The 57,671-nt window shown below is 60.8% G+C and carries 47 protein-coding genes and 3 pseudogenes (2 of these 50 only partly in view); 26 read left to right on the top strand and 24 right to left on the bottom strand.

All coding sequences use genetic code 11. The features are described from left to right. Together AC2T3R_RS04380 and AC2T3R_RS04385 are read left to right on the top strand one after the other, a co-directional pair. Positions 1-719, top strand: partial view of a pyridoxal phosphate-dependent aminotransferase gene (locus tag AC2T3R_RS04380; protein WP_025337781.1) — the 3' portion only. Its footprint begins 430 nt before the window's first position; 719 of the gene's 1,149 nt are visible here — the last part of the coding sequence; its start codon lies beyond the left edge, outside the window; the stop codon is at positions 717-719. Further along, a complete protein-coding gene (locus tag AC2T3R_RS04385) occupies positions 707-1,498 on the top strand; it encodes an amidohydrolase (protein ID WP_015269022.1) in 792 nt (263 codons plus the stop codon). The genes AC2T3R_RS04380 and AC2T3R_RS04385 overlap by 13 nt, the downstream gene beginning before the upstream one ends. Positions 1,499-1,673: 175 nt before the next feature. On the opposite strand, the gene AC2T3R_RS04390 is transcribed toward AC2T3R_RS04385, so the two are convergent. Together AC2T3R_RS04390 and AC2T3R_RS04395 are read right to left on the bottom strand one after the other, a co-directional pair. Further along, a complete protein-coding gene (locus tag AC2T3R_RS04390) occupies positions 1,674-4,229 on the bottom strand; it encodes a PepSY domain-containing protein (RefSeq protein ID WP_486744689.1) in 2,556 nt (851 codons plus the stop codon). 254 nt (positions 4,230-4,483) lie between these two features. Further along, complete coding sequence (locus tag AC2T3R_RS04395) at positions 4,484-6,796, bottom strand: TonB-dependent receptor (protein ID WP_486744690.1); 2,313 nt, start codon at positions 6,794-6,796, stop codon at positions 4,484-4,486. Positions 6,797-7,018: 222 nt separating this feature from the next. On the opposite strand from AC2T3R_RS04395, the gene AC2T3R_RS04400 reads away from it, so the two are divergent. Continuing rightward, positions 7,019-7,699 carry a Fe2+-dependent dioxygenase gene (locus AC2T3R_RS04400; RefSeq protein ID WP_410952910.1) on the top strand — a complete coding sequence of 227 codons (681 nt, stop codon included), beginning with the start codon at positions 7,019-7,021 and terminating at the stop codon, positions 7,697-7,699. 3 nt (positions 7,700-7,702) lie between these two features. Beyond that, positions 7,703-8,452 carry a tetratricopeptide repeat protein gene (locus AC2T3R_RS04405; RefSeq protein WP_486744691.1) on the top strand — a complete coding sequence of 250 codons (750 nt, stop codon included), beginning with the start codon at positions 7,703-7,705 and terminating at the stop codon, positions 8,450-8,452. Positions 8,453-8,625: 173 nt separating this feature from the next. Here the strand turns inward: AC2T3R_RS04405 and AC2T3R_RS04410 are convergent, their stop codons facing one another. Beyond that, entirely contained in the window at positions 8,626-9,789 is a 1,164-nt protein-coding gene (locus tag AC2T3R_RS04410; RefSeq protein WP_015269027.1) for a type III PLP-dependent enzyme, read from the bottom strand. 494 nt (positions 9,790-10,283) lie between these two features. Between AC2T3R_RS04410 and AC2T3R_RS04415 the strand changes: the two genes are divergently transcribed. From AC2T3R_RS04415 to AC2T3R_RS04425, 3 genes are all read left to right on the top strand, one after another. After that, the gene (locus tag AC2T3R_RS04415; protein WP_013971037.1) at positions 10,284-10,781 is read left to right on the top strand and encodes a sigma-70 family RNA polymerase sigma factor; all 498 of its coding nucleotides are present in this window, start codon (positions 10,284-10,286) and stop codon (positions 10,779-10,781) included. A gap of 20 nt (positions 10,782-10,801) precedes the next feature. Beyond that, positions 10,802-11,764, top strand: a complete 963-nt coding sequence (locus tag AC2T3R_RS04420; RefSeq protein WP_486744692.1) for a FecR family protein — start codon at positions 10,802-10,804, stop codon at positions 11,762-11,764. Positions 11,765-11,872: 108 nt separating this feature from the next. Beyond that, positions 11,873-14,296, top strand: a complete 2,424-nt coding sequence (locus tag AC2T3R_RS04425) for a TonB-dependent siderophore receptor (protein WP_486744693.1) — start codon at positions 11,873-11,875, stop codon at positions 14,294-14,296. A 137-nt stretch (positions 14,297-14,433) separates the two neighbouring features. Here the strand turns inward: AC2T3R_RS04425 and AC2T3R_RS04430 are convergent, their stop codons facing one another. From AC2T3R_RS04430 to AC2T3R_RS04445, 4 genes are read right to left on the bottom strand one after another with little or no spacing between them, the layout of a single operon-like run. Continuing rightward, positions 14,434-15,591: an osmoprotectant ABC transporter ATP-binding protein OsmV gene (locus AC2T3R_RS04430; protein WP_486744694.1), complete on the bottom strand. Its 1,158-nt coding sequence runs from the start codon at positions 15,589-15,591 to the stop codon at positions 14,434-14,436. Then, positions 15,588-16,241 carry an ABC transporter permease gene (locus tag AC2T3R_RS04435; RefSeq protein ID WP_013971042.1) on the bottom strand — a complete coding sequence of 218 codons (654 nt, stop codon included), beginning with the start codon at positions 16,239-16,241 and terminating at the stop codon, positions 15,588-15,590. The genes AC2T3R_RS04430 and AC2T3R_RS04435 overlap by 4 nt, the downstream gene beginning before the upstream one ends. Beyond that, positions 16,238-17,152, bottom strand: a complete 915-nt coding sequence (locus tag AC2T3R_RS04440) for a glycine betaine ABC transporter substrate-binding protein (protein ID WP_486744695.1) — start codon at positions 17,150-17,152, stop codon at positions 16,238-16,240. Before AC2T3R_RS04440 ends, AC2T3R_RS04435 begins: the two co-directional genes overlap by 4 nt. Positions 17,153-17,165: 13 nt before the next feature. Then, a complete protein-coding gene (locus AC2T3R_RS04445; protein WP_054573157.1) occupies positions 17,166-17,879 on the bottom strand; it encodes an ABC transporter permease in 714 nt (237 codons plus the stop codon). Positions 17,880-18,438: 559 nt separating this feature from the next. Between AC2T3R_RS04445 and AC2T3R_RS04450 the strand changes: the two genes are divergently transcribed. Continuing rightward, entirely contained in the window at positions 18,439-20,022 is a 1,584-nt protein-coding gene (locus AC2T3R_RS04450; RefSeq protein WP_003257876.1) for a peptide chain release factor 3, read from the top strand. 129 nt (positions 20,023-20,151) lie between these two features. Here AC2T3R_RS04450 and AC2T3R_RS04455 read toward each other — a convergent pair whose 3' ends face one another. The 6 genes and pseudogenes from AC2T3R_RS04455 to metG all read right to left on the bottom strand — a co-directional run bounded on the left by AC2T3R_RS04455 (position 20,152) and on the right by metG (position 26,129). Then, entirely contained in the window at positions 20,152-21,231 is a 1,080-nt protein-coding gene (locus AC2T3R_RS04455) for a polyamine ABC transporter substrate-binding protein (RefSeq protein WP_486744696.1), read from the bottom strand. A gap of 52 nt (positions 21,232-21,283) precedes the next feature. Next, positions 21,284-21,625 carry a cupin domain-containing protein gene (locus tag AC2T3R_RS04460; protein ID WP_486744697.1) on the bottom strand — a complete coding sequence of 114 codons (342 nt, stop codon included), beginning with the start codon at positions 21,623-21,625 and terminating at the stop codon, positions 21,284-21,286. 34 nt (positions 21,626-21,659) lie between these two features. Continuing rightward, a complete protein-coding gene (locus AC2T3R_RS04465; RefSeq protein WP_486744698.1) occupies positions 21,660-23,066 on the bottom strand; it encodes an NAD(P)/FAD-dependent oxidoreductase in 1,407 nt (468 codons plus the stop codon). A gap of 64 nt (positions 23,067-23,130) precedes the next feature. Then, positions 23,131-23,940 carry an AraC family transcriptional regulator gene (locus AC2T3R_RS04470; protein ID WP_486744699.1) on the bottom strand — a complete coding sequence of 270 codons (810 nt, stop codon included), beginning with the start codon at positions 23,938-23,940 and terminating at the stop codon, positions 23,131-23,133. A 371-nt stretch (positions 23,941-24,311) separates the two neighbouring features. After that, positions 24,312-24,437: pseudogene (locus AC2T3R_RS04475) on the bottom strand (dipeptide ABC transporter ATP-binding protein); the annotation flags it as partial. Positions 24,438-24,578: 141 nt separating this feature from the next. Further along, on the bottom strand, positions 24,579-26,129 hold the full coding sequence (metG, locus tag AC2T3R_RS04480; RefSeq protein WP_486744700.1) for a methionine--tRNA ligase: 1,551 nt from the start codon (positions 26,127-26,129) through the stop codon (positions 24,579-24,581). A gap of 317 nt (positions 26,130-26,446) precedes the next feature. Between metG and AC2T3R_RS04485 the strand changes: the two genes are divergently transcribed. The 14 genes from AC2T3R_RS04485 (at position 26,447) to AC2T3R_RS04550 (ending at position 40,632) form a co-directional block, all read left to right on the top strand. Next, positions 26,447-27,208, top strand: a complete 762-nt coding sequence (locus tag AC2T3R_RS04485; protein WP_253138875.1) for an SDR family NAD(P)-dependent oxidoreductase — start codon at positions 26,447-26,449, stop codon at positions 27,206-27,208. Between the two features lie 45 nt (positions 27,209-27,253). Further along, positions 27,254-28,243 (top strand): NAD(P)H-quinone oxidoreductase, encoded by a 990-nt coding sequence (locus tag AC2T3R_RS04490; protein WP_253138878.1) that lies wholly within the window; start codon positions 27,254-27,256, stop codon positions 28,241-28,243. An 86-nt stretch (positions 28,244-28,329) separates the two neighbouring features. Further along, complete coding sequence (locus AC2T3R_RS04495) at positions 28,330-29,574, top strand: phenylacetate--CoA ligase family protein (RefSeq protein ID WP_486744701.1); 1,245 nt, start codon at positions 28,330-28,332, stop codon at positions 29,572-29,574. 101 nt (positions 29,575-29,675) lie between these two features. Further along, positions 29,676-30,701 (top strand): HpcH/HpaI aldolase/citrate lyase family protein, encoded by a 1,026-nt coding sequence (locus AC2T3R_RS04500; protein ID WP_486744702.1) that lies wholly within the window; start codon positions 29,676-29,678, stop codon positions 30,699-30,701. Beyond that, positions 30,685-31,500, top strand: a complete 816-nt coding sequence (locus tag AC2T3R_RS04505; RefSeq protein ID WP_253138886.1) for an HTD2 family dehydratase — start codon at positions 30,685-30,687, stop codon at positions 31,498-31,500. Before AC2T3R_RS04500 ends, AC2T3R_RS04505 begins: the two co-directional genes overlap by 17 nt. Before the next feature lie 33 nt (positions 31,501-31,533). Continuing rightward, on the top strand, positions 31,534-32,367 hold the full coding sequence (locus AC2T3R_RS04510; protein WP_253138890.1) for an HpcH/HpaI aldolase/citrate lyase family protein: 834 nt from the start codon (positions 31,534-31,536) through the stop codon (positions 32,365-32,367). A gap of 31 nt (positions 32,368-32,398) precedes the next feature. Further along, positions 32,399-33,610: an aminotransferase class I/II-fold pyridoxal phosphate-dependent enzyme gene (locus AC2T3R_RS04515; RefSeq protein ID WP_253138893.1), complete on the top strand. Its 1,212-nt coding sequence runs from the start codon at positions 32,399-32,401 to the stop codon at positions 33,608-33,610. Next, positions 33,607-34,395, top strand: a complete 789-nt coding sequence (locus tag AC2T3R_RS04520; RefSeq protein ID WP_253138896.1) for a class I SAM-dependent methyltransferase — start codon at positions 33,607-33,609, stop codon at positions 34,393-34,395. Before AC2T3R_RS04515 ends, AC2T3R_RS04520 begins: the two co-directional genes overlap by 4 nt. Before the next feature lie 25 nt (positions 34,396-34,420). Beyond that, complete coding sequence (locus AC2T3R_RS04525) at positions 34,421-35,875, top strand: GMC oxidoreductase (protein ID WP_486744703.1); 1,455 nt, start codon at positions 34,421-34,423, stop codon at positions 35,873-35,875. Positions 35,876-35,921: 46 nt separating this feature from the next. Further along, positions 35,922-36,359, top strand: coding sequence for a 2'-5' RNA ligase family protein (locus tag AC2T3R_RS04530; RefSeq protein WP_253138902.1), 438 nt, complete (start codon positions 35,922-35,924; stop codon positions 36,357-36,359). Further along, a complete protein-coding gene (locus AC2T3R_RS04535) occupies positions 36,356-37,933 on the top strand; it encodes a CocE/NonD family hydrolase (RefSeq protein WP_253138905.1) in 1,578 nt (525 codons plus the stop codon). Before AC2T3R_RS04530 ends, AC2T3R_RS04535 begins: the two co-directional genes overlap by 4 nt. Positions 37,934-37,935: 2 nt before the next feature. Continuing rightward, positions 37,936-39,168, top strand: coding sequence for a hypothetical protein (locus AC2T3R_RS04540; protein WP_253138908.1), 1,233 nt, complete (start codon positions 37,936-37,938; stop codon positions 39,166-39,168). A 49-nt stretch (positions 39,169-39,217) separates the two neighbouring features. Further along, positions 39,218-40,111: a carbon starvation induced protein CsiD gene (locus AC2T3R_RS04545; protein WP_486744704.1), complete on the top strand. Its 894-nt coding sequence runs from the start codon at positions 39,218-39,220 to the stop codon at positions 40,109-40,111. 101 nt (positions 40,112-40,212) lie between these two features. Further along, a complete protein-coding gene (locus AC2T3R_RS04550; RefSeq protein ID WP_054573155.1) occupies positions 40,213-40,632 on the top strand; it encodes a hypothetical protein in 420 nt (139 codons plus the stop codon). Here AC2T3R_RS04550 and AC2T3R_RS04555 read toward each other — a convergent pair. The 10 genes and pseudogenes from AC2T3R_RS04555 to AC2T3R_RS04600 all read right to left on the bottom strand — a co-directional run. Further along, a pseudogene (locus AC2T3R_RS04555) lies at positions 40,629-40,844 on the bottom strand (oligopeptide/dipeptide ABC transporter ATP-binding protein); the annotation flags it as partial. The gene AC2T3R_RS04550 and the pseudogene AC2T3R_RS04555 sit on opposite strands and share 4 nt — an antisense overlap. A 123-nt stretch (positions 40,845-40,967) precedes the next feature. Next, on the bottom strand, positions 40,968-41,936 hold the full coding sequence (locus tag AC2T3R_RS04560) for a peptide ABC transporter ATP-binding protein (protein WP_024086321.1): 969 nt from the start codon (positions 41,934-41,936) through the stop codon (positions 40,968-40,970). Then, on the bottom strand, positions 41,936-42,904 hold the full coding sequence (locus AC2T3R_RS04565) for an ABC transporter ATP-binding protein (RefSeq protein ID WP_054573153.1): 969 nt from the start codon (positions 42,902-42,904) through the stop codon (positions 41,936-41,938). Before AC2T3R_RS04565 ends, AC2T3R_RS04560 begins: the two co-directional genes overlap by 1 nt. A gap of 10 nt (positions 42,905-42,914) precedes the next feature. Next, a complete protein-coding gene (locus AC2T3R_RS04570) occupies positions 42,915-43,841 on the bottom strand; it encodes an ABC transporter permease subunit (protein ID WP_015269040.1) in 927 nt (308 codons plus the stop codon). A 10-nt stretch (positions 43,842-43,851) separates the two neighbouring features. Further along, the gene (locus AC2T3R_RS04575; RefSeq protein WP_012316108.1) at positions 43,852-44,862 is read right to left on the bottom strand and encodes an ABC transporter permease subunit; all 1,011 of its coding nucleotides are present in this window, start codon (positions 44,860-44,862) and stop codon (positions 43,852-43,854) included. 91 nt (positions 44,863-44,953) lie between these two features. After that, positions 44,954-46,564 (bottom strand): ABC transporter substrate-binding protein, encoded by a 1,611-nt coding sequence (locus AC2T3R_RS04580; RefSeq protein WP_486744705.1) that lies wholly within the window; start codon positions 46,562-46,564, stop codon positions 44,954-44,956. A gap of 77 nt (positions 46,565-46,641) precedes the next feature. Beyond that, on the bottom strand, positions 46,642-48,021 hold the full coding sequence (locus AC2T3R_RS04585) for an OprD family porin (RefSeq protein WP_061551942.1): 1,380 nt from the start codon (positions 48,019-48,021) through the stop codon (positions 46,642-46,644). A 224-nt stretch (positions 48,022-48,245) separates the two neighbouring features. After that, positions 48,246-49,839 (bottom strand): annotated as a pseudogene (locus AC2T3R_RS04590) (ABC transporter substrate-binding protein). Positions 49,840-49,985: 146 nt separating this feature from the next. Beyond that, positions 49,986-51,611 carry an ABC transporter substrate-binding protein gene (locus tag AC2T3R_RS04595; RefSeq protein WP_013971054.1) on the bottom strand — a complete coding sequence of 542 codons (1,626 nt, stop codon included), beginning with the start codon at positions 51,609-51,611 and terminating at the stop codon, positions 49,986-49,988. A 392-nt stretch (positions 51,612-52,003) separates the two neighbouring features. Then, complete coding sequence (locus AC2T3R_RS04600; protein WP_015269044.1) at positions 52,004-52,720, bottom strand: SIMPL domain-containing protein; 717 nt, start codon at positions 52,718-52,720, stop codon at positions 52,004-52,006. 202 nt (positions 52,721-52,922) lie between these two features. On the opposite strand from AC2T3R_RS04600, the gene AC2T3R_RS04605 reads away from it, so the two are divergent. From AC2T3R_RS04605 to AC2T3R_RS04620, 4 genes are all read left to right on the top strand, one after another. Further along, positions 52,923-54,179, top strand: coding sequence for an ATP-binding protein (locus AC2T3R_RS04605; protein WP_003257889.1), 1,257 nt, complete (start codon positions 52,923-52,925; stop codon positions 54,177-54,179). Next, complete coding sequence (locus AC2T3R_RS04610) at positions 54,179-54,739, top strand: response regulator transcription factor (protein ID WP_015269045.1); 561 nt, start codon at positions 54,179-54,181, stop codon at positions 54,737-54,739. Before AC2T3R_RS04605 ends, AC2T3R_RS04610 begins: the two co-directional genes overlap by 1 nt. 217 nt (positions 54,740-54,956) lie before the next feature. After that, positions 54,957-55,898 carry an AEC family transporter gene (locus AC2T3R_RS04615; RefSeq protein ID WP_015269046.1) on the top strand — a complete coding sequence of 314 codons (942 nt, stop codon included), beginning with the start codon at positions 54,957-54,959 and terminating at the stop codon, positions 55,896-55,898. A gap of 55 nt (positions 55,899-55,953) precedes the next feature. Continuing rightward, entirely contained in the window at positions 55,954-57,312 is a 1,359-nt protein-coding gene (locus AC2T3R_RS04620) for an amino acid permease (protein WP_013971058.1), read from the top strand. Between the two features lie 119 nt (positions 57,313-57,431). On the opposite strand, the gene AC2T3R_RS04625 is transcribed toward AC2T3R_RS04620, so the two are convergent. Further along, positions 57,432-57,671: the 3' portion of a carboxymuconolactone decarboxylase family protein gene (locus AC2T3R_RS04625; RefSeq protein WP_046615782.1), read on the bottom strand. Its footprint extends 132 nt past the window's final position; the window shows 240 of its 372 coding nt (coding positions 133-372); the start codon falls outside the window, past its right edge; the stop codon is at positions 57,432-57,434.

Raw genomic sequence — 57,671 nt, forward strand, 5'->3', positions numbered from 1 at the left:
GCATCGACTGGCAGAAGTTCAGCGATGCCCTCAGCCCGCGCACGCGCATGGTCATTCTCAATTCGCCGCACAACCCCAGCGGTGCGCTGATTACCCAAGAAGACCTGGACCAACTGGCCCGGCTTATCGCTGACCGCGATATCTATCTGGTCAGCGACGAGGTCTACGAGCACCTGGTCTATGACGGTGTACGCCATGCCAGCGTGTTGGCCCACGAGCAACTGTACCAGCGCGCCTTCGTGGTCAGCTCGTTCGGCAAGACTTATCACGTCACCGGCTGGAAGACCGGCTACGTGGTCGCCCCGCCGGCGCTGAGTGCCGAGCTGCGCAAGGTGCACCAGTACGTCAACTTCTGCGGTGTGACCCCGCTGCAGTGCGCCTTGGCCGATTTCATGGCCGAGCACCCCGAGCATATCGATGAACTGCCGGCCTTCTACCAGGCCAAGCGAGACCTGTTCTGCGGCTTGCTGGAGGGCTCGCGGTTCCGCTTCACCCGCACGGCGGGTACCTATTTCCAGCTGGTGGACTATTCGCAGATCCGCCCGGACCTGAACGATGTCGACATGTCGCTGTGGCTGACCCGTGAGCACGGCGTGGCGACCATCCCGGTGTCGGTGTTCTACCAGCAACCCATCCCCGAGCAACGCCTGGTCCGCCTGTGCTTTGCCAAACGAGAGGAGACGCTGCGTCAGGCAGCGGAAAAACTATGCGCGATCTGAGTACACTGCCGAATCTGAAAGTCGCCCTGGTGCAGACCACTCTGGCCTGGCACGACCGCGAGGCCAACTATGCGCACTTCGAAGTGCTGCTGGAGCAGGTAGGCGAAGTGGACCTGGTGATCCTGCCGGAAATGTTCACTACCGGTTTTTCCATGCAATCGGAAAGCCTGTGCGAGCCGGAAAACGGCCCGACCTACAAATGGCTGAAGGCCCAGGCGAAGAAGTACAACACGGTGATTACCGGCAGCGTGATCATCCAGGCCGCCGATGGCAGCCACCGCAACCGCCTGCTGTGGGCTCGGCCTGATGGCGAGATCCTGCATTACGACAAGCGCCACCTGTTCCGCATGGCCGGTGAGCACAAGCACTACACCCCGGGCGAGCGCCAGGTGCAGTTCGAGCTCAAGGGCTGGCGTATTCGCCCGCTGATCTGCTACGACCTGCGCTTCCCGGTGTGGAGCCGCGATGCCCAGGACACCGACCTGTTGCTGTACACCGCCAACTGGCCGGCTGCGCGCCGCCAGCACTGGAACCGCCTGTTGCCGGCGCGGGGTATCGAGAACCTGTGCTATGTGGCGGCGGTGAACCGGGTGGGCACCGACGGCAAGGGCTTTGCCTACTCCGGCGACAGCCAGGTGCTGGACTTCCAGGGCGAGAGCCTGCTCAGTGCCGGGGAGGCCGACGGGGTGTTCACCGCGGTGTTGAGTGCGGCGGAACTGGCGGCCTACCGGGCCAAGTTCCCGGCCAATCTGGATGCTGACACCTTCGAGCTGCACTAGGCCGGAACTGTATGGCTTGAATTGGCCCGCTGTAGGAGCGGCCTTGTGTCGCGAAAGGGCCGCAGAGCGGCCCCAGGATCCTGGCAGCGATGCATGAATTGCCGGGGCTGCTACGCAGCCCTTTCGCGACACAAGGCCGCTCCTACAGGTACTGCGTTGCTAGCTCAGGCCAGTATCAGTAAACATCCCGCCGATACCGCCCATCCTCGATCAGCTGTTGCACAACCGCTTCCCCGAGGATGCCGTTGAGCGCCGCATCCACCCCGGCAGCCATGCCTTGCAGGCTGCCGCAGACATACACACAGGCACCATCCGCGACCCAGCGCTTGAACTCTTCAGCCTGCTGCAGCAACACATCCTGCACATACACCTTGTCGGCCTGATCCCGCGAAAAAGCGAGGTCCAGGCGTGCCAGGTCGCCGTTGTCCAGCCAGCCTTGCAGCTCGTTGCCGCACAGCAGGTCATGCGCCCGGTTACGCTCGCCGAACAGCAGCCAGTTGCGCTGCTCGCCAGCATTCACCCGCGCGCGGAGCAGGCTGCGCAGGCCGGCCAGGCCGGTGCCGTTGCCAATCAACACCAGCGGTGCCGCCGTTTCCGGCAGGTGGAAGCTGCTATTGCGCCGCAAACGCAGGCTCAGCGTACCGTCAAGCGGCAGGTACTCTGTCAGCCAGCCGGAACCCAGGCCCAGGTTGCCATCGGCATGGCGTTCCTGGCGCACGATCAGCTCCAGCACGCCATCGCTGGCGATCGAGGCAATCGAGTATTCGCGGCTGCCGATCGGCACCAGTGCGTCGACCAGCGCCTGCGGCTGCAAACCGACCAGGTGATCGCGACGGGTCGGCAACTGCCGACCGGACAGGGCCTGGGCGAGGGTTTCGGCCAAGCCATTCACTTGCACCTTGGCGCCGCCGTCCAGCGCCATTCCATCGAGGAAGGCGTCGATCCTCGGCTGGCCGTTGAGCGGCAGGATCTCCACCAGGTCGCCGGCTTCCCAGCTGGCGGGCTGCTCCGGTCGCAGGCCCAGCAGGTACACCGGCTGGCCCTGGCTGCCCGGGTTGAGCAGTTCGCGGCGCACCAGCGACCAGTTGCCGAAACTCGGCGGTTGCCAGGCGGCCACTGGCTGGGCGCCGGTCAGTTGCGCCAGTTCCTGCTGCCACTGCTGCAGCGCGGCTTGGTCGGCGTTGTCCACTTCCACCGGGCTGAATGCGCTGCTGGCCCCGCGTTCGCCCAGCCATGCCTGCAGGCGGCGGGCGAAGCCGCAAAAGTGCGGATACTGGCGGTCACCGAGGGCGAGCAGGGCATAGCTGAGGTGGTCCAGCGCCCAAGGCTGGCCTAGCACCTTGCGCTCGAAGGCGCGGGCGCTGTCGGGGGCTTCGCCGTCGCCGAAGGTGCTGACCACGAACAGCGCACGGCGGGCCTGGCGCAGGTCGCTTTCACCCAGTTCTGCCAGGGCGCGTACCTGCACTGGCAGGCCGGCGGCCTGAAGCTGCCCGGCGCTCTGCCAGGCCAGTTGTTCGGCAAGCCCGCTCTGGCTGGCAAAGCCGATCAGCCAGCTGTCGCCGCTGGCAGTGTTGCTGGTGACGTTGCCACGGGCGGCACGTACCTGGCGCTTCTTGCGACGGCGGTCGAGGTACAGCAGCCAGCCGGTGACGAAGAACAGCGGCATGGTCAGGCTGGCGATGGTGACGATGATGCGCCCCGGCAGGCCGAAGTATTCGCCCACGTGCAGGGCGTAGACGCTCTGGAGCAGCTGGGCCTTGAAGGACTTGTCGGTGTAGCGGTCATGTCTTTTCACCTGGCCGCTGGCCGGGTCCAGTACCAGGGTGTTGAAGGCACGTGGGTGGTCGGCGTTGTCCAGCAGGTAGAACAGGTTGGCCGGCTGGCCGCCTACCGGTGGCAGGCGCAGGTTGTACATGGCCAGGCCCGGGCCGGCAGCGTCCTTGAGGTTGGCCCAGATTGCGTCGTAGTCGACCACCAGCGGCGGGGCGTTCTTGTCGATCTTCTGCGGCCCGTGGCGGCCACGACCTTCGCCGCGCTTTTGCTGCTGGCCGGCGGCCGGCGCGTCGGCCAGCAGCTTGTTCAGGCCCTCGCGGTACCACTCGTAGGACCAGAACAGCCCGGTCAGGGCGAACAGCAGGTAGAACAGCAGGCACCAGGTGCCGGCCACCGCATGCAGGTCCCAGTTGAAGGCGCGGCCTTTCTTGGCCCAGTCGAAGGTCAGCCAGGTGCGCCAGTCCAGCGCCTTGCGCGGCCAGCGCAGGTACAGGCCGGAGAGGCAGAAGAACACCAGCATCAGGGTGCAGGCACCGGTGATCTGCCGGCCGCTGTCTCCCATGGCCAGGAAGCGGTGCAGGTTGAGCATGAGGTTGAAGAAGCCTTGCCCGGCCACTTCTCCCTTGAGTTCGCCGGTATACGGGTCGGCATAGCGCAGCTGGCCACGGCGCTCGCCTGGCGGTGGGGTAAAGAAGACGCGTGCGGCGTTGCCTTCGCGTACATCGACCCACAGCATCGCCACCTTGTCGTGCTGCTGGGCCTCGACCCGCTGGACCAGTTCGGCCGGGGGCAGCACGCCCTCCGGGCGCACCTGGACCTTCAGGACATCGGCATTCAGCGCGCGCAGCAGTTCGTCCTGAAACGAGTACAAAGCCCCGGTGATACCCATCAAGGCCAGCACCAGGCCAGCGGTGATGCCAAAGAACCAGTGCAATTGGAACAGCGTCTTCTTCACCACATGATCACCTTGTGTTTCTGCCGCACACTACGCGGCGTGCATTATGCCTTGATACGCAAAAGCCCCGCTCACGGGAATGAACGGGGCGGGGGCTTCTTTTGGTGGTCTCCTGTACTGGCCTCTTCGCGGGCTTGCCCGCTCCCACAGGAACTGCACAGCACTTGAACCCTGTGGAGTACCTGTGGGAGCGGGCAAGCCCGCGAAGAGGCCGTTACAGGAGCAGCCTATCTGAGCAGATCAACCCCATCCCGGCATCAGAAGTGGACGCTGGTGGTCAACAGAGCCGTCCGCCCCGCCGCCTGGTTGGCGAAGTGGGTAGAGAAGGCCTTGTCGTAGTACACCTCGTTGGTCAGGTTCTGCACGTTCAGCTGCAGGTCGATGTTCTTGGTCAGCTTGTAGGCGGCCATGGCGTCGTAGCGTACATAGCTGTCGACCATGGTGGTGTTGGCCACGCTGCCATACACGTCATCCACGTAGAAGGCACCGCCACCCACGGTCAGCTTCGGTGTAATGGAGTAGGTGGTCCACAAGCTGGCGCTGTTGTTCGGCGTGTTCGGCAACTGGTTGCCGTCGTTGGCCTTGTTCACCGCGCCGCCATCGATCTGGCGAGCTTCCATGTAGGTGTAGCCGGCAAATACCTGCCATTTGTCGGTGATCTTGCCGCTGGCAGACAGTTCGATGCCCTGTACGCGGGTTTCGCCGACGTTCTCGTAGGTAGTGGTGTCAACCTGGACGCGGGCGTTTTCCTTCTCGGTGCGGAACAGCGCAGCGGCCAGGGACAGGCGCTGGTCGAGCAGGTCCCACTTGGTGCCGATTTCGTAGTTGGTGGTTTCCTCCGGCTCCAGATCGCTGCTCAGCAAGTTGCCGGCGCGGTCGGTGGTGTTGCCCAACGGGTTGCCTTCAGTACCTTCGCCCAGCATTGCTCCGGGTGGCGTTGCGGAGGTGGCGTAGGAAACGTAGATACTGCCATTCTCGGCCGGCTTCCATACAAGGCCCAGCTGGCCGGTAACGAACTCGCTTGTATCCTTGCCTTTGGAGACAACGCCCTTGCTGTTCACCACGGTGGCGCCTGTGGCGTCGTAGGTGCGGTACTGGGTGTCGAAGTGGTCGTAGCGCAGGCCCATGTTCAACAGCCACTCGGGCGTCAGTTCGAGTGTGTCAAAAACATAAATTGCGCGGGTGTTGCTCTTGGTATCGGTGCCCGCGTAGTTGCGTGCGATGCTGCCGTTCCACGGATCGTCCGGGTTCGGGTTGCTCAGTGAGGTGCAGTTGTAACCGCTGGTGGCGCCGATCATGCCTGGGGTGCAGTTGGTGTTGGCGGTGCCGCCTGGGACGGTGTCGGTATCGACGGTGTAGCTCGAGCGCTTGCTCTCTTCTCGGCTCAGCTCGATACCGGTCGAGAAACTGTTCTTCATGCCACCCAGGTAGAACTCACCGAACAGGTCGGTCTGGTTGGTGGTGGTGGCAGTGTTGCCCACACGGGTGTTGGCGCGGCGCCAGACGCTGCCGTTGTTGACGTTACCCTTGCTGTCGTCAGGCTGGGTCAGGATGTAGTCCTGCATGCTGTTGCCATGGCGCAAGGTGTTCTTGATGGTCAGCGAGTCGGTCAAGTCGTGCTCGATGGCAAAGGTGGCAATATCCACGCGGCTTTTGCGGAAGTCACGACCGGTCAGGCCATAGAAGTTGTCGCTGTCACCGCCGTCGTACGGCTTGCTCGGGTGCGCCGAGGTGCGTGCAGTGTTGCCACCGGTCGGGATGGTGTACGGGATGCCCGAATCCGGCAGGTCGTCGCTTTCCAGATGGTAGTAGTCGAGGTTCACGCGGGTCGGAGTACCCAGGCCGAAGGCCAGCGATGGGGCGATACCCCAACGGTCGTAGTTGACCTTGTCGCGGCCGGCGACGTTGCTTTCGTGGGTCATCAGGTTCAGGCGCCCGGCAACGGAGTCGCTGAACTGGTAGTTGCCATCAAAGGTATAGCGCTGGGTCTGGTCGCTGCCCCAGGTCCAGGCGCCGTCAAGCGAGTTGCCCAGGTGGGCGCGCTTGCTCACCAGGTTGATGGTGCCGCCGGCGGCACCACGGCCGCCGATGGCCGAGTTCGGGCCCTTGGCCACTTCCACCGATTCGATGGCGAAGATTTCACGGGTTTGCGCGCCAGTGTCACGCACGCCGTCCAGGTAGGTGTCGCCTTGGGCGTCGAAGCCGCGGATGAACGGGCGGTCGCCTTGTGGGTTGCCGCCTTCGCCGGCACCAAAGGTGATGCCCGGCACAGTGCGCAGTGCATCCTGCAGGGTCAGGGCGTTGGTGTCCTTGATCACTTGCTGCGGGATCACGGTTACCGAGCGGGGGGTATCCACCAGCGGCGCGGTGTACTTCTGCGAGGATGCCTGGTCGACCTTGTAATCGGTGCTGGCCTGTTCAGCCTTGCCGTTGACGCTGGTGGCGTCGAGGGTGATAGCACTGCTGGCGACCGGGTCGGCGGCGTAGGCCGACGAAGCGCTGAGGGCTACGCCGATGGCAGACACGATCAGGCGTGGTGAACTCACTGCAGATGGTACGTACTGGCGCATTGCGAAGGACCTTCCCCAAGGTGGTAAGGCCGCGGATCTTAATGTAAGCAATTGTTAGTCACAATTGAGAGTAGTTACCATTCGTGAAGAATTTACAATCTTTACAATTTGCCTTTACGGTTTCATCAAGCTGAAACGTCTTAAGCGGCCATTGGGGCTTGTGAAGCGCAAAAGGGAATCAATATCATTGGCGCCTTACATTTTCCAAACGGTGCTGTCGCCATGCTGCTTCATATCCCCGGCCTGTTCGACGCCGATGAACTGGCCCGTATCCGCGAGGCGCTGGAGCAGGCCGATTGGGCCGACGGCAAGATCACGGCCGGCTACCAGTCGGCCAAGGCCAAGCACAACCTGCAACTGCCGGAAGGCCACCCGCTGGCCAAGGAAATCGGCAGCGCGCTGATCGACCGCCTGTGGCAGGACCCGCGCTTCATGTCTGCAGCCTTGCCGCACAAGGTGTTCCCGCCGCTGATCAACTGCTACCGCGAAGGCGGCAGTTTCGGCTTTCACATCGACAACGCCCTGCGCCAGCCCAAGGGCAGCCCGGAGCGGGTGCGTACCGACCTGTCTTCCACGCTGTTCCTCAGCGATCCGGACAGCTACGACGGCGGCGAGCTGGTGATCCAGGACACCTACGGCGAGCAGCAGGTCAAGCTGGCTGCCGGTGACCTGGTGCTGTACCCCGGCACCAGCCTGCACAAGGTCAACCCGGTGACCCGTGGCCAGCGTTACGCCGCGTTCTTCTGGACCCAGAGCCTGGTGCGCGAGGACAGCCAGCGGGCGTTGCTCTTCGAAATGGACAATGCCATCCAGCAACTGACTGCCGATGTGCCGGACCATCCGTCACTGCTGCAGTTGACCGGCACCTACCACAATCTGCTGCGCCGCTGGGCCGAGGTCTGAGCCGTGTCCTATCAGTTGCGACGTGAGGAAGTGGTGGATGTGGCCGGTTTGCAGGCCATGCTGGAAGAAAGCCCTGGCAAGGCCGCCCAGGCGATCCTGGCGGCGGCAGGGCAGGGCGCGGTCGAGGCACAGTTGTTGCTGGGGCAGATCCTGCTCGACGGGCGCGGCATTCAGGCGGATGCCGCCGTCGCCAGGCGCTGGTTCGGCATCGCCGCGCAGGGTGGCAGTGCCATGGCGCACAACATGCTGGGCCGTTGCCTGGAGCATGGCTGGGGCGGTGAGCCAAGCCAGGCGCAGGCGGCCATTCACTATGCGCGTGCGGCCGATGCTGGGCTGGACTGGGGGCTGTACAACCTGGGCAACTTGCTGGCCACCGGGCGCGGCATACCGGCCAACCAGGCACAGGCGCTGATGTGCTACGAGAAGGCCGCGCACATGGGGCATGCCAAGTCGATGAACCTGTACGGGCGTTACCTGGAACAAGGCATCGCCACGGCGCCCAATCCGACACGGGCGGTGCGCTGGTATAGGCGCTCAGCCGAGGCGGGGGATTTCCGTGGCATGTTCAGCCTGGCGCTGGTGCTTGTCGAGCGGGGGCAGGTGGCGGAAGCCGGGCCTTGGCTGGAACGGGCGCGGGTCGAGGGAAACATGAATTTCCTGCGCAGTGCGCTGGTGACCTTGCAGGGGGCCGGGCCGGTGTTGATGGCCTTTGCGGCGCGGTATGCCGAGGAGATCGAACGGCGCGAAGCTTGAGGTTCCCTCAAGGCCTGTAGGAGCAGCCTTGTGCTGCGAAGTTGCCGGCAAGCAAAAGATGGCCTTTGGCAGTTATGGTCTCTTCGCAGCACAAGGCTGCTCCTACAGGGAGTTGCACAGGCCTGAGGGCGGAAAGCACAAATGAAAACGGGGCCTTTCGGCCCCGTTTCGCATTACAGGTAGTAAGCCTTCAGCGGCGGGAAGCCGTTGAATTCCACTGCGCTGTAGCTGGTGGTGTAGGCGCCGGTCGACAGCCAGTACAGGCGGTCACCGATGGCCAGGTTCAGCGGCAGGCCGTACTTGTAGTGCTCGTACATGATGTCGGCGCTGTCGCAGGTCGGGCCGGCGATGACCACTTCTTCGGTCTCGCCTTTCTTCTCGGTCCAGATCGGGAACTTGATGGACTCGTCCATGGTTTCGATCAGGCCGGAGAACTTGCCCACGTCGGTGTAGATCCAGCGCTCGACGGCGGTACGCGACTTGCGTGCAACCAGTACCACTTCGCTGACCAGGATACCGGCGTTGGCAATCAGCGAACGGCCCGGCTCGAGGATGATTTCCGGCAGGTCGTCACCGAAGTCTTCCTTCAGGAAGCGGATGATCTCTTCGGCGTAGGTTTCCAGGCTGTTGGTCCGGGTGATGTAGTTGGCCGGGAAGCCGCCACCCATGTTGATCAGCTTCAGCTCGATGCCGTCTTCTTCCTTCAGGCGCTCGAAGATCACCTTGACCTTGGCGATGGCGGCGTCCCACACGCTGATGTCGCGCTGTTGCGAGCCGACATGGAAGGAAATGCCGTAAGGCACCAGGCCCAGGTCGCGGGCGAGAATCAGCAGGTCCATGGCCATGTCGGTCTGGCAGCCGAATTTACGCGACAGCGGCCAGTCGGCGGTGGTCGAGCCTTCGGTGAGAATACGCACGTACACCTTCGAACCCGGTGCGGCCTTGGCGATGTTGCGCAGGTCGGCTTCCGAGTCGGTGGCATACAGGCGCACACCCTTCTCGTAGAAGTAGCGGATGTCCTTGGACTTCTTGATGGTGTTGCCGTAGCTGATACGGTCGGCGCTGACGCCGCGGCCCAGCACCTTGTCCAGCTCGTAGATCGAGGCGATGTCGAAGCTCGAACCTTTCTCTTTGAGCAGGTCGATGATTTCCACGGCCGGGTTGGCCTTGACCGCGTAGTACACCTTGGCGAATTCGAAACCAGCGCGCAGGTCGTCGTAGGCCTGGCTGATCATCTGGGTATCGATGAGTACGAACGGGGTTTCCTGCTTGTCGGCAAACGCCTTCATTTTCTGGAAGGTGTCACGCGCGAAATAGTCTTCGACCTGGATCGACATGCTCAGGGACTCCATGGGCAAACTGAAAATTTAAGTGGCTGCAAACTGAACGTCCTCCGTATCCCCACTTTGGTTCGCCTACTCAGTACTTGAGCCGGATGGATCGTTTCCAGCATGGACGTTCGGCGCGCACTTTAGGGCGTGAAGAATGCAGAATCAACAGGCAATCCGGGCGTGATCGGCGCGGATCGACGACCTGCCATTTGAATAACCGACCCATGTGACCGGCTGATGTTCCCCGGAGTGTTTCAAGCGTAAAAAATAGTGGAATGGAACGCGCTGGCTCCTTCGCGGGCACGCCCGCTCCCACAGGCATCTCGCGGTTCCTGTGGGAGCGGGCGTGCCCGCGAAGGGGCCTCAGGTGTTCATATTTATGGCCACATTTCCCTGGCACTGCCGTGCATGAAAAAGACGATAAATTTTTTGTTACCGACTGGCGGAATTGCCGCCATTGATGAGAAACATTACTATTCGCACCCTTGTCTGCCTCCCTGATGACCCCGACCGTGTCCGGACCCAAAGGCTTCCTCGACCACTACCATGAGCTGATCGGCACCTGGACGCGCAAGTTGCGCAGTCGACAGCAGGCCGAGGACCTCACCCACGATGCCTTTGTCCGGGTACTGGAAAACCCGCGCGAGCAGGTCGAGCAGCCACGCGCCTACCTGCACCAGACCGCACGCAATATTGCCGTGGATGGTTTCCGGCGCGAGGACCGCCGCCAGGCCCTGGAGCTGGAAGCCTTCGACGAAGGCGTGGCCGGCAGTGGCGACCCCGAGGCCTACGTGCATGCGCTGGAGCTGGCCGACAGTGTCGAGCGGGCGCTGGCCGAACTGCCGCTCAATTGCCGACAGGTGTTCATCTGGCAGAAGCTCGAAGGGCTGACCCAGGCCGAGATCGCCGAGCGCATGGGGTTGAGCAAGAACATGGTCGAAAAGTATATGATCCGCACGCTCCGGCATCTGCGCGAGCACCTGGATGTGTCGGCATGATGAGTCAGGAGACCTTTTCGATGAAACAGCACGGTACCGATACCGTCCGCGAGCAGGCGGCCGCGTGGTTCGCCCGGGTGCAAGATGCGCCTCGCGATGCCGGGCTGCAGGCGCAGCTGCACGCCTGGCTGGAAGGCGATGCACGGCACCTTGAGGAGTACCAGCAGCTCGCCCGCCTGTGGCAGGCCGCCGACTTCATCCCGCGCCAGCGCCTGGAAGCGCTGTGCCAGCCGGCACCGGTACGCCAGTTGCCACGTCGGCGCTTCGTGCGCCAGGCCTTGGCCGCCAGCGTGGCCGCACTGGCGTTGGGCCTGGGCTGGGGCGGCTGGCACTACCAGCAACTGAATCACCAGGGCAGCTTGCAGACCGCCTTCAACGAACGCCGCCAGGTCGAACTGCCGGATGGTTCGCACCTTGAGCTCAACGGCAGCACGCAAGTGCAGGTCGCTTTCAGCGCCGGCCAGCGGCATGTCCGGCTGATGGCGGGTGAGGTGATGTTCACTGTCGCCCACGACAGTGACAGGCCGTTCGTGGTCGACACCGCCCAGGGCAGCGTGACTGTCACCGGTACTCGTTTCGACGTCCGCATGGACCCGGCCAGCACCCGCGTGGCTGTGGAGCAGGGCTCGGTGCGTGTGCAGGGCAAGGACGCCTCGCTGGCGCAGCTCACGGCGGGCCAGGGCTCGCATATAGATGCACAAGGCCAGGTGGCGGCGCCCTATGCGGTGAATACCGGCGCCCTGACTGCCTGGCGCCAAGGCAGGCTGGTGTTCGACAACGCCACCCTGGCCGAGGTGGTGGCCGAAGCCTCGCGCTACCGTAGCCAGCCGCTGTGGGTCGCCCCCGGCAAAGTCGCCCAGCTGCGGCTGTCCAGCACCTTCAGCACCGACGACACCGATGCGCTGCTGCGTGCCTTGCCGAGCATCCTGCCAGTGGCCATCAAGGCCCATGAAGATGGCTCGCGCGAAATAATCGCGAAATAGATTCAGGTTTTTTTCCGCTCGTTCGTCTTCCCCGCCAGCTGCAACTGCCAAGCATTTCCATTTGCATGCGGTTGGCGTTTATTCCGTATTCCAGGAAGTTTCGACGACGTGAACAACAACAATCCCTTCCCACGCTTCCGCGCCCTGGCACTGGCCCTGGCGGTCAGCGCCGTGGCCGTCAACAGCCAGGCCGCAGACGCCACTATTCAGATTCAGGCCCAATCCTTGGCATCGGCGCTGAACCAACTGGGCCAGCAGACCAACCTGCAGCTGTTCTTCAGCCCCGAACTGGTGGCCGGCAAGCAGGCCCCGGCGGTGTCCGGCCAGCTGGCGCCCGAGCAGGCGCTGCAGCAGTTGTTGCAAGGCAGCGGCCTGACCTACGAGATGTCCCAGGGCACCGTGGTGGTCAAGCCCGCCCAGGCCGATGGCACCCTCACCACCGGCAGCCTGGAGCTGGCGCCCACCGACGTCAAGGTGGTGGGTGACTGGCTGGGCGATGCCCAGCAGAGCGTGGTGCAGAACCACCCCGGCGCGCGCACCGTGGTGCGCCGCGAAGCGATGGTGGAAAAGGGCGCAATGAACGTGCGTGACGTGCTGCGCGGCATCCCCGGCGTTCAGGTGCAGGACTCCAACGGTACCGGCGGCAGCGACCTGTCGCTGAACGTGGGCGTTCGCGGCCTGACTTCGCGCCTATCGCCACGCTCCACGGTGCTGATCGACGGCATTCCGGCGGCCTTCGCTCCCTATGGCCAGCCGCAACTGTCGATGGCGCCGATTTCCTCGGGCAACCTCGACAGCATCGACGTGGTGCGTGGCGCCGGTTCCGTGCGTTATGGCCCGCAGAACGTCGGTGGGGTGATCAACTTCGTTACCCGGGCAATCCCCGAGAAGCCCTCGGCCGAGCTGTCCACCACCCTGGAAACCTCCCAGCATGGCGGCTGGAAGCACACCGAGTCCGCCTTCGTCGGCGGCACCGCGGACAACGGCATGGGCGTGGCGCTGCTGTACACCGGGGTGAATGGCAACGGCTACCGTGAAAGCAACAATGGCAACGACATCGACGACGTCATCCTCAAGACCCACTGGGCACCGACCGACGTTGACGAGTTCTGGCTCAACTTCCACTACTACGACGGCCGTGCCGACATGCCTGGCGGCCTGACCCAGGCGCAGTACGACAGCAACCCGTACCAGTCGCTGCGCGACTACGACTACTTCGCCGGCCGGCGCAAGGACGTGTCGTTCAAGTGGCAGCGCCAGCTCGACGACGCCACCCAGTTCGAAGTGCTGACCTACTACACCGACAGCTTCCGCGGCAGTTCCATTGCCTCGCGCGACATGAAGACCCTGTCGTCGTACCCGCGCAACTACCACACCTTTGCCATCGAACCACGGCTGTCGCGGATCTTCTTCGCCGGCCCGACCACCCAGGAAGTCAGCGTGGGCTACCGCTACCTGAAGGAAGCGATGCGTGAGCAGTCGACCCGCCTGGCGCTGATCGACAACGTGCCGACGCCCGCCCCGGGCTCCGATGGCCATGTGTTCCAGGACCGCAGCGGTGGTACCGAGGCCAGTGCCTACTACATCGACGACAAGATCGACGTGGGTAACTGGACCATCACCCCAGGTATCCGCTTCGAGCATATCAACACCGACTGGCGCGACCGCCCGGTGCTCGGTGCCAACGGCCAGCCGGTGCCAGAGAAGAAACGCAGCATCACCAGCAACGAGCCACTGCCGGCGCTGAGCGTGATGTACCACATCTCCGATGCGTGGAAGTTGTTCGCCAACTACGAGACCTCGTTCGGCAGCCTGCAGTACTTCCAGCTGGGCCAGGGTGGTACTGGCAACAGCACGGCCAATGGCCTGGAGCCGGAAAAGGCCAAGACCTACGAAATCGGTACCCGCTATGACAATGGCGGCTTTGCCGGTGAGCTGACGGCGTTCTACATCGACTTCGATGACGAACTGCAGTACATCAGCAACGATGTGGGCTGGACCAACCTCGGCGCCACCAAGCACCAGGGGATCGAGGCCTCGGTGCGCTATGACCTGGACGGGCTGGACCCGCGCCTGGAAGGGCTGTCGGTGAGCGGCGGCTACACCTATACCCGCGCTACTTATGAAGGGGACATCCCTGGCTTCGAGGGCCGTGACCTGCCGTTCTATTCACGCCAGGTGGCCACTGCCGGCGTGCGTTACGCGGTCAATCACTGGACCTGGAACCTGGATGCCTACGCCCAATCCAAGCAGCGCGCGCCGGGTACCGGGATCAATGCCGATGGCAGCTTCAACGGCGACTACATCACCGAGCCGAGTGCGGACGGGCAGTTTGGCGATATCCCGGGTTATGTGACCTGGCATGCCCGTGGCGGGTATGAGTTCGGGCCCCAGATGTCCAACCTGAAGCTGGCGGCGGGGGTGAAGAACCTGTTCGACAAGCAGTACTTCACCCGCTCCAGCGACAACAATGCCGGCATCTATGTGGGTGAGCCGCGGACCTTTTACGTGCAGGCCAGTGTAGGGTTCTGAGCCGAAATCGTCGGGGCCGCTATGCGGCCCATCGCCGGCAAGCGCGGCTCCCACAGGTACAGCGCCCACCTGTAGTCTTGTAGAGGACCTGTGGGAGCCGCGCTTGCCGGCGATGGGGCGCAAAGCGGCCCCAGGGATCAAGAAACCACCACCTCAGCCGGCGAAACGATGCTGGTCTTCGCCCCCCGCGAGCGCCCCGAACTCAGGTACGCCGCAATCGACTCCTGCGTCACCTCGCCCAAGAACACCTGCTCGGCATCCAGCACCGGCAGCCACGCCCGGTTGAACTCGTACATCCGCGACAGCAGGATGCGCAAATGCTCATCATGCGACGCCGTGGCATTGAACGGCCGCAGGAAGTCGCCACAAGTCCCTTGCTGGCGATGCATGTCACGCCGGCGCACGTAGCCCAGTGCCTTGTTCTGCGCATCGGTCACCACCACGTAACGGCGGTCGTGCTCGTCCAGCAGCTCGAGTGCATCGCTCACCGGCGTCTGCGGGCTCACCGATGGCGCGTTGTCTGCCGCATCCTCCGCACGTACCAGCAGCAGGCGCTTGAGGGTGCTGTCCTGGCCGACGAAGTTGCTGACGAACTCATCCGCCGGGTGCGCCAGCAGGGTGTCCGGGTGGTCCAGCTGCAACAGCTTGCCGGCGCGGAAGATGGCGATCTTGTCGCCCAGCTTGATCGCTTCGTCGATGTCGTGGCTGACCATGATCACGGTCTTGTTCAACGCCCGCTGCATCTCGAAGAACTCGTTCTGGATCATCTCGCGGTTGATCGGGTCGACCGCGCCGAACGGCTCGTCCATCAGCAGCACTGGCGCTTCCGCCGCCAAGGCGCGGATCACGCCGATACGTTGCTGCTGCCCGCCGGACAGCTCGCGCGGGTAGCGCTGCAGGTACTGCTTGGGCTCCAGCTTGATCATGTGCATCAGCTCGCGGGCGCGTTCATGGCACTTCTGTTTGTCCCAGCCGAGCAGGCGCGGCACCACGGTGATGTTTTCTTCGATGGTCATGTTGGGGAACAGGCCGATCTGCTGGATGACATAGCCGATGTGCCGGCGCAGGGTGACCTCGTCCAGCCCGGTGGTGTCTTCGCCATTGATGAACACCTGGCCGGAAGTGGGCGTGATCAGGCGGTTGATCATTTTCAGGGTAGTGCTCTTGCCGCAGCCCGAGGGGCCGAGGAACACGCAGATTTCCCCTTCGTTGACGGTGAGGCTTACCGAGTCGACGGCTTTGACGTCTTTGCCGTTGACGTTGAAGGTTTTGCTGAGGTTCTTCAGTTCGATCATGAGCGCAGTCCTTCTGGAGTCAGGGCACGTTGCAGGGTTTGCAGGAGCAGGTCGGCGATGATCGCCAGCAGGCTGACCAGCACGGCGCCGACCAGCAGCATCGACATGTCGCTGCGGCTGATGGAGGTGAGGATGAGTACGCCAAGGCCGCCGGCGCCGATGGTGGCGGCGATGGTCATCACGCCGATGTTCATCACCACGGCGGTGCGCACACCGGCGAGGATCACCGGCACTGCGATGGGCAGTTCGACCATGCGCAGGCGCTGGCCGAAGGTCATGCCGATGCCACGCGCGGCTTCACGGATGCCGGGTTCGACGTTGGTCAAAGCCAGGTAGGTGTTGCGCATGATCGGCAGCAGTGAGTAGAGGAACACCGCAGTGATCGCCGGCAGCGGCCCCAGGCCCTGGCCGAACCTGGAGTAGAACGGCAGCAGCAGGCCGAACAGGGCGATCGAGGGAATGGTCAGCAACACCGTGGCACTGGCCTGCAATGGGCCGGCGACGGCCGGGAAGCGGGTCATGAGGATGCCCAGCGGTACGCCGACGATGATCGCCAGGCCCACGGCGACGCCGACCAGCATGATGTGTTGCCAGGTCAGCTGCAGTACCTGGGCCCAGTCGAGGTGGGCGAACGTGTCGAGCAGGCTCATGGTTGTACCTCGCCAGGCATTGGGTGGTCACGCAGGAAGGCGGCAGCCACCTTGGTCGGGTTCTGGTGTTCGACGTCGACCTTGGCATTGAGCTGGCGCATGGTTTCGTCATCCAGTTGCTCGGCCAGAGGCTTGAGCAGGCCGGCCAGTTGCGGGTTGGCGTCGAGCACCTGTTTGCGCACCACCGGGGCGGCGGTGTAGTCGGGGAAGTAGTGCTTGTCGTCTTCCAGCAGCTTGAGGTTGAACGCGTTCAGGCGACCATCGGTGGTGTACACAAGGCCGGCGAACACCTGGTTGTTGTGCATGGCGGTGTAGACCAGGCCGGCATCCATCTGGCGGATGTTGGCGCGGCCCACTTGCAGGTCGTACATCGCTTTCAGGCCTACCAGGCCGTCCGGGCGGTTGGCGAACTCGGTGTCCAGCGCCACCAGGTGGTTGCGGTGGCGTTCGTCACGCAGTACCTGGTTGAGGTCGCTGATCGAGTTGATCTGCGGATAAGCCTCGGCGACCTGCCTGGGCAGGCCCAGCGCATAGGTGTTGCTGAACTTCGACGGGGTCAGCCAGATCAGGTCCTTCTTCGCGTCCAGTGCCTTGACCTTGGCGTAGGTGGCCTCGGCACTGGGCATGCGCTCGTCGATATGGTTGTACGACACCAGTGACACGCCGGTGTATTCCCACATCAGGTCGAGCTGGCCGGTTTCCTGGGCCTGGCGTGCGATGTTGCTGCCAAGGCCGCTGGTGACGCGCACATCAAAACCGTTGGCGCGCAGGTATTGCGCGGTGATTTCGGCGAGTACGGTCTGTTCGGTGAACACCCGCGCGCCGATACGGACAAGTGGTTTTTCCGCTGCCTGGGCAAATCCTGCGAACAGCAGGGTCGCGCCCAACAACAAGGCGATTCTCTTGTTCATATGTTCCCTCTCGTTATCCAGCCAGGCCACGTTCCAGCCAGCGCTTGCTGGAGAAACTCACCGCTGCGTCCAGCGCCAGCGCCAGCAGTGCGGTGCAGGCAGCCCCCAGCAGCAGTTGTGGCTGGTTGTTCAGGGCGATGCCGGGGAAGATCAGGCTGCCCAGGCTGTTGGCGCCAATCAGGAACGCCAGCGGTGCGGTGCCAACGTTCAGCGCCAGGGCCACACGCACGCCACCAACGATGATCGGCACGGCGTTGGGCAGCTCCACCTGCCAGAGTTGCTGGCGCGGAGTCATGCCGATGCCGGTGGCGGCTTCCTTGAGCGAGGCGGGGACGTTTTTCAGGCCCTCGTAGGTGTTGCGCACGATGGGCAGGAGGGAGGCGAGGAACAGCGCGAAGATCGCGGGCCCGGCGCCGATGCCCAGGATACTCAGGGCGATGGCCAGAACGGCCAGGGGAGGGATGGTGTTACCAACGTTGAAGAACTGCATGAAGCGTTCGGCTTTGTCGACCCGGTGCGGTCGACTTAACGCAATGCCGGCGGGGATGCCCACGGCCAGCGCCGCCGCCATCGAAGCCAGCACCAGTACCAGGTGCGCTTGCAGGTAGAACCCAAGATCGTCGCGATAACGCGCGATCGTGTCGATGCCGATCCAGTGGACCAGCAGGGCCAGGATGACGAGCACGGAGGCCCATCCCAACAGCCCTTTTCCGTAGCGTTTTGCCACAGGCGGACTCCTTGTGTAGTCGGCGAGCACACTTCTTGGTTGCCGACCAGTCCTGGCGGCGGGTGGTGTGTTCGCGAGTAGCAGCGTGACGCACGCCGAAGGCTGCGATCAGGCTATGAGCCGAACCCCGTCGGGCCCGAAAATGCTGATGAAAACAACTCCCCAACCGAAGCGGGTTGCAGGGGAGTGGACGTCTCCGTGGGCGTAAAGGTTCCCATCTGAGGTGGCATTTGGCCAGCGTTAATCACTGGCTGGTTGGAAAATTGACGAGAGAAAGCAACGGGTTGGTGCGCTGTAGGCGTTGAAATAACTGCCCTTTGGCCATTTGTCGTGATAAAGCGGCTGGTTGTTGAATTTGTAATGGCAGTGCCGGCCTCTTCGCGGGCACGCCCGCTCCCACAGGGATCTCCACTGCTGTGCAGGCCTGTGCAGTACCGGTGGGAGCGGGCGTGCCCGCGAAAGGGCCGGAACAGGCACCGCCGGTTCAGCAAATTTTGGTCCCGGCCCAACTTCAGGTATGATATCGCCCCTTTTTAATCCCCCAGTCAGGCGATTTCCCATGACCAACCAGGCCGCCGAAGTCGCGAAGCGCCGCACTTTCGCAATCATTTCCCACCCCGACGCCGGTAAGACCACCATCACCGAGAAGCTGCTGCTGATGGGCAAGGCCATTGCCGTCGCCGGTACCGTGAAGTCGCGCAAGTCCGACCGCCACGCTACCTCCGACTGGATGGAAATGGAGAAGCAGCGCGGCATCTCCATCACCACCTCGGTGATGCAGTTCCCGTACCGCGAGCACATGATCAACCTGCTCGACACCCCCGGCCACGAAGACTTCTCGGAAGACACCTACCGCACCCTGACCGCGGTGGACTCGGCGCTGATGGTGCTCGACGGCGGTAAAGGTGTAGAGCCACGTACCATCGCCCTGATGGACGTGTGCCGCCTGCGCGACACGCCGATCGTCAGCTTCATCAACAAACTCGACCGCGACATCCGCGACCCGATCGAACTGCTCGACGAGATCGAAGCCGTGCTGAAGATCAAGGCCGCACCGATCACCTGGCCGATCGGTTGCTACCGCGACTTCAAGGGCGTGTATCACCTGACCGGCGACTACATCGTGGTGTACACCCCGGGCCACGGCCACGAGCGCACCGAAGCCAAGATCATCCAGAAGCTGGACTCGGACGAAGCCCGGGCCCACCTGGGCGACCAGTACGATTCGTTCGTCGAACAGCTGGAGCTGGTGCAGGGCGCCTGCCACGAGTTCAACCAGGAAGAGTTCATCAACGGCCAGCTGACCCCGGTGTTCTTCGGTACCGCGCTGGGCAACTTCGGTGTGGACCATGTGCTTGACGCCGTCGTCGACTGGGCGCCGCGCCCGCTGGGCCGTGTGGCTCACGAGCGCACCGTGGAGCCTGTGGAAGAGAAGTTCACCGGTTTCGTGTTCAAGATCCAGGCAAACATGGACCCGAAACACCGCGACCGCATCGCCTTCATGCGCATCTGCTCGGGCAAGTACGAGAAGGGCATGAAGATGCGCCACGTGCGCATCAACAAGGACCTGCGCATCGGCGACGCGCTGACCTTCTTCTCCTCCGAGCGTGAGCAGCTGGAAGAGGCCTATGCCGGCGATATCATTGGCCTGCACAACCACGGCACCATCCAGATCGGCGACACCTTCACCGAAGGCGAGGCGCTGGGCTTCACCGGTATTCCGCACTTCGCCCCGGAGCTGTTCCGCCGCGTGCGCCTGAAGGACCCGCTGAAATCCAAGCAGCTGCGTCAGGGCCTGCAACAGCTGGCCGAAGAAGGTGCGACCCAGGTGTTCTTCCCTGAGCGCAGCAACGACATCATCCTCGGTGCAGTCGGTGTGCTGCAGTTCGACGTGGTCGCCAGCCGCCTGAAGGAAGAGTACAAGGTCGAGTGCGCCTACGAGCCGATCACCGTGTGGTCGGCCCGCTGGATCGGCTGTGACGACAAGAAGAAGCTCGAGGAATTCCAGAACAAGGCCATGGAGAACCTGGCCATCGACGGTGGCGGGCACCTGACCTACCTGGCGCCGACCCGCGTCAACCTGTCGCTGATGGAAGAGCGTTGGCCGGACATCAAGTTCCGCGCTACCCGCGAGCACCACTAAGTATTGAAATGGGGCTGCGTTGCAGCCCTTCGCGGGCACGCCCGCTCCCACAGGGAATCACTACACCTGAAGGTTACGCGATACCTGTGGGAGCGGGCGTGCCCGCGAAGGGCCGCAAAGCGGCCCCATTCAGTTCCCTGCCTTGATACTGGTCCAGATCCGCGTGCGAATACGGTCGATCTTGGCCGGCATCGCCTCCAGCGCATACAGCTTGCCCATTACTTCCTCGCTCGGGTAAATCATCGTATTACCCTTCATCGCCGGATCCACCAGCCCGTCCGCCTTGAGGTTGCCGTTGGCGTACTGCACATGGTTGCTGATGTTGGCCATCACCTCCGGCTGCAGCAGGTAGTTCATGTAGGCATACCCGGCCTTCTCATCCGGTGCATCGGCCGGCATGGCAACCATGTCGAACCACATCGGCGCGCCTTCCCTGGGTATCGAGTAGCCCACCTTCACCCCGTTCTTCGCCTCCTCGGCACGATTCTTCGCCTGCAGCACATCCCCCGAGAAACCCACCACCACGCAGATATCGCCGTTAGCCAGATCGCCGGTGTACTTCGAGGAGTGGAAGTAGCTGATGTATGGCCGCACCTGCATCAGCAGCGCCTTGGCCTTGTCGTAGTCCGCCGGGTTCTGGCTGTGGTGCGGCAGGCCCAGGTAGTGCAGGGCGATCGGTAACAGCTCGGGGCCGTTGTCCAGCACGGCGACGCCGCAGCTTTTCAGCTTGCTCATGTACTCAGGCTTGAAGATCAGGTCCCACGAGTTTATTGGCGCGCTGTCGCCGAGCACCGCCTTGACCTTGTCGACGTTGTAGCCGATGCCGGTGCTGCCCCACAGATACGGGAAGCCGTATTGGTTACCCGGGTCATTGACCTCCAGTGCCTTGAGCAACACCGGGTTGAGGTTGTGCCAGTTGGGCAGCTGCGACTTGTCCAGCTGCTTCAGGGCTTTGCCCTGGATTTGACGGGCCATGAAGTGGTTGGACGGGAACACCACGTCGTAGCCGGAGTTGCCGGTCATCAGCTTGCCGTCGAGGGTTTCGTTGCTGTCGTAAACGTCGTAGGTGGGCACGATACCGCTGGCTTGCTGGAAGTTCTTCAGTGTGTCGGGGGCAACGTAGCTGGACCAGTTGTAGATCTTCACCGTTTCGGCGGCGCCGGCCACGCTGGCGGCCAGCATCAGGGGGGCGAGAAGGAGCGTGCGCATGTCGGGGTTACCTTGCTTTGTGTGTTGTTATCGAAGGCAGGCGATCAGCGGATCAGAAGACAAGAACGTAGGTCTTGCGCACGGTCTCCTGGATGTCCCAGGTGCCCGTGCTGTTGGCCGGTAGCATCAGTGCGTCTCCGGCTTCTATGAGCAGGGGCTCGCCACCGTCGGGAGTGAAGGTGCAGCGGCCCTTGATGAAATGGCAGAACTCCTGCTGCACGATCTGCCGCCGCCAGCGCCCGGGGGTGCACTCCCAGATGCCGGTTTCGACGCCGTCGCTGCGTTCCACGCAGGTGACCAAAGTCACTGCAACGGGGTCGCCAAGCGGCACCGCGACCGGGTTGGAGCTGTCGAGCACGGCGCTGTCGGTGTTCTTGAAATGGGTGATGCTCATGACCGGTAAATCCTGTGTCAGTGAGGGGGAAAAATCAGCGCATGAAGCCTTCCATGAAGTCCGCAAGATTGCTGGCAAGGCGCCGCCTCCAGGGCGCACTGGCGGGGTTGGCGAGGGTCCGGTCCTCGTGGACGAAGCTCTGGATGATCGCGTTGTAGCCCAGCCATCGGCAGGGCTCGGGTGGCCAGCTGGCCAGGCTTGAAAGCGGGCGGTTGTCGAGCACCCAGGGTTGCGCGGTCAGTTCGTTGTGCTGGTTGAGGATCAGCGCAGCCAGGGTGCGCCCGCCCAGGTTGGTGGCGCCGACGCCTTCGCCGCCGTAGCCGCCCGCCAGGGCGATGCCGCGTTGACGGTCGCAGAGCATGTGCGGGCGGAAGCGCCGCGCCATGCCCAGGTTGCCGCCCCAGGAATGGGTGATGCGTGCGTGCTTCAACTGTGGGAACAACTCGCTGAACAGGTAGCGGCGCAGCTCGATTTCCTGTTCGTCGAGGTTGAAGTTTTCGCGCAGGCGGCCACCGAAGCGGTAGCCGCCACGGGCGCCGAATACCAGGCGGTCGTCGGCGGTGCGCTGGCCGTAGGTGACCTGGCGGCTGCTTTCGCTGAACGCCTGGCCCTGGTTCAGGCCGATCTGTTGCCAGGTGGCCTCCGGCAGTGGTTCGGTGGCCACCAACAGGCTCTGTACCGGCAGCTGATGTTTACCCAGTGGCGGCAGGCTGACGGCATAGCCCTCCACGGCGGGTACCGTCCATTGGCAACGGATGCGCGCCAACGGGGTGCGCACCTCACCTGGCTGCCAGTCGATGGCTGGGGTGTTTTCGTAGATGGGTACGCCCAGCGCTTCTACCGCCCGGGCCAGGCCACGCGCCAGCTTGGCGGGTTGGATGGTTGCGGTGTGCGGGCTGTAGATGGCGCCATAGGCGTTGCTGACCCGCAATTGAGCGTCGAGCTGTTCGGGGCGCAGCCAGCGGTAGTCGTCCTCGGTCATGCCTTGGCGATAAAGGTCGTCTAGGTAGGCGCGCAGGCTGCGCTCCTGTTCCGGGTAGCGCGCGGCGCAGTACAGCACGCCGCCTTTGCGGTAGTCGCAGTCGATGCCTTCATGTTGCAGCACGCGGTGTACTTCATCGGGAATGCCATGCAGCAGGTCGATGCTGGCGCGGCGCTGTTGCGGCGACAGGGTGGCCAGCAGGCGGTCTTCGCCGAGCAGGTTGCCCATCAGCCAGCCGCCGTTGCGCCCCGAAGCGCCGAAGCCAGCGATGTTGGCGTCGATTACCGCGATGTTCAACTGTGGCGCCTGGCGCTTGAGGTAGTAGGCGGTCCACAGGCCGGTGTAGCCAGCGCCGATGATGCATACATCCGCGTCCAGGTCCTCGCGCAGGGCCGGGCGGGCGCACAACGGCTCGTCGAGCTGGTCCATCCACAGGCTGAGCGTGCGCAGGGGTTGCATCGGGTTCGGCTCCACATCCGTCAAGGTCTGTGGGCGATCCTAGTGGTGTCGGCGGGCGGCTGTCCTACGTGCGTGCACGCAGGGAAATTTGCTTCAGGTACGCCTTGGGCGTAAGCCCGGTGTGTTCGCGAAAACACTTGTAGAACGCCGACAACGAGTTGAAACCGGCATTGAACGCCAGCTCGTCGATCGTGGCTTCGATGCTGTCGTTATCAAGGCTGGCCATCAGGTGCTGCAAGCGGGCCTGGTTGACGTAGCGGTAGAAGCTTTGCCCGAGCACCTGGTTGAGCAGGTAGGAGATCTGGTTGCGGCTGTAGCCGCTGGCGTCGGCCACCTGCTGCAGGTCCAGCTCCGGGTCCAGGTAGGGGCGCTGGCGCTGGAAGTAGTGTTCCAGGTCCTGGGCCATGGTCGACAACTGCCTCGGCGACAGGCCCAGGCGGCTGGTGGCCGGGCGTGAACCACTGCTGGCGTGGCCGCTGCCATTGCGGCGGACCAGCGTGGCATATTCGTTGACCTGCCAGATCAGGCCGTCCTTGACGGTAATCGCCTCGCTGGACTGGAACGCCACCAGGCCGTCGCCGCCCTGGACCGTGACCTGGTACTGGATGAACGCGGTACAGCCGTCGACGCGGATGCGGTCGCTGTGCACGATATCTTCGCCGGCTTCATGGGGCAGGCAGGCGCGTACGTAGTCACGCAGTTCCTGGTAGCCGAGCACGCGGTTCTGGAAGAAGTCGTGGTACTGGATGTCGGGGTGGTAGAGCGCTATGACGCCGTCGAGATCGCGGTGCTTCCAGCACAGGTGGTAGCGCAGCACGGTGTCGGCGGTGAGCGGGGTCTGCTTGGGGCCGTCGGGGAGGGTGGTGGCGGTCATGAGCCTGATAGTGCATTGCAGAACACCCAGCTGCAAGGGTGCGGATCCGGCATATTGCACGGTTTTTTCAAGCGGCTTGGGCAGTAAGCCGTTGATTCGGTTGAGAGTGATTTTTTGACAGGGATGGCATGGCGAGTGCACCGGTCTGTTCAACATCGAACAAGGAGAAAGGCCATGCGCTCGATACTGCTTTGGATGATTGGGGTGCCGATTCCGGTGATTATCCTGATCTGGTTCTTCATGCATTGAGATTTTTGGGGCCGCTTTGCGGCCCATCGCGACACAAGGCCGCTCCTACAGGAGATCGCGGTCCCTTGTAGGAGCGGTCTTGTGTCGCGATGGGCTGCAAAGCAGCCCCGGCTATCTAAAGGCTAAAGAAACTGCTCGGCATAGTGACAAGCCACCTGCCGCGTACTCACCTGCCGCAACGCCGGCACCTCCTTGGCACACCGCTCCGTCGCATGCGGGCACCGTTTGTGAAACGCGCACCCATCCGGGGACCAGTCAGTTGAGGCGGTCATTGACTGTGTTTGACTTGGTGGGGCGGACTCCAGCAAGCCCTCGCATACTCAGGAAAAATCGAACTGAGTCTGGAATATCGATCCACGTCCCCGTTCTGTAAAGGGGGGCGGTGGACGCTACGGAGCTTCCTGATAGCGTGGGAATAACACTCGAGTCTCTTTGATGCGATAACCCGGTGATACTGAACGACTGTTGTCGAAGCAGGGAGACTGGTCAGCATCCAGGCAACCTAGATTCTGCAGCAACTCGGTCATGCTATCTGGCATGACCGGCCACAACGCAAGCGCCCCACGACGCAGAGCCTCAAGACAATCATGCAGAATATAACCTACTTGAGCGAGATTTTCAGGCTGTTTAATCAGCTTGTATGGTTCGGTAAAATTCACGTGCTGATCGATTGTCCGGAAGATAGTAAGTGCCAAGGCAATCATTTTGTCGTATTGGAATGCCTGTGCCTTTTCCCGAGATGCTTGGCTGAGATCGGTAATTTTGTTGTGAAACTCACTGGCAATAGTAGGCTTTGCAGGTATTACACCATCAAAGTAGCGATTAACCATTCCTGTTATTCGATTGAGGCAATTGCCCACAGTATTGGCCAGGTTTGCGTTGTAGCTTTCTATGAACCGCAGATGCGAAAAGTCCGAGTCGCTAGCGCCCACCGGTCCCGTGCTGGCGAGAAAGAAACGAAGGCTGTCCACCCCGAACTCGCTACAGTAACGGTGCAGAGCTTCGATGCCGACGAAGTTACCCATGCTTTTCGACATCTTCTCGCCTTCGTGTATCCAGAATCCGTGAGCAAGGATGTTACGTGGTAGATCCAGCCACTCGTTCCCTTTCACTTTTTTTAGGGCCAACAACATGGCTGGCCAGATTACGGCATGGAACCAAAGAATATCTTTGCCGACCACCTGAAGTGTCGCTGGCCATAGGTGGCGAAGCTCGTCGGTGTCGATTGCAGTAAGATAATTGAACAAAGCGTCGACCCAGACGTAAACTACATGTGAGCTATCGCCAGGAATATTGATTCCCCAAGCTTCGGAGCTATATCTTGAAATTGGAATGTCGCTCAACCCATCTTGAACCCTTGCAACGATTTCTGCAGTCCGGCTAGCGGGATGGATATTCAGTTCACCGGTATTGAGTAACGCCAGTAACTGCTCCTGATAGCGACTAAGGCGGAAGAAGTAATTTTTTTCAGCGCGCTGAAGCAAAGACTTTTTGTTAATGGGTGATTTATACTCATATTGCTTGGCCTTGGCATCGGACACGTATTCTTCTTGGCCCGCATCATACCAGCCAACATATTCGCCTAGATAAACATCGCCGGTAGCCATCAGCTGCTCTATGCGTCTGTGAACATTTACCTTGTGTCGTGGTTCGCTAGTCCTGATGAAATCATCGAAGCCGATGTTGAACGCTTTGAATGCCTGGCGGAATGCATCGGCATTATTTCGTGCCCAAGTCTTTACTGGAATTTCTCGGGATTGTGCTGCGTCGATTACCTTCGTCGAGTGTTCGTCCGTACCGGTCAACAGGAATTTTTCCTGGTTTTCGAGTTGCGCCGTGCGTGCTCCGATATCGGCGAGTAGCGTGGAGAATATGTGGCCAATGTGTGGCGCGTCATTGACGTAGTAGATGGGGGTTGTGAAATAGCTCGCTGACTTCATTGGCTGCGTCCAAATCAGGGGGAATAGAGCAAGGTAGCGGGTTAGGGGTGGTGGAGTAAATAAACATGGTGTTTAAAATTAAGCGTAGGATCTTTCCTACATATAAGCAGCGAGATTTTGGTGGTTGCGCTTGTGATTTTTTTCATGCTAGCGTTTATCTTCTCTGAGGTGGCGATCGCTCTGTGACGTTTGGGGTGTTTGTCGGTCGGTGAACTAACTATTGGCTATTTTAGTTATGTATAACTGTGTGTTGTCCAAGGATTGGTTAACAGCGTGCTATCTATTCCCAAATTTTCGAACAATGGGATGGAGCTACGATGAAACTCAAAGGAAAGAAAATCCTCGTAACCGGGGGATCTAATGGGATTGGCCGTGCGTTGGTCCAAGGTTTCTTGGAGGAAGGCGCCAGCGTCTTTTTCAGCTATTTCAGCGATGCCATCAGTGCCGATGTAATCTGCCGCGAAGCAGCCTTGGGAGGGGATGGGCGTGCCCATGCGATGGCATGCAATATTGCAGACCAGAGCCAGGCCAAACAGCTTGTCGAACAGGCGATCACGACGCTCGGACATATCGATGTTCTGGTCAACAATGCCGGGGTATTCGCTCGTCAAGCTTTTCTTGAAATCACCGAGCATGAGCTGCAACGTGTAATCAGCGTAAATCTCATCAATGCCATGTTGATTTCCCAACAAGTCGCTCGGCACATGGTGAGCTGCGAAACGCCTGGCAGTCTGATTCATATTTCCTCACTGAGTGCTCAGCGGGCAAGAAGTCGGATGGTTCACTACCAGGCATCCAAAGCCGCCTTGAATGCAATGTCCGAGGGGATCGCCCTTGAATTGGGCGAGTATGGAATTCGCTCCAATGTCATCTCCCCAGGCCTGACTGAAACCCAGGCAAACCGTGATCAATGGGGAGATAGTCCTGATCTTTGGCGTGTACGGGCAGCAGACATCCCTCTGGGCAGAGCAGGCCTGCCTCATGACTATCTGGGGGCCGCAGTACTGCTGGCGAGTGACGACTCTCAGTGGATCAGTGGAGCGAATATTAGAGTCGATGGTGGGATGGCCACTTTCTGATGCCTATCCAAGTTTGGTCTCCGTTAACAAGGATGCTGCCACGTGATGAACTATCAAGATTCAACGGCGTACTCCGTATGTTTTGATACCCGCAGTTCGCCAGCGGGCGTCAGTTTCGATAGGCACGCGCTGCCTGCACTGGGCAGTCAGGAGTTGCTTTTGCGAACCATGGCCACCGCATTGAATCGTGCTGACTTACTGCAGCGCGAAGGGCGTTACCAGCCTGCTCCAGGTGAGACGCAGGTTCCGGGCGTGGAGGTTTCGGGCGAAGTCGTCGCCTGTGGTTCCGAGGTCAAAGCTTTTCGGCCAGGCGATCGAGTATTTGGGGTCGTACCGGGTGGGGGGTTCTCCACTCACTGCATAATCGACGAAGGTATGGCCATGGCGGTCCCTCACCATTGGAGCTATGTCGACGCCGCTGCAGTCGCAGAGGCAGGGCTAACGGCCGATACCGCGTTGTTCAGCGTCGGGCAACTGCAGCCGGGCCAAGATGTGTTGATCCATGCTGCTGCCAGCGGTGTCGGCAGCATGGCGGTCCAGATGGTGCGACTAGCTGGTGGTAGGGCGATCTGCACAACCGGATCACCCGACAAAGTAAAGGCACTCTATGAACTGGGTGCTCACGATGTGTTATGTGGTCATGGCTCCGAATTTGCGCAGGCGCTATCCGGGGAGGTGGACTTGGTTGTCGACTTTGTCGGCGGACGCTACTTCGCAGGCAACCTTGCCGCGCTGCGGGCAGGAGGTACGCTTGCCATGGTCGGCCTGCTCGACCGCTTTGAATGGCAGGCCAACTTTGTACCAATCATCAACAAGCGCCTCAACCTTCAGGGCGTCGTACTGCGTAAGCGGCCACTGGTGGAGCGTCGTCAGGTAACCCGGGATTTTGTTGGGCGATGGAGCACGGCCATCGCGGGCGGCTTGCTAAAACCCGTGATCGGCGCCGTATTCCCCTTTGCAGACGTGGAGCGGGCGCTCGAGTTGATGGAAAACAACCGAAACATAGGGAAGGTCGTGCTGAACGTCGGCGTCTGAGTCGACGGCGTTACCTGATAGCAGGCTAACCGACAACGGTACCCCCTTACTCCGATCAGGGCTGGGAACATGCTAGGGAGCAGCTTATGAACATCTATTCGCTTGACCAGATTGTCAATATTGCGCGCACGCATTCCGTCATCTACCAGAAGCTATACGCTCAACTCAAACCGCAAGCGTCTTACGAGTTGAACCATCTACCCGTTTTGACCAATGAGCAACTTATGGATTTTGTCCATGACGAAGAGCCGGATTTCGTATTTGCCAATGGCAATACCCATGGCCTGATCTTCGAGTCATCCGCTTCGACCGGCAAGGCCAAGGTGACGCTGTTCGGACGCGATGAATGGGACACTCACACACGGCTACTCGCTTCGCAGCATTGGAAAAATGGTTTGCTCAAAGAGAATGATCGGTTAACCAACTTGTGCGCCAGTGCATATCTGTCCTATCGCATCATTCACAGCGTCGTCGAGCGCTTTCCCGGAAAGATTTCGGAGGTGCCGCTTGGCTGCGACTATGACTATGACCACATTTATGGGGTCATCACCAAGTATCACTCGAATGTATTGGCGGGTGTCAATTCCACGTTTCTGGGGCTGGCTCACCATATGACCAGTCGGGGCTTGGTCAATCATGAGGTAGAGCGTCTGCTGGGAGGGGGGGAGCTGCTTTATGGTGCGCAGTTCGAAGTAATTCGTCGAGCGTTCCCCAATGCCGAGATCGTCTCCTTCATGTTCGGTACCACCGAAACGGGGGCGTTGGGATACAGCGAGCCGGGTGATGCGCTCAACGAGTTCTCCGTTTTCGAGGGCGCCTGTATTGTCGAGGTTATCGATGAAGTGACGGGCTTGCCTATTGAGACGTTTGGCCGGGTTGGTAAGTGCGTGGCTACCAGCTTGACGCGAATTGCCGCTCCCGCGATTCGTATCGATACGGGTGACTATGCTTGCTGGGTGGAAAAGTCGCCGAGCAAGCGCAAGCTCCGCGTGATAGGACGCAAGTTCCCATTTGCACATCATTTTCAGGATGTTCAGTTCAACGAAACCGACGTGTTTGAAGTGATTCGCTATCTGGATGACAAGGCACCTGTCACTCGACTGCAACTGCACATCCACGATGGCCGTCTGGAAGTAATTGTTTCGCTGCTCGAAGGTCATCAGCTTACCCGAGACGACCTAAGCAGCTTTATCCGCAATGGCCTGCTTGTGCAGATACCTGAGCTCGCGCCGCATGCGCAGGTCATTGATTGTCGTCTTGAAGACTTTGCCTATTTCTCTGAGGCAACGCGCCGCAAGGGTAGATTGATCGTCGACAGGCGCTCGTCCTGACCTGAACCACTGCCTAATTGCAATCCAATGAAGTCGCTGTATCGGCGACCACCGACAGCTTGCGTCTGTGATTCTGCATGGGCGCGTGCGGAGAATGATCAATGAAAGAATTTATACCGGACCGGATCTTGTTCGGTGGCGGGAGTATCCCTCGCAGGTTGCCGGTAGTCGATCACTACGCGGGTATCGAGCGGTTCATGTACAAGGCTTTGGAGTTGCAAGCGAACATGGACGGCGCGTTCGATGTCACACTGGATTTTGAAGACGGCAGTTTGTCTGGAAATGAGTGCGAACAAATACAGCTAACTGCGGCGGTGCTGAATGATGGAGACTACCTGCACGGACGTGTAGGTATCCGCATACATGACGCCAGCAGCAATTTCTGGCGCTTGCAGTGTGAACACACCATTCGGGCCGGGCTGCGGCCACCAGCCTATGTGACCCTTCCCAAAGTCACCGGCGTTGCTCAGGTTAAAACGGTAGCAGCCTACATTGCCGAGTTGTGCGAGCAGGCGGGGATGCAACAGAGGGTTACCCTGCATGTCATGGTTGAAGATCTTGGCGTGCTTGGCGAACTCGAAGCCATCGTACGATTGCCGGAAGTTGAATGTGTGAGTTTTGGTCTACTCGATTATGTCTCGTCATTTGCCGGGGCGTTACCGATGTCGTTGATCAACTCTCCGAACGAGTTCGCTTCGCCAATCATCAACGATGTCAAAGTACGCATTTCCACATTGTGTCAAATCCATGGCAAGGTCGCCTCGCACTCGCTGTGTTCCGAACTCAAGGATGCCCAGGTCGTTACCGCACATGCGGCGCGTGCATTCAATGAGCTCGGTTTCCGCAGGATGTGGAGTATTCATCCGGATCAGATTGAACCGATTCTCAAGGCTTCGCGACCAGAGCAGGTATTGATCGAACGTGCCGTGCAGATTCTGGTCTTGGCCCATGCCGAGGGCTGGGCGCCGATTCGACACGACAATCAGTTGCATGATCGCGCCAGCTATCGCTACTTCTGGGGTGTCCTGAAGGCGGCCTATGCCAGCGCTATTGAATTGCCGGAGTGTACCAGGCCTCTGTTCGCCTCAGTGCGCAACAAGGAGGACAGTCATGTTGGAGCGCATTGAGGACGTGAAGCTTGACCTTGGCAAGGTCAATGGATTTGCAGCGCTTTGTGGTGATCGCACAGTTGTTGACAGCGCTGAGCAACTGTTGCCTTTGGGCTGGCACCAGCTGTTCACCCATACCAGCGATCCTTGGTTACAGCATGGGGTTGACGGTCACCCGCAGGAACGTTCATCCGATGTCCCCGTTCATCTGACTAAGCGCATGTGGGCAGCAACCGAAGTTCGGGTGACTCATCCGATTCGGCTGAAGGATCACGTGACCTGTGAACGCGATGAGCCGGTGGTGGTAATCAAGCAGGGCAGCAGCGGAGAGCTGGCGTTCAGCCGCGAAGTCATGCGCTGGCGCCGTGGCGTTCAAGTGCTGATGGAAGAAGCGAAGACCGTTGTTTACAAGGCCGCACAAGCTGTCGGGCAGGTACAGGCACTCACGGCACCGCAGCAACCTATGCCCGTTCCTGAGATGCAGCAGGTACTGATGTTGGACGAGGTTGTCTTGTTCAAGTACTCGGCATTGCTCGGTGTCGCACATCGCATTCATTTCGATCAGCCATATGCCACTCAGGTCGAGGGGTATCCAGGCTTGGTTATTCATGGTCCCTTGCTGATTCAGCTCTTATTGAAGCTGGCCCGTGCCAGCCAGCTAGGAGCATTCAGTGGTGCCTACACCGCCCGTGCACTACGACCCAGTTATCTGGGCATGGCGCTGCAGTTGAACCTGACGAAGCGCAACGACCACGTCCTGCTTTGGGTTTCAGATGCCGAAGGCAATCCGACGTTGACCGTCACGCTGCGTGCTTAGCACTTCCATTGAGTCAGAACCAGAGGAAACGATATGAGCAGAATCATCCGTCATCGCTCCATTCTTTTCACGCCAGCGCTGCGGGTGGACCGCTTTCGCAAGGGATTGGACACCGATGTCGATATGTCGTTGATCGACCTTGAAGACTCAGTTGCGGCCACCAGCAAGCAGGAGGCTCGCGAAGCATTGCTCGAGTGCCTGCATCTGGACCGCACCAGTGATGCCCAAGTCGCGGTTCGCATCAATAGCATCGATAGTGGCGAAGGTTATGAAGACCTCATGTTCTTGCGTAAGGCCAAACGCGCTCCCGATATCGTGCTTGTACCGAAAGTCGAATCATCACGTGATATTGCTGCCGTGCACGCGTTGACTGCGCACTATTCGGCGAATCATCGCTACTACGCACTCATCGAAAGTATTAAGGGTGTGGACAATATTGCCGAGATTGCGGCCAATTCGCCCAAACTTTCCGGCCTGGTGTTCGGCTCCGCTGACTATACCCGGAGCATCGGTGCCGAGATTTGCTGGGAAACGTTGCTGATGGCGCGCATGGCCATCGTTCACGCCGCACGTACCTGTCACGCCGTGGCAATTGATACCCCTTACTTCGACATCGCCGACCTGGCTGGCCTGAGGGACGATTGCCAGAAAGTCAAGAGTTTGGGGTTTGACGGCCGGTGCGTTATTCATCCGTCTCAAATCGAGGCTATCAATACAGCGTTTTCTCCTTCGCCACAGGCCTTGATGCGTGCCCGCAAAATCGTGGAAGCGGCTCGCCTGAGTGACGGCAATATTTGTCGGGTCGATGGCGAGATGGTGGGGGCGCCCATCATCGAGGAGGCCAGGCGTCTGCTGGCACGAGGTTGACCCATTTTCAGGACGAAGAAGGAGTACAGCGATGAACAAGCACCAGAACATGCGCAAGATGATTGAGTTCAGTCAGCCTTCGTGGGACGTTGCGAGCAAAGCGGGCATCGTGGACTTGAGCGTGGAGTACCGCCAAGCACCTTACCTGTCCCATACCGGGCGGGAATTCATCAACATGTGTTCGTGCTCCTATCTGGGCCTTGACACTCACCCAGCCATCCTAGAGGGTGCCAAGCAGGGTATCGATGCGGCTGGTGCCTTGCACCTGACAACTGCCCGCTGTCGCCTTTCCATCAAGCTGCTTGCGCAGTTGGAAGACGAACTCTCCTGCCATTTTGGCGGTTATGCCGTGGCCTACAACTCCTGCGCGGCTGCGACCTCAGCCTGTTTGCCAATCCTGGCATCAGGTGTGCTGACCGATGGCATCAAGCCGGTCATGGTCTTCGATAAGCAGGCGCATTTCTCAATGGCGCACCTCAAACCATTGTGTGCGGACGAGACACAGGTGCTGACCTGCGAGCATAACGACATCGCCTTTCTCGAGGATGTGTGCAAACAGCACGAACGAGTTGTGTATGTCGCCGATGGTACATACAGCATCGAAGGCTTTGCGCCGCTGGAAGCTCTTAAACGCCTGCAGGAACGCTACAAGTTATTCCTTTATCTGGATGACTCACACGGCTTGTCAATTACCGGAGCGCGCGGTCAGGGGCATGTACTTCAGGGGCTAGGTAAGTTGAATGAGCGAACAATCGTAGTCGCTTCGCTGGCTAAGGCTTTCGGTGCTGCAGGCGGTATGTTGCTCAGTGGTAATCCTGAGCTGAAGACGCTGCTGGTGCGTTATGGCAACGCTTGGTCGCAATACCTCAACTCTGCCGGCATCGGTGGTGCGCTGGCGTCATTGGCGTTGCATCGCAGTGAGGTGCTTAAGGAGCGCCAGCAGGCATGGTTGCATAACCTGAACATGCTCGACAGCCGCTTCAAGTCGCAGAACGAAGGGCTTCTGTCGCCGATCAGGGTGGTCATGCTCAAACGTCCGGATCAGGCCGTCAGTTTGGCCAGAACCTTGCTCGATAAAGGCTTTTATACATCGGCGGTATTCTTCCCAGTGGTACCAAAGTCGATGGCCGGCTTGAGAGTGATGCCACGCGCCGATGTCGATGACGCAACCATGCGTTCCTTCTGCGATGCTCTCGAGCGTGAAGCCGGCGCGGAACTATGCCGTGAGGGCGAGCGTACATGAGTAACGTCGTCGAAGAGCCGGTTACTCGGCGTCTGGCCAGTTTCCAGGCCATCCTCGAGCAGGGGAGCCAGCGGCTTCTGAAGAAGGTTGGAATTGCCCCAGGCAAGCGTGTGCTCGAATTAGGCTGTGGTACAGGGGCCATGACGTTCTGGCTTGCACGGCAGGTTGGCCCCAAAGGTGTCGTGGTTGCGCTGGATAGATCGACGGAAGCACTCGCCTCAATCTCCGCCCGCGCGGTAGAGGCTGGCCTCGATAACATTGTCTGTCAACAGGCTGATCTTGAGCGGGGTGTACCTGAGTTGCAGGCGGTCGATCTAGTGCATGGGCGTTTCGTGCTTATGCACTTGACACATTCGGCGAGCCTCTTGTGCAGGCTGTTCGATGCGATGCCCCCTGGGGCAGTGCTTGCACTGGAGGAACCGGCCATTTCTGTGTTCCGTAGCCAGGCAGATCGCCAGTTGTGGCAATTCTGTGTCGACCTGTATCGGCGTTATTGCGAAGTTCAGCACATTGATCCGAACTATGGCGGGCGTCTGTTGAACCATGTCAGCCAGGCAGGATTTTGCGTGCAGGATGATGCGTTGAACTTCGCTTCTCTCACTTATGAACAGGCCAGACACTATATGGCACTGTCCTTGATGGCAAGTGGTCAGCGATATGTCGATGCTGGCTTGGTCGAGCGCGATGTATTGGATGAGCAGATCGCCGTCTTGACCAGCGAAACCTGCGGAGACCGGCGGACAACGCATTTTCACGCAGTGGCGCAGTTGATCGCTTACCGCTGACAGGGCTGATTTCAGGGAGCGACGCATGTCCGTACAAGACAGTGAAGATGAAGTGTTGGTGGTCGGCAGTGGTATCAGCGGTATGGCCGTGGCCCGCCAGCTGGCTGCCCGGCGCATACGTTGCCAGGTGCTGGAGGCGGGTAAGGCGACAGACGTGAACCGTCGCTTTGCCAGCATGGCTGAATTTCGCCAGCATCTGGAGCCGCAATTGGCGATAGACACGGCGATGTGGCGATATAGTTGCCAAGGGGAGCACTATAACTGGACGCGTGTGCGTGCGGCAGGAGGGCGGGCGCTGTTGTGGGGTGGTTGGGCTGCCTGGCCTGATCGACGCTCTTGGGGCGACGCCCAGTCCTGGGGGCGGCCATGGCCGATTTCATACGAGCATATGCAACCCTTGCTAAAGCGTGCAGCACGGACCCTGAAGACGGTCCGTTTGTCGCTACCTTCTGATTTCGATGTGATTTCCCGCGACCTGGGGCTTGCAGTCCAGCCCAAATTGGCCGCCAAGGGCCCCTTGAAGGAGAGGCCGTATCACCCCCTCGATGGTCATGTGTCCGGCGTTGGCTACCTGACTCTGTCTACAGGGCGTATCTGCACACGCGTGACCCTGAGCAATAGCCGCTGTACCGGGTTGGAGTATTTCGATGTGCATAGCGGCGACGTACGCCGATGCCGCGCACGTGCTGTTGTGCTGTGCCCGTCGCCGGTTGAAACGACAAGGATTCTGCTCGACTCCAACCTCAGCCTGCATTCGGATGCCGCGGGCTCGGTGGGTCAGGGGCTCAGCGACCATATCGTGGCCGTCTATCTGGTACTAACCACTCGCCAGCCGGGACCGGACAATTACCTTACGAATGGGCACAACGTTGCTTTCATGCCTAGGGTCGAGTCACCCGGCAAGGCTTATCGGGGCGGTTTCACCGTCGAATTACATGGCCCGGATGCTTTGGATCAGTTGGAAGAGCAGCACCTTAGCCAGATCGGCCTGTCCCGGCAGCAGTCGGTGGATTACGCGGGGTACCTGATTTACGTCATCGGCGAACTCGGGCCAACAGCTGAACGCTTCCTGGACCTTGATCCAGAGCTTCGCGACAGTCTTGAGCGGGCGCTGCCTCGCTTCAACAGCCGCTGGAATACAGAGGACCTCGAGCTGGCGCAAGACATGGACAGAGTTGGCAACGAGATCGCCCAGTCACTGGCGCAGCAATGCGACGGTCGCGTTTTCCGGCTTCTGGAAACGTTGTCGCTGGGAGGCGCCGGCATCAGCCACGAAGCGGGTACTTGTGCCATGGGAACCAGTGCCAAGCAGTCGGTGGTTGGCCTCGACGGCCAGGTTCACAAAGTCAAAGGGCTTTTCGTTGGCGATGCGTCGATCCTGCCTACGGCACTGGATTGCCCTCCTACGCTGGCTATCGTGGCGATGGCACTGAATACCGCTGATGGCGTTGAGCGAGCCTTGAGCAGAAGGGACACATGACGCTGCTGTAAAGGGAGACGTAAACAGGTCGACAAAGAGAGGCAACATGTTCACATCGTTTAGACGCTACATCGCATCCATCCGAGAACTGGTCAAGCAGTGGGCGAACGCCCAAGGACCGTTATCGTTGTACTTCGAAGGGTTGCGGGCTTTGGCTGCGCCATCTTGCCTGCTGTTGGCAAGTGCTCAGGCTGACCAGGTGATGCGCGATGCCCTGCAAGCGTTTCGAGCGATCGCTAGGTGTGAGGGCCTAGCCTGTGTCGAGCAGGTGCCTGTAAATGAATGGTTGTTCCATGTCTCACTAGCCCATTGCCCTGATGTCTCGCCGGAACATTGGCAATCCGTGATCAGTGATATACCGATGCAACTGGCACAGATTGAGTCGCTGCATGTAAACCAGGTGGAGCTTGTGCATTACCGTGGGCAACGTGAGTTGCCCGCGCAAGTGGTGCAGCTGCATGGCCAGACCGAGGTAGCCTCGTGATCCAGCATCCTCGTATCGAGCAGCACTCGCTTGTATGCGCCGGTGGCCATGTGCTGAATATCCAAGTGTATCGAAGCGTCGAACGGGTTGAACTGTACTCGAGCATTCTGGTGATGACGCCATACGGAGCTCAGCGATATCAGCAGGATGGACAGCGCTTCAGTACGGCCGGGTTTGCTATGGTGGTTGTGGATTCGCGCGGTTGTGGCGCATCATCAGGTTGCTTTGAGCCTTTTGAGCATGACGGCGAGGATGCACGTCATGTGATCCGCTGGATAGTCACTCAAGCGTGGTCCAATGGTCGCGTCGGGATGTATGGAGGCTCGTACTCGGGTTTCGTTCAGTGGGCAGCCTGCAAGGAGCCCGTTGGAGGGCTGAAAAGCCTCGCGCCGGTTGCCTCGGTTCATCCAGGCGTCGACTTTCCTGCCGTCAATGGCCTGCTGTATCTGTATGCCAGTCGCTGGCTCGCGTATGTGGCTCAGCGAGCCGAAGATGAAGAGCGGTATCTGGATAACGGCTTCTGGAACAACCGTCTGCGTGCTGTCAGCGCGTCTAATCCGGCTGCCTTGATTGCCGCTGCAGGAAACCAGGCCGTGACGTTGCGGCGTTGGCTCTACGAGTTGGGCAACGACAAGTATTGGCAAAGGCTGTTGCCCGACCTGGGTTGCATGGCTGGCCTCGATATTCCCGCATTGTTCATCACGGGGACTCATGACGATGACCAGCGAGGGACGCTTGGTTATTACACACAGCTAAGTGAGCGCCAGCGTGGCAAATCGTTATTAGTCATCGGGCCGTGGGACCACGACGGGACGCGGCAACCAAGGGCATGCTTCGGCGGCTTGGAACACAACTCTGCCAGTTGTCTCGACCTGCTCGAGCTGCACATCCAGTGGTACCGCTTCACGTTGGACGGAGGGGCTCGCCCAGCCATCTGCCGATTGCCGGTTCTTTACTACATGGCGGGCCGTGAGTGTTGGTTCGAGAGCACTTCATTTGCACAGCTTAGTGATCGGAAGTTAACCCTACACTGTGCCGCCGCAGGTGGTTTGGGCTACATGCCGGTGTCGTCCAAGTCCATATCCATGATCTTGCCCGGTCCTGCACCATGTATCGGCAACGTCATGGAGCACGAGCCCACCTATCGAGCCAGCAGCCAATTGCTGGAGTCAGCAGCCGGTGTTGCCTTCACCAGCGCCGCAGGTCAGCAGCCTTTGGCGTTGTGCGGGGTGCCCAGCGTCACGCTGTACCTGCGAGTGGGGCGCTCTGCCGACGTATGCGTGAGACTTTACGCGTTGCTGCCTGATCGCACGGCGCTATACCTGGGTGCGAGCAACCGAAAGGTTGACCGGGCAGAAGGCTTTTACGCACAGCCTTGGCTGTTCGATAGTTTCAATCTGATCTGTAGAGAGTTGCCTGCTTCCAGCCAGGTGCGCGCTATCGTCAGCCTCAGTGACCCTTCGCTGTGGCTAAGCGACAACGACATGCAGACCGAGGTGGAGCTGCATTACGGGGGCGACTGCCCATGCACGCTGAGCCTGCCTCTGCAAGCTCTTGCAACGAGGAACGATTAGCCATGTCACATACGAAGGACAACCAGATCATCCGCTATGCCTATGGTTCAGGACTCTACGGTCGCAATGATCAGGTCATTCTGGCTGGCACGCCTTTGCTGGAAACTGAGCATCAGCTGTTTGGCAACATTACCAAGAGTCTGGTTGAGTTGGTGTTTCATGTATTCGAGTATCGCCATCAGGCAAACCACGGGCAATTTGCTCGCGACCTGGGAAAGTCGACATCACTCATCGAACTACTTTTGTCGCTATATTCGAAGCCAATAATTTCCTCGATTCTCGCGCGTGCGGATATCGTCCGTACCGTTGACGGCTTCAAGATCATCGAACTCAACCTGGGTAGTCAGATCGGCGGCATGTATTACGCATCCTTACCACGTCTTGCCGGCATTACCCAGGAACATGATGCTCTGAAAGGGTGGTCGGCGCATGTGATGAATCGGCTTGACAGAAATGCGTCGATGGTTTTCACCGATAGTGTTGCGGGGGTTGCATGGATGTCTCCTTACTGCCAGCAGCTCAGTCGTGAGTTGGCACTGCATACCGGTGTCGATACGCCTTTGGTCGACTGCGAAGCCTTCAGCTACCGCGGGGGGAGGTTGTATGCGGCAGGGCGCGAAGTGAACGCGATCTACTCATGGCTAAGTGACCACGAACTGTATGATGGGCAGGCGCGAATGCAGCCGTTGATACAAGCTTTGCAGGACGGCGCAGCAAACTTAATAATGTCGCCATTGGCCCCGGTTTTTGCCGACAAGGGTGTATTCGCGCAGCTTTGGGAGATGCATCAGGAAAACAGCCTCAGTGGGGATCAGAGCGCTTTTCTCAAAGCCCATGTGCCGTTTACTCAGTGGCTTGAACGTGCCGACATCGAATGGCTGCGCAGCGAACAGCAGTGCCTGGTCATCAAACCAACCGATGGCTATGGCGGTCATGGCGTTGTGGTGGGGAGCGAAGTCTCGGCCCAGGCCTGGGACACATTGATCCACGAGCGAATGCAGCAGATGGAATGCGCGCGGCATGTGGTACAGGTGTTGGCGCTTCCGAGGCATCAGGCGGTGAGTATTGGACGTTGGGACGGTACATCCGTATGGGCGGATAGCCATGTGATATGGGGCGCTTTCGTTCAGGGTGGTGAGTACCTTGGAGCTTACGTCCGCAGTAAACCCTGCACGGGCAGTCTTGTGATCAACCAAGGCAATGGCGCTGCAGTTGGCCCAGTCACGATCGAGTGATAGCACATTGAATGAAACACGGATTGTTGGTAAGTCGAGGTAAAAGGCCATGGAGCAAATGTCTCAGGGGCGTATCAAGCATTACGAGTTTTCTGGGGAGCAGGTAAGAAATTTTATTCAGCGCGGAGAAAGCACCACGGTGAATGATCTTCACTTCGTTCCTTACAAACGTTACGTGCTTGCCGGTTTTTTATTGGAAGAGTTGGGCGAAGGTGTTATTGAAGACTTCAAGTCCTGTTTGCAGGACTATGACACGGGGTGTGCGATTCTCAAATTTGGTTCGGCTTTGTCTAGGGAAGACAGCATCAAGGTAGCTACAGCGGTGTCGCACCTTATTGCCGAACCCTCTATTCAAGGCCCTGATGGAGGTTATTACGGTATCTCCAGAATTACTGATGACAATAATCCGACGTTCAAATTGCTCTATCCCTATGCAGATTTCAGTCTGCACAGTGATGGCGTATTTGCAGACAATCCGGTCGACTGGCTGATGATGATGAAATTACATGAGCGCAATGTTGTCGGCGGTTGCTCACGCCTATTGCATATGGCGGACTGGGAAGATTATGAGCACTTTCACAATGATCCTGACAATCAAATCATTCGTCATGGGCTCTTGGCAAAGGACGGTCGTTACGATGTCTTCAGAAAGTTCAGCTCTCTTGAGCCGGGTCTCTCGCGCATTCTTTATAAACAAGCAGGAAGGCGGCAGGTAAAATTCGTCGATCAGTATGTAATTCCCAGCACCATCGCCCAAGCGTGCTTCATTGCACGTTTCCAGGCAGCCTTGGAAGCATCCAGGCATGTAGAGGAAGTTGCTCTGGCGCCCGGCAGCATGATTGTACTCAACAATCACTTCTGGATGCATGGTCGATCGGCCTTTGAGCGCCATCCGCAACTTGAGCGGGAGCAGCTCCGGCAGTACGGAGTGTTTCCACATTAACGGCGTGTTTACTCGTTAATTGCGGGACTCTTAATCGGCTCTTTGAATCGGAAGCTTAATGCTTCTGAGGGAGCGCTGTTAATTAAAAATGGAGTTTTATTATGGCAGGAAGAATCAACTATCCGTTAGGTGTGCGTGGCTATCAGGTTGCTGCGGTGCAGAAGCTCTGTGAGGGTGTGGATGCTGTCTACGGCTCGGCAGTCCAGGGGGATTTTATCGAGTTCGGCACCGGTTGGGGCACCACTGCGGGAGTTCTGGCTCAAGCCATGGCGGCCTGTGATCTGTCTTGGCCGGCTGATTGGGCCGAACGTCATGGTGTCAAGCAAGGCCGGGAGTTATACCTGCTCGACAGTTCCGATGGCCTGCCCACTGCTGAGCATGAAGCGGATGCGAACATGCCACATGTTCAGTCGGGGTATCGGAACCGGGGGGTGGGCAAAGCGTTGGATCCGCACCAACTCATGGGGCAGTGCGCCCAGCATCTACCTTCCGAGCGCATCTGCCAGTGTTCTTACAGTTAAAGAAACTGCTCGACATAGTGGCAGGCCACCTGCCGGGTACTCACCCGCCTGAGCGCCGGCACCTTCTTGGCACACCGCTCGGTCGCATAAGGGCAACGCTTGTGAAACGCACACCCATTCGGCGTGTTCAGCGGGTTGGGTATCTTCGGCCCAATCTCCGCCGGCCGGTGCCGATTCCGGTGATTATCCTGATCTGGTTCTTCATGCATTGAGATTTTTGGGGCCGCTTTGCGGCCCATCGCGACACAAGGCCGCTCCTACAGGAGATCGCGGTCCCTTGTAGGAGCGGCCTTGTGTCGCGAAAGGGCTGCAAAGCAGCCCCGGCTATCCAAAGGCTAAAGAAACTGCTCGGCATAGTGACAAGCCACTTGCCGGGTACTCACCTGCCTGAGCGCCGGCACCTCCTTGGCACACCGCTCGGTCGCATACGGGCAGCGCTTGTGAAACGCACACCCATCCGGCGGGTTCAGCGGGTTGGGCAACTCCCCGGCAATGCGGATCTTCGGCTTCAAAGGGTCCGGGTGAATCGCCGGCGTCGCCGACAGCAGCGCCTGGGTATATGGGTGCAACGGCCTTTCGTAGATATCTTCTTTCGGCCCCATCTCCGCCGGCCGGCCGAGGTACATCACCAGCACCTGATCGGCCACATGCCGCACCACCGCAAGGTTGTGCGAAATAAACACGTAGGCGGTGTTGAACTCCTTCTGCAAGTCCATGAACAGGTTCAGCACCTGGGCCTGGATCGACACGTCCAGCGCCGAGGTCGGCTCGTCCGCCACCAGCACCTTGGGCTGCAGCATCATTGCCCGGGCCAGGGCAATACGTTGGCGCTGGCCACCGGAGAACATGTGCGGGTAACGCTGGTAATGCTCGGGGCGCAGGCCGACCTGTTCCATCATCTTCTGCACCTTTTCTCGCCGCTCGGCCTTGCTCAGCGAGGTGTTGATCAGCAGCGGCTCGGCCAGCTGGTCACCAATCTTCTGCCGTGGGTTGAGCGAGGCGTAGGGGCTCTGGAACACCATCTGCACATCGCGGCGCAGTTGCTTGCGCTCGCTCTTGCTGGCGCCTTTCACTTCGGTGCCGGCAATTTGCAGCGAGCCGGACGACGGCTCTTCGATCAGGGTCAGGGCGCGGGCCAGGGTCGACTTGCCGCAGCCGGATTCGCCGACCACGGCCAGGGTCTTGCCGGCCTCCAGTTCGAACGACACGCCATTCAGCGCGCGGACCAGGGCGTGCCCCTTGAACAGCCCGCGGGAGACTTCGTAATGCCGGGTCAACTCCCGGGCGGATAGAACGACGGCCATCACGCCACCTCCTGGTTCAGCGGGTAGAAGCAACGCACCAAGCCATGGGCCTGGGGATCGAGGGGCGGGCGCTGGCGCCGGCAGTTGTCCTGCACGTACGGGCAGCGCGGTGACAGCAGGCAACCCACGGGGCGGTCGTAGCGGCCGGGGACGATGCCGGGCAGGGTGGCCAGGCGTTCGGCACCAATGCTGTGCTCGGGGATCGCCGCCAGCAACGCTTCGCTGTAGGGGTGGGCGGGCACGTCGAACAGCTCCGGCACCTGGCCCACTTCCACGGCCTGGCCGGCGTACATCACGCACACCCGCCTGGCCGTTTCGGCGACCACGGCGAGGTCGTGGGTGATCAGGATGAGCGCCATGTTGCGCTCCTTCTGCAGGTTGACCAGCAGCTCCATGATCTGCGCCTGGATGGTCACGTCCAGCGCAGTGGTGGGTTCGTCGGCAATCAGCAGCTTGGGCTCGCCGGCAATCGCCATGGCAATCGCCACGCGCTGGCTCATGCCGCCGGACAGCTGGTGCGGGTAGGCGTCCAGGCGGCTTTCCGCAGCCGGGATCTCGACCTTCTTCAGCAGCTCCAGGGCACGCTGGCGCGCGGCCTTGCCCTTCAGGCCCAGGTGCTGGCGCAGCACTTCCTCGATCTGGTAACCCACGGTGTAGCTGGGGTTGAGCGCGGTCATCGGGTCCTGGAAAACCATGGCGATGTCCTTGCCCACTACCTTGCGTCGCTGGCGACCGCTGAGCTTGAGCATGTCGGTGCCGTCGAAGGTGAGCGAGTCGGCGGTGATGCGCCCGGGGGCGTCGATCAGGCCCATCAGGGCCATCATGGTCACGGACTTGCCCGAGCCGGATTCGCCGACGATGGCCAGGATCTCGCCGGCTTCCACCGTCAGGTCCAGGCCATCGACTACCGGTACCGCATTGGTGTCGCCGAAGCGCACGTTCAGGTTGTTGATCTGCAACAGTGACATGGCGTTCTCCTCAGGCGGCGTTCTTGAGTTTCGGGTCCAGCGCATCGCGCAGGCCGTCGCCCATCAGATTGATTGCCAGCACACTGAGCAGAATGGTCAGGCCGGGCAGGCTCACCACCCACCAGGCGCGCTCGATGTAGTCACGGGCCGAAGCCAGCATGGTGCCCCACTCCGGGGTCGGCGGCTGTACGCCAAGGCCAAGGAAGCCCAGGGCGGCGGCGTCGAGGATGGCCGAGGAGAAGCTGAGGGTGGCCTGCACGATCAGCGGTGCCATGCAGTTGGGCAGCACGGTGACGAACATCAGCCGTGGCAGCCCGGCACCAGCCAGGCGTGCGGCGGTGACGTAGTCGCGGTTCAGCTCGCCCATCACGGCGGCGCGGGTCAGGCGCACGTAGGATGGCAACGACACGATGGCGATGGCGATCACGGTGTTGATCAGGCCTGGGCCGAGGATGGCGACGATGGCCACTGCCAGCAGCAGCGAGGGCAGGGCGAGCATCACGTCCATCAGGCGCATGATCGACGGGCCGAGCAGTTGCGGGAAGAAACCGGCCAGCAGGCCCAGCAGGATGCCAGGGATCAGCGACATCACCACCGACGACAGGCCGATCAGCAGCGAAAGCCGCGCGCCCTGGATCAGCCGCGAAAGCAGGTCGCGGCCCAGTTCGTCGGTGCCGAGGATGAACTGCCAGCTGCCACCTTCGAGCCACACCGGTGGGGTCAGCAGGAATTCGCGGTACTGCTCGCTCGGGTCGTGCGGGGCAACCCACGGCGCGAACAGCGCGCAGAACACTACCAGGCACATGAAGGCCAGGCCCATCACCGCGCCTTTGTTGCGGGCGAAGGCTTGCCAGAATTCTTTGTATGGCGAGGGGTAGAGCAGGCTCTGGTCCACCGGGCTGGCCGGCGTGACGGATTTCGGAATCGGGCTAGTCATGGCGAAGGCCTCAGCGCTGATGACGAATGCGTGGGTTGGCCAGGCCGTAGAGGATATCCACGACGAAGTTGACCAGGATCACCAGGCAGGCGATCAACAGGATGCCGTTCTGGACCACGGGGTAGTCACGGGCACCGATGGCTTCGATCAGCCACTTGCCGATGCCCGGCCAGGAAAAGATGGTTTCGGTCAGCACCGCACCGGCCAGCAACGTACCGACCTGCAGGCCGAATACGGTCAGTACCGGGATCAGCGCGTTGCGCAGGCCGTGCACGAACACCACGCGGGCCGGCGACAGGCCTTTGGCGCGGGCGGTGCGGATGTAGTCCTCGCGCAGCACTTCGAGCATCGACGAGCGGGTCATGCGGGCAATCACCGCCAGCGGGATGGTGCCGAGCACGATGGCCGGCAGGATCAGGTGCATCACCGCGTCCTTGAACGCACCTTCCTCGTCGCTGAGCAGGGTGTCGATGAGCATGAAGCCGGTCTTCGGCTCGATGTCGTAGAGCAGGTCGATGCGCCCGGACACCGGGGTCCAGCCCAGGCTTACCGAGAAGAACATGATCAGGATCAGGCCCCACCAGAAGATCGGCATCGAGTAACCGGCCAGGGAAATGCCCATCACCCCGTGGTCGAACAGCGATCCGCGCTTGAGCGCAGCGATCACCCCGGCCAGCAGGCCGACGATGCCGGCGAACAACAGGGCGGCAAAGGCCAGTTCCAGGGTGGCCGGGAACAGGGTGAGGAACTCGCTCCACACGCTCTCGCGGGTGCGCAGCGATTCACCGAGGTCACCCTGGGCCAGCTTGCCGACGTAGTCCAGGTACTGGACCGGCAGCGGCTTGTTCAGGCCCAGGCGCTCCATGGCCTGGGCATGCATTTCGGGGTCGACCCTGCGCTCGCCCATCATCACTTCCACCGGGTCGCCGGGGATCAGGCGTATGAGCGCGAAGGTCAGCAAGGTGATACCGAAAAAGGTCGGTATCAGCAGGCCAAGGCGCCGGGCAATAAAGCTCAACATTGTCGGGGTTACCTCATCAGGCCGTGGGGCGATCAGCCCGCTACGGTGGTGCCGCCGGTTCCCGTGTGGGTTGCCGGCGGTCGTTGTTGTTCTACTTCACCTTGGTGGTGGCGAAGTTGTTGTTGGTCAGAGGGTTGATCACGTAGCCCTCCACGTTGTCACGCATGGCGGTGAACATCTTCGGATGGGCCATGCTGATCCAGGGTTGTTCGTCATCGTACACTTTCAATGCCTCGTTATAGAGCCTTGCACGCTCGTCGTTGTCGATCACTTCGCGGGCGCGGCTGATCAGCTCCTGGAACTTGGGGTTGCACCAGCGTGCATAGTTCTCACCGCTTTTGGCGGCATCGCAACTGAGCAGCGGGCTGAGGAAATTGTCCGGGTCGCCGTTGTCGCCGGCCCAGCCGGTGGACACCAGGTCGGCCTCGCCCTTCTTGGCCCGGCGCAGCATTTCGGCCCACTCCATCACGCGGATGTCCAGCTTCAGTCCGATCTGCTTGAGGTCAGCCTGCAGCATCTCGGCAGACAAGCGCGGGTTGGGGTTGGTCGGGCCGCCGCCGTTGCGCGTGAACAGGGTGATTACCGTACCTTCGGGCACGCCCGCCTGCTTGAGCAGATCGCGCGCCTTGGCCAGGTCGCGGGGTGGGTTTCTGTTCTCGTTGTTGTAGCCAATCATGGTCGGCGGGTACGGGTTCACGCCGACCAATGCGTTGCCTTTGCCGAACAACTGGTCGACATGGGTCTGGCGGTCGAAGGCCATGTTGATGGCTTTGCGCACGCGAACGTCGCTCAGGTATTTGTGTTCGGTGTTCATCGAGATGTAACCGGTGACCAAGGCCTCGATCTCCTCGACCTTGAGTTTCGGGTCCTGCTTGATCGACGGCACGTCATCGGGCTTGGGATAGAGCGCTACCTGGCACTCGTTGGCGCGCAGTTTCTGCAGGCGCACATTGCTGTCGGTAGCGATGGCGAAGACCAGCGCATCGGCCGGTGGCTTGCCGCGGAAATAGTCCGGGTTGGGCTTGAAGCGAACCTGGGCATCCTTGTTGTAACGCTGGAAGATGAACGGGCCGGTGCCGATCGGCTTGCTGTTCAACTCGGCAGCCTTGCCAGCCTTGAGCAACTGGTCGCCGTATTCGGCGGAGTAGATCGAGGTGAAGCCCATGGCCATGTCGCGCAGGAACGGCGCTTCCGGTCGGGTAAGGGTAATCACCACGGTGTGCTGGTCGGCCTTGCTGACCGACTTGAGCAGGTCCTTGAAGCCCATGCTCTCGAAGTACGGGTATCCGACGCTGGTCTTGTCATGCCATGGATGGTTCGGATCGAGCTGGCGATTGAGGCTCCACAGGACGTCATCGGCGTTGAAGTCGCGGGTCGGCTTGAAGTAGTCGGTAGTGTGGAACTTCACGCCCTGGCGCAGATGGAAGGTGTAGGTCAGGCCATCGGCTGAAATGTCCCAACGCTCGGCCAGGGCCGGCTGGACTTCGGTGGTACCGGGCTTGAAGTCGACCAGGCGATTGAACACCGTCTCGGCCGAGGCATCGGCGGTGACCGCAGTGGTGTACTGGACGATGTCGAACCCTTCCGGGCTGGCTTCGGTGCACACCACCAATGGTTTGGCCGCCAGTTGCGTGGCACCGCCCAGAAGCAGTGCGGCCAGGGCCAGGCGCAGTGGCCGCGATTTCATGAAAGCTCTCTGCATGGGTTGAAACTCCCTGCTTGCATTGATTCCAGCGTAGCCGCCACGGCCCGCAGCGAAGCAGGCCGTGGCGCCGGCGGTCAGAGAATGTTGAATGGAATGGTGGTAACCACCCGGAACTCATCCAGGCTGCCATCGCCCTGGGCCTTGCTGGCGCGGTGCGCGGTGTAGGTGGCACGGATGCTGGTGTCTTTCAATGGCCCGCTCTGTACCGCGTAGCTGGTGCCGAAGCCCCACTCGTAGTGGGTTTCGCCATCCAGGCCGTTCACGTCGTAGGCGGTACCGCGGTAATGGGTACCATCGATGCCCCAGCCGCGGGCGTTGTACAGGTTGAACTTCAGGCCCGGCACGCCGTACGGCGCCATGTTCAGCACGTAGGAAATCTGCAGCGATTTCTCGTTGGGGCCGTTGAAGTCCGACAGCAGCGAGTTGGCCAGGTAGATGCCGTTGGTTTCGTGCAGGTAGTCGAAGTATTCGTTGCCGTTGACCTGCTGCCAGGAGGCGCTGAGGGTGTGGGCCTGGTGGGTCAGGCCGAACGACAGGCTGTAGGTGTCGTTGTCGATCTCGCCCATCTTCTTGCTGCCGGCGTCGACGGTCTTGTAGTAGTTCAGGCCGGTGCTCAGGCTGAGCACTGCGCTGTCGCCGAGCACGTGGTTGGCGCCGAAGTAGTACTGGTTCCAGAAGTCGTCGACCTTGGTGGCGTACAGGCTGGTGCTCAGGCTCTTGAACGGCTGGTAGTTGATGCCGGCGGTGCTGGCGCGGTCGGTTTCCACGCCAGTGGCACTGTACTCGGTGCGGAACTTGCTGAGGCTCTGTTCGGTACGTGGCGAGACGCGGTCGAAGGTGCCCAGGTCGAAGCTCAGGTTGTCGAATTCGGCACTGTGCAGGAACGCGCCCTGGAAACTCGAGGGCAGGGCGCGGTTGCCGATGTAAGCGATCATCGGCGTGTCCACCGATTGGCGGCCGACGGTGAGGGTGGTGTTGGACACCCGCGCCTTGACGTTGGCCAGGCCCATCTTGCTCCACTGGCCGACCGGGTCGCCGTCGCTGTGGGTCAGGGTGCGGTTGTTGGGGCCGGCGACGTCCTCGCGGTTCTGCAGCAGGGCGATGGCATTGTAACCGGCGGCTTCGACGGCGAAGCCGACGGTGCCCTGGGTGAAACCGGAGCTGTAGTTGAGGATGGTGCCCTGCACCCAGTTCTCGCGGCTGTGGGTGTCGTGGCGGGTGCCGTCGCTCTTGTAGTACTTCCACAGCGGGGCGCGTGTGGCGCGCTCGCGGGCATACCAGTTGCGGGTGCTGCCGGACAGGCTCTGGCCGTCGACGAAGCCGCTGGCCTGCTCCTGCTCGCTGCTGCCTTTTAGTGTGATGGGCACGTATTCCTGGCTTTGCGGGTCGGCCTGGGTCACGGTGGATAAGGCACTGATGGATAAAGCCAGTGCGGTCAAGGTGAATAGTCTCAAGGTTAAAGCTCCCTTTCTGTTCTTCTAGTTATTGCCTGGCCTTGTGGGCCGGGCTTCTTGCTGCGGTGTTGCCAGGGTTGCCCGGGGTCACCGGGCAGAATCGGGGCGTTGTGTTGGCTGTGCCGGCCTCTTCGCGGGCGCGCCCGCTCCCACAGGTTTCGTGAACCTGAGGAGAACACTGTGGGAGCGGGTTTACCCGCGAAGAGGCCGGTACCGGCTAATGCTCAATCAACACTCACACCGGAAAAATCGTTGCGCCCGAAAGGGCTGACCTTGAATTCGGAAACCTTGATGCTCAGCGGTTGGTTGACCGTTGAATGTGCCACCGGGGTAATCGGCACCTGCTGCTTGAGCCGCTGCTGGGCCTGCTGGTACAGGGCGGTGCGCTGCGCGCGGTCGGTGACCTGCTTGGCCTGCTTGACCCAGGCTGTCGTACTGCGGATCGCACCACAGCGAGTAGTTGTTGCTGCCGATGGCATCGCAGTTGTAGAGGGTGCCCAGCCAGTTGTCCGGGTCGCCGTTGTCCCCGGTCCAGCCAATCAGGGCGATATCGTGCTCGCCGCTTTTCATGCGCTTGAGGTACTCGCCCCATTCATAGCTGACAATGCGCACCTTGAAGCCGAGCTTGCTCCAGTCGGCCTGGAGCATTTCCGCCATCAGCTTGGCGTTTGGGTTGTACGGGCGCTGCACCGGCATGGCCCACAGGGTGATCTCGGTGCCCGGCTTGACTCCGGCCTGCTGCAGTAGCTGTTTGGCCTTTTCCGGATCGAAGGGGGCGTCCTTGATGCTGTCGTCATAGGACCACTGGGTTGGCGGCATGGCGTTGACTGCCAGCTGGCCGGAATCCTGATACACAGCCTGGATGATCGCCTGCTTGTTCACTGCCATATCCATTGCCTGGCGCACTTCCAACCGGTCGAACGGTGGGTGTTGAGTGTTGTAGGCGATATAGCCGAGGTTGAAGCCAGGCTGTTGCAGCACCTGCAGTTTGCTGTCGGCCTTGAGCGCCGGGAGGTCTGCGGGGCGCGGGTTCAGGGTGACCTGGCATTCGTTGCGGCGCAGCTTCTGGATGCGCACCGAAGGGTCGATGTTGATCGAGAACACCAGGTTGTCGATCTTCACGTCCTGCGGTGACCAATAGGCCTTGTTGCCCTTGTAGCGGATCTGCGAATCCTTCTGATAACGCTGGAACACGAACGGCCCGGTGCCGATCGGTTGCTGGTTGATGTCGCTGGGGCGCCCGCTGGTTATCAACTGTTCGGCGTATTCGGCAGAGAGGATCGAGGCGAAGCTCATGGCCAGGTTCTGGATGAACGCGGCATCGACCTTGTTCAGGGTGAACACCACGGTCAGTGGACCGGTCTTTTCGACACGGGCGATGTTCTTGTCCAGGCCCATGCTGATGAAATAGGGGAACTCGGTCGGGTAGGCCTGGCGGAACGGGTGGTTCTTGTCGAGCATGCGGTTGAAGGTGAACAGCACGTCGTCGGCGTTGAAGTCGCGGCTCGGTGCAAAGGCCTTGTTGCTGTGGAACTTCACCCCTTCGCGCAGGTGGAAGGTGTAGCGCAGGCCATCTTCGGACACCTCCCAGCGGGTCGCCAGGGCAGGGTGCACGGCAGTGCCGCCGCGTTCGAACTCGACCAGGCGGTTGTAGATCGGTTCGGCGGCGTCATTGTCGGTGGCGCTGGTGTACTGGGCGGTGTCGAAGCCGGCGGGGCTACCTTCGGAGCAGAACACCAGGTTGTTGGCCAGCAGGGCCGGCGATTGGCTGATCAGGCCCAGGGCCAGCAGGGCGCAAAGGCGGGTGGTATGGCGCATGGCAAGTCCTTTTACGTCTGTTTGCGCCGCCTCGGGGTACGAATGGCGGCAACAGGTCGCCGACCCCGCTGCGGATGGCAGCGGGACGACATGAACGGGTATGAGGATGGCGGGGCACCCGCCGCTCGGCGGGTGCCTTGGCTAGCCTATTTGTCCACGCTGACGCCGTAGAAGGAGTTCAGCGCGAACGGGCTGATCTTGAAGTCCTTCACCTTGGCGCTCATGGGCTGGTACACGGTGGAGTGGGCGATCGGGGTGATCGGCACCTGCTCCTTGAGGATGTGCTGTGCCTGCTGATACAACTCGGTGCGCTTGGCCTGGTCGGAGGTGGCCTTGGCCTGCTTGATCAGGTCGTCGTAGGGCTTGTAGCACCATTTGGAGAAGTTGTTGCCGTTCATGGCGTCGCAGCCGTACAGGGTGCCCAGCCAGTTGTCCGGGTCACCGTTGTCACCGCTCCAGCCGATCAGCATGGCGCCCTGTTCGCCGCCTTTGGAGCGCTTGATGTACTCGCCCCACTCATAGCTGACGATCTTCGCCTTGATGCCGACCTTGGCCCAGTCGGATTGCAGCATCTCGGCCATCAGCTTGGCATTGGGGTTGTACGGGCGTTGCACGGGCATCGCCCACAGGGTGATTTCGGTGCCTTCCTTGATGCCGGCTTCCTTGAGCAGTTGCTTGGCTTTTTCAGGGTCGAATGGCGCGTCCTTGATGCTGTCGTCATAGGACCACTGGGTCGGGGGCATGGCGTTGACCGCCAGTTGGCCGGCGCCCTGGTAGACCGACTCGATGATCTTTTTCTTGTCCACGGCCATGTCCAGCGCCTCGCGGACTTTCAGCTGGGCCAGCGGGTTGGGCTCGTTGCTACCCTTGACCTTGTCCATCACGTTGTAGGCGATGTAGCCGAGGTTGAAACCGGCTTGCTGCGGCATCTGCAGCTTGGGGTCCTGTTTCAGCGGCTGGATGTCGGCAGGGCGCGGGAACAGGGTGACCTGGCACTCGTTCTTCTTCAGCTTCTGCATGCGCACAGAGGCGTCGGTGGTAATGGCGAAGATCAGGTTGTCGATCTTCACGTCATCAGGTTGCCAGTAGTCCTTGTTGCCCTTGAAGCGGATCTGCGCGTCCTTCTGGTACTTGCTGAACACGAACGGGCCAGTGCCGATCGGCTTCTGGTTGATGTCGGCGGCCTTGCCGTCCTTGAGCAACTGGTCGGCGTATTCGGCGGACTGGATCGAGGCGAAGCTCATGGCCAGGTTCTGAATGAATGCGGCGTCGACTTCGTTGAGGGTGAACCTGACGGTATGTTCGTCGAGCTTCTCCAGCTTGGCGATGTTCTTGTCCATGCCCATGTCGGTGAAGTATGGGAACTCGGTGGGGTAGGCCTTGCGGAACGGGTGGTCCTTGTCGAGCATGCGGTTGAAGGTGAACAGCACGTCGTCGGCGTTGAAGTTGCGGGTGGGCTTGAAGTAGTCGGTGGTGTGGAACTTGACCCCTTCGCGCAGGTGGAAGGTGTAGGTCTTTCCGTCGTCGGAGACTTCCCACTTGGTCGCCAGCCCCGGGATGACTGCCGTGCCGCCACGTTCGAACTGGGTCAAGCGGTTGAACACGGTCTCGGCCGAGGCGTCAAAGTCAGTCCCTGTGGTGTATTGGCCCGGGTCGAAGCCGGCCGGGCTGCCTTCGGAGCAGAACACCAGGTTGGACGCTGCGAGTGCCGACGGTGCGCCGGAGAGCAAGCCTGCGCCTAGCAGGAACGGAATGACTGCGTGTTTGAGCATGGTGGCCTCATTGTTGTCATTTTTCGATTGAGGTGGCCTCGTGAGCCGACCTGCGGATACTTATGCAGGGGGTGTTCCCAATGCAATATGCGGAGGGATAGTTGGCGCCAGAAAAGTGGTACGAGCGTACATGGATGTCGCATTGATATAACTTTCGAAGAAGTTAAACGTTTGCGTAGGCAAAATGATGGCTTTTTGCGGGATATTTCGAGGCGGGGTTGGCGTAGGAAGCACCTTATTGGTGCGTAGGAAATGTCTGAATCTGCGCTTTTTCGACTGACCTCATCGCCGGCAAGCCAGCTCCCACAGGTACAACACAAGGGCTGAAACCTGTGGTGTATCTGTGGGAGCTGGCTTGCCGGCGATGGGGGCGCAATGCGCCCCCGGCGAACTCAAGGCATCTGCACTTCGATCAGGCCATCGGCATTCATGCTCACTTCACTGGTCCCAGCCTCGATATCCGGCGCCGGTGCCGACTCATCAGCCCCCATTGCCTTCATCGCCATCGGCGCACTGCGCAGGTAAGGGCGCGGGTAACCGCTGCTGTTGAGGTTCAGGCTGACCACCTTGTAGCCCTTGCCACCCAGTGCCTCGGTAGCCAGTTGCGCGCGTGCCTTGAAGGCATCCACCGCATCCTTGAGCAGTGCATCCTCGCTGGCCTTGCGCGTGGCCGGGGCGATAGAGAAGTCCATGCCCCCCATCTTCAGCTCTTGCAGCAAGTCGGCGGTCAGCTGCGACAGGGCAGGGAAGTTGGCGCTTTCCAGGCGCAACTCGGCGCGCTCGCGCCAGCCGGTGATCTTCTGGCCCTTGCTGTCATATACCGGGTAGCTGTTGCGGCTACCCTGGCTGATCTTCACGTCCTTGACCTGGCGCGACTGCTGTACGGCCTTGTTCATGGTTTCGGTGATCTGCTTGGCGAGCTTGCCCGGGTCGGTGTTCTGCGCTTCGCTGTACAGGGTAACGACCATCAGGTCGCGCGCCACTTCCTTGCTGACCTCGGCACGCAGCGAGACCTGATTGTAGCGCGGCTCATCGGCAGCCAGCGCCGGCAGGCTGGCGAGCAGGCCGCAGGACAGGATCAGGGCGGTGCCGCGACGTGGGATTTGCATGTGGTACTCCTTGGCAATATAAGGCGTGGGTTGTGGCCATCCATTCCACGCATGGCCCATCAGACCGGCAACAGTGTAGTGGGTTCAAAAGTGCCATCATGAACCTGTGACAAAGTGTGGCGCTTTGCCGCATCGCTGCAGCGAGGCGCCTGGCTTCGGTATACTCCAGCCGATTTTTCTGGAGCACTCATCAGGAGAGCTCATGCTCGCCGCCGTACAACCGCTGTCTGCTACTCGCCAGAACCTCTGGCGCCTGACCGTCATTCGGGTCCTGGTCCTGGCTGCCCAGGCCGGCTCCGTGGGCGTCGCCTACTGGACCGAACTGCTGCCTTTGCCCTGGCTGTCGCTGGCCGGCACCTTGGCCTTGTCTTCGCTGCTGTGCGCCTTCACGGCCCTGCGCCTGCGCCTGTCGTTGCCTGTCACCGAGCTGGAATATGCCCTGCAACTGGCCTGCGACCTGCTGATCCACAGTGCCTTGCTGTACTACTCCGGCGGCTCGACCAACCCGTTCGTTTCGTATTACCTGGTGCCGCTGGCGATTGCCGCAGTTACCTTGCCGTGGCTGTATTCGCTGATCCTGTCCGGCATTGCCCTGACCGCCTACAGCCTGCTGCTGGTGCAGTTCTACCCGCTCGAAGGCCTGCCGATGGCGCGGGACAAGATGCAGGTGTATGGCATGTGGCTGAGTATTGCCCTGGCCGCGGCGGTGATCACCTTCTTTGCCGCACGCATGGCCGAAGAGCTGCGCCGCCAGGAGCAACTGCGTTCCGAGCGGCGTGAAGAAAGCCTGCGCGACGAGCAGCTGCTGGCCGTGGCCACCCAGGCCGCCGGTGCCGCCCATGAGCTGGGCACACCGTTGGCGACCATGAGCGTGCTGCTGAACGAAATGCGCCAGGACCACGCCGACCCGTTGCTGCAGGAAGACCTGCAGATCCTTCAGGACCAGGTGAAGCTGTGCAAGGAAACCCTGCAACAGCTGGTACGCGCCGCCGAAGCCAACCGCCGCCTGGCCGTGGTGGAGCAGGATGTCACGGCATGGCTGGACGAGGCGCTCAACCGTTGGCACCTGATGCGCCCGGAAGCCAGCTACCGCTTCCAGCGCTTGCGCGACGGCCAGGTGCCGCGCCTGACCCCGCCGCCGGACCTGACCCAAGCGTTGTTGAACCTGTTGAACAATGCCGCCGATGCCTGCCCCGACGACCTTGAAGTGCGCCTGGACTGGGACACCCATGACATCGTCATCAGCATCCGTGACCACGGCCCCGGCGTACCGCCGGCAATCGCCGAGGCCATCGGCAAACCCTTCATTACCACCAAGGGCAAAGGCTTCGGCCTGGGCCTGTTCTTGAGCAAGGCCAGCGTGACCCGTGCGGGCGGTTCGGTGAAACTCTATAGTCATGAACAGGGTGGCACCCTTACCGAACTGCGCCTGCCCTATGGCAAGCGAGGAGATGAATGATGAGCGAAGAAAACCAGGTCGAAGGCGAAGAGCTGCCGCACCTGCTGCTGGTGGATGACGATGCCACCTTCACCCGGGTCATGGCCCGGGCCATGAGCCGCCGCGGTTTCCGCGTCAGCACCGCCAGCTCTGCCGAGGAAGGGTTGATCCTGGCCCAGCAAGACCTGCCGGACTACGCCACACTGGACCTGAAGATGGAAGGCGACTCCGGCCTGGTGCTGCTGCCCAAGCTGCTGGAGCTGGACCCGGAAATGCGCGTGGTGATCCTGACCGGTTACTCGAGCATTGCCACTGCGGTGGAAGCGGTCAAGCGTGGTGCCTGCAACTACCTGTGCAAGCCGGCCGATGCCGATGATGTGCTGGCTGCGTTGCTGTCAGAGCATACCGACCTGGACAGCCTGGTGCCGGAAAACCCGATGTCGGTCGACCGCCTGCAGTGGGAGCATATCCAGCGCGTACTGAACGAGCACGAGGGCAATATCTCGGCCACCGCGCGGGCGCTGGGCATGCACCGGCGGACCTTGCAGCGCAAACTGCAGAAGCGCCCGGTCCGGCGCTGATTCCTGCAGGGCTTGTACCGGCCTCTTCGCGGGCTTGCCCGCTCCCACAGGTACTGCACAGGTCTTGAGGCTTGTGGAGTACCTGTGGGAGCGGGCAAGCCCGCGAAGAGGCCGGTACTGACAGAAATTTCTCTGTAACACCCCACGATCCCCGCAAGTCCCGGCCGTTGGCGTATCATTAGCCCCCTAACGGCAACCCTTCCAGGATCGCTTGCGCATGCTCGCCCTTCTTATCCAGACGTTGAACATCACGGCCCCGGTCTTCGCCATGCTGTTCATGGGCGTGCTGCTCAAGCGTATCCGCCTGATCGACGACAATTTCAACCGCGTAGCCTCGCAACTGGTGTTCAACGTGTGCATGCCGGCGTTGCTGTTCCTCGGCATCTATCACGCCGACCTGGCCACGGCGGTCAAACCCGGCGTCCTTCTCTATTTCATCGTCGCCACCCTGGCCGGCTTCGCCATTGCCTGGGGCATGGCCATCTGGCGCAGCCCGCTGGCCGACCGGGGCATCTATACCCAGGGCGCATTCCGTGGGAACAACGGCGTGATCGGCTTGGCCCTGGCCGCCAGTCTCTACGGCGACTACGGCATCTCCCTGGGGGCGGTACTCGCCGGCCTGGTCATCCTCATGTACAACTCGTTGTCGGCAGTGGTGCTGGCGGTTTACAGCCCGGACCTGAAATCCGACCCGTGGAGCATCTGCAAGAGCATCTTCAGCAACCCGCTGATCATCAGTGTGCTGGTGGCCACGCCCATGGCCTACGGCCAGGTGCCGTTGCCCAACTGGCTGCTGACCTCGGGCGACTACCTGGCGCAGATGACCCTGCCGCTGGCGCTGATCTGCATCGGTGGCACGCTGTCGATGGCGGCACTGCGCGACAGTGGCAGGCTGGCCATCGACGCCAGCCTGGTGAAGATGGTCTGGCTACCGCTGCTGGGTACCCTCGGAGCCTGGCTATGCGGCTTCCGCGGCGCCGAGCTGGGCATCCTGTTCCTGTACATCGGCAGCCCGACTGCAGCTGCCAGCTACGTCATGGCGCGGGCGGCGAACGGCAACCATGAGCTGGCTGCATCGATCATCGTGATTACCACGCTAATGGCGGCGATCACCACCAACATTGGTATTTTCATCTTGCAGTGGGGCGGATGGATCTAGATCCTTGACTGCAAACAACACAAAAACACAGCCTCACTGAGCTAAAGGACACTTCATGCAAGACCAGAGCACGCCCGAGCGGTTACAGCGCGGGCTGAAGAATCGCCATATCCAGCTGATCGCGCTGGGCGGGGCCATCGGTACCGGGTTGTTCCTGGGCATTGCCCAGACCATCCAGCTGGCGGGCCCCTCCGTCCTGCTGGGCTACGCCATTGCCGGCCTGATGGCCTTCCTGATCATGCGCCAGCTCGGTGAAATGGTTGTTGAAGAGCCCGTGGCCGGCAGCTTCAGCCACTTCGCCCACCAGTACTGGAGCGAGTTTGCCGGGTTTGTTTCGGGCTGGAACTACTGGGTGGTGTACGTACTGGTCGGCATGGCCGAGCTTACCGCGGTGGGCATCTACGTGCAGTACTGGTGGCCCGGCTTCCCCACCTGGGCCACGGCGGCGATCTTCTTCGTGGTGATCAACCTGATCAACCTCACCCAGGTTAAGGTCTACGGCGAGATGGAGTTCTGGTTCGCCCTGGTCAAGGTGGTGGCCATCGTCAGCATGATCGGCTTCGGCGCCTGGCTGCTGACCAGCGGCCATGGCGGCCCGGACGCCAGCGTGGCCAACCTCTGGCAGTACGGCGGCTTTTTCCCCAACGGCGTCACCGGCTTGGTGATGGCACTGGCAGTGATCATGTTCTCGTTTGGTGGCCTGGAGCTGGTGGGTATCACCGCCGCCGAGGCCGACAACCCGCGTCAGAGCATCCCAAAGGCCACCAACCAGGTGGTGTACCGTATCCTCATTTTCTATATCGGTGCCCTGGCGGTGCTGCTGTCGCTGTACCCATGGCAGAAGGTGGTGCAGGGTGGCAGCCCGTTCGTGATGATCTTCCATGAACTGGACAGTGACCTGGTGGCGACCATCCTCAATATCGTGGTGCTGACGGCCGCACTGTCGGTGTACAACAGCTGTGTGTACGCCAACAGCCGCATGCTGTTCGGCCTGGCCAGCCAGGGCGACGCTCCGCGTCAGTTGCTGAAGGTAAGCCGTAGCGGCGTGCCGCTGACCGCGCTGGGTGTGTCGGCTTTTGCCACCGGGCTGTGCGTGCTGATCAACTACCTGATGCCGGGTGAAGCCTTTGGTCTGCTGATGGCCCTGGCGGTGTCGGCGCTGGTGATCAACTGGGCGAGCATCAGCATCACCCACCTGAAGTTCCGCAAGGCCAAGCTGGCGGCCGGGATTACCCCGTTCTACAAAAGCTGGGGGCACCCGGTAACCAACTACCTGTGCCTGGCGTTCATCGTGCTGATCCTGGTGGTGATGTACCTGACCCCGCCGATTCGCATCTCGGTAATGCTGATTCCGGGGTGGATCCTGGTGCTGTGGGTGGCCTTCAAGATGAAGAAGGCTCGCCAGGCCAGGTAAGTAACACAGTATCGGCCTCTTCGCGGGCACGCCCGCTCCCACAGATACTGCACAGGTCTCAGAGCCTTTAGGGTCTCTGTAGGAGCTGGCGTGTCCGCGAAGAGGCCGGTACAGGCTACCTATTGGTAACTGTCGATCACTTCCTGTGCCGCACGGAACGCATCAATCGCCGCGGGCACCCCCGCATACACCGCGCAATGCAGCAGCGCTTCGCGAATTTCCTCCACCGTGCAGCCATTGTTCAACGCCCCGCGCACATGTCCCTTGAGCTCCTGCGGGCACTTGAGTGCCGTGAGCGTGGCCAGGGTAATCAGGCTGCGGGTTTTCAACGGCAGCCCGTCGCGGGCCCACACGCTGCC

Source organism: Pseudomonas sp. PVC-5-1 (genome assembly GCF_057444345.1).

What these genes read in the sequence shown, in the direction of transcription:
- AC2T3R_RS04400 (WP_410952910.1), top strand. Translation starts at nt 7,019, where the DNA reads ATGCTGCTTCATATCCCCGGCCTGTTCGACGCCGATGAACTGGCCCGT.
- AC2T3R_RS04560 (WP_024086321.1), bottom strand. Translation starts at nt 41,936, where the DNA reads ATGGCCGTCGTTCTATCCGCCCGGGAGTTGACCCGGCATTACGAAGTC.
- AC2T3R_RS04620 (WP_013971058.1), top strand. Translation starts at nt 55,954, where the DNA reads ATGCAAGACCAGAGCACGCCCGAGCGGTTACAGCGCGGGCTGAAGAAT.
- AC2T3R_RS04575 (WP_012316108.1), bottom strand. Translation starts at nt 44,862, where the DNA reads ATGTTGAGCTTTATTGCCCGGCGCCTTGGCCTGCTGATACCGACCTTT.
- AC2T3R_RS04455 (WP_486744696.1), bottom strand. Translation starts at nt 21,231, where the DNA reads ATGCGCACGCTCCTTCTCGCCCCCCTGATGCTGGCCGCCAGCGTGGCC.
- AC2T3R_RS04525 (WP_486744703.1), top strand. Translation starts at nt 34,421, where the DNA reads ATGTCCGTACAAGACAGTGAAGATGAAGTGTTGGTGGTCGGCAGTGGT.
- AC2T3R_RS04520 (WP_253138896.1), top strand. Translation starts at nt 33,607, where the DNA reads ATGAGTAACGTCGTCGAAGAGCCGGTTACTCGGCGTCTGGCCAGTTTC.
- AC2T3R_RS04495 (WP_486744701.1), top strand. Translation starts at nt 28,330, where the DNA reads ATGAACATCTATTCGCTTGACCAGATTGTCAATATTGCGCGCACGCAT.
- AC2T3R_RS04385 (WP_015269022.1), top strand. Translation starts at nt 707, where the DNA reads ATGCGCGATCTGAGTACACTGCCGAATCTGAAAGTCGCCCTGGTGCAG.
- AC2T3R_RS04545 (WP_486744704.1), top strand. Translation starts at nt 39,218, where the DNA reads ATGGAGCAAATGTCTCAGGGGCGTATCAAGCATTACGAGTTTTCTGGG.
- AC2T3R_RS04605 (WP_003257889.1), top strand. Translation starts at nt 52,923, where the DNA reads ATGCTCGCCGCCGTACAACCGCTGTCTGCTACTCGCCAGAACCTCTGG.
- AC2T3R_RS04460 (WP_486744697.1), bottom strand. Translation starts at nt 21,625, where the DNA reads ATGAGCATCACCCATTTCAAGAACACCGACAGCGCCGTGCTCGACAGC.
- AC2T3R_RS04440 (WP_486744695.1), bottom strand. Translation starts at nt 17,152, where the DNA reads ATGAACAAGAGAATCGCCTTGTTGTTGGGCGCGACCCTGCTGTTCGCA.
- AC2T3R_RS04435 (WP_013971042.1), bottom strand. Translation starts at nt 16,241, where the DNA reads ATGAGCCTGCTCGACACGTTCGCCCACCTCGACTGGGCCCAGGTACTG.
- AC2T3R_RS04610 (WP_015269045.1), top strand. Translation starts at nt 54,179, where the DNA reads ATGAGCGAAGAAAACCAGGTCGAAGGCGAAGAGCTGCCGCACCTGCTG.
- AC2T3R_RS04600 (WP_015269044.1), bottom strand. Translation starts at nt 52,720, where the DNA reads ATGCAAATCCCACGTCGCGGCACCGCCCTGATCCTGTCCTGCGGCCTG.
- AC2T3R_RS04510 (WP_253138890.1), top strand. Translation starts at nt 31,534, where the DNA reads ATGAGCAGAATCATCCGTCATCGCTCCATTCTTTTCACGCCAGCGCTG.
- AC2T3R_RS04595 (WP_013971054.1), bottom strand. Translation starts at nt 51,611, where the DNA reads ATGCTCAAACACGCAGTCATTCCGTTCCTGCTAGGCGCAGGCTTGCTC.
- AC2T3R_RS04615 (WP_015269046.1), top strand. Translation starts at nt 54,957, where the DNA reads ATGCTCGCCCTTCTTATCCAGACGTTGAACATCACGGCCCCGGTCTTC.
- AC2T3R_RS04465 (WP_486744698.1), bottom strand. Translation starts at nt 23,066, where the DNA reads ATGCAACCCCTGCGCACGCTCAGCCTGTGGATGGACCAGCTCGACGAG.
- AC2T3R_RS04430 (WP_486744694.1), bottom strand. Translation starts at nt 15,591, where the DNA reads ATGATCGAACTGAAGAACCTCAGCAAAACCTTCAACGTCAACGGCAAA.
- AC2T3R_RS04570 (WP_015269040.1), bottom strand. Translation starts at nt 43,841, where the DNA reads ATGACTAGCCCGATTCCGAAATCCGTCACGCCGGCCAGCCCGGTGGAC.
- AC2T3R_RS04490 (WP_253138878.1), top strand. Translation starts at nt 27,254, where the DNA reads ATGAACTATCAAGATTCAACGGCGTACTCCGTATGTTTTGATACCCGC.
- AC2T3R_RS04580 (WP_486744705.1), bottom strand. Translation starts at nt 46,564, where the DNA reads ATGCAGAGAGCTTTCATGAAATCGCGGCCACTGCGCCTGGCCCTGGCC.
- AC2T3R_RS04505 (WP_253138886.1), top strand. Translation starts at nt 30,685, where the DNA reads ATGTTGGAGCGCATTGAGGACGTGAAGCTTGACCTTGGCAAGGTCAAT.
- AC2T3R_RS04420 (WP_486744692.1), top strand. Translation starts at nt 10,802, where the DNA reads ATGAAACAGCACGGTACCGATACCGTCCGCGAGCAGGCGGCCGCGTGG.
- AC2T3R_RS04530 (WP_253138902.1), top strand. Translation starts at nt 35,922, where the DNA reads ATGTTCACATCGTTTAGACGCTACATCGCATCCATCCGAGAACTGGTC.
- AC2T3R_RS04410 (WP_015269027.1), bottom strand. Translation starts at nt 9,789, where the DNA reads ATGTCGATCCAGGTCGAAGACTATTTCGCGCGTGACACCTTCCAGAAA.
- AC2T3R_RS04500 (WP_486744702.1), top strand. Translation starts at nt 29,676, where the DNA reads ATGAAAGAATTTATACCGGACCGGATCTTGTTCGGTGGCGGGAGTATC.
- AC2T3R_RS04550 (WP_054573155.1), top strand. Translation starts at nt 40,213, where the DNA reads ATGGCAGGAAGAATCAACTATCCGTTAGGTGTGCGTGGCTATCAGGTT.
- AC2T3R_RS04415 (WP_013971037.1), top strand. Translation starts at nt 10,284, where the DNA reads ATGACCCCGACCGTGTCCGGACCCAAAGGCTTCCTCGACCACTACCAT.
- AC2T3R_RS04485 (WP_253138875.1), top strand. Translation starts at nt 26,447, where the DNA reads ATGAAACTCAAAGGAAAGAAAATCCTCGTAACCGGGGGATCTAATGGG.
- AC2T3R_RS04470 (WP_486744699.1), bottom strand. Translation starts at nt 23,940, where the DNA reads ATGACCGCCACCACCCTCCCCGACGGCCCCAAGCAGACCCCGCTCACC.
- AC2T3R_RS04565 (WP_054573153.1), bottom strand. Translation starts at nt 42,904, where the DNA reads ATGTCACTGTTGCAGATCAACAACCTGAACGTGCGCTTCGGCGACACC.
- AC2T3R_RS04540 (WP_253138908.1), top strand. Translation starts at nt 37,936, where the DNA reads ATGTCACATACGAAGGACAACCAGATCATCCGCTATGCCTATGGTTCA.
- metG (WP_486744700.1), bottom strand. Translation starts at nt 26,129, where the DNA reads ATGAAGTCAGCGAGCTATTTCACAACCCCCATCTACTACGTCAATGAC.
- AC2T3R_RS04515 (WP_253138893.1), top strand. Translation starts at nt 32,399, where the DNA reads ATGAACAAGCACCAGAACATGCGCAAGATGATTGAGTTCAGTCAGCCT.
- AC2T3R_RS04450 (WP_003257876.1), top strand. Translation starts at nt 18,439, where the DNA reads ATGACCAACCAGGCCGCCGAAGTCGCGAAGCGCCGCACTTTCGCAATC.
- AC2T3R_RS04395 (WP_486744690.1), bottom strand. Translation starts at nt 6,796, where the DNA reads ATGCGCCAGTACGTACCATCTGCAGTGAGTTCACCACGCCTGATCGTG.